Consider the following 57,671-nt stretch of genomic DNA (forward strand, 5'->3'; position numbering starts at 1 on the left):
GGTCGTCAGCACAAGTTCACCATCTTGGTAGATATGGTATTCGGTGACGCCGTTCACGCCTTGCCATTGCAGGCTCACTTTGCCGTCGCCATTGTCTGTATTCCACAACCCTTTCGGCATGGCGGGAGTCTCGTAAGTACCAAGCAGTTGGATCTCGCTCATCGTCAAGTAGCTAGCATCGCCATTGTTTTCCGTGATGTTCAGGCGATACTTGGAGAAGACGAGATCGTTTTGGAATGTGAAGTATTTCCTCGATACGGTCCACGGCGTGACATTTTGCTGAGTATCAAGGACCACCCAGTCTGTCCCGTTAAATCCTTCAAATGTCCACGATTTCGGCATCCGTGTCGGATACCCTGGGAGCGGCATCATCGTGTACTCGTGAATCCGTGTGGGAGTCTGATAGTCATACTCGATGATTCCCTTTCTCCCAGCAAGCGAGATGGAGTTGGCGTCGTTATGATCAAACAAAAGATATGCTGTGACGTTACTCGGATTCGTCGTCACCGCACCCAACGGCGACGTGTTCGAAGTCATGATCGGGTTCAGCCATTGCGTGTTGACATACGGCATGGCCAAGACTTCTTTTGAGAGCAATGATTCTCCTGAACCATTCTCTGCCGATACCCTGTAATGATAAACCTTACCGTTTTCCAACCCCATCAGCGTCGCCGTTGTGGAATTGCCCGGTACGATTTGTACAAGTTTGTCGTCTTGATACACATTGTAGGAAGTAACCCCGATGACCGAAGACCAAGTCAAAATCACTTTGCTATCTCCGTTACTCGTATTCGACAAGTTTAGTGGTGTAACCGGTTTGGCAAAGTAACCGTTCATATACACTTCATTCAGGTAGAGGTAATTTGGGTCCCCATTGTTCTCTGTGATGTTAAGTCGATACTTCCAGTAGGCCCGCATGTTGGAGATCTGGTATGTCTTGTTCGTGTTGCTCACCCAATCACTGACACCAGAATGGGCATCCAACACGTTCCAATCGCTACCGTCAAAGCCTTCAAACGTCCATTTCTTAGGTGTACGATTTAAGTAGTTTACCGGCTGAATCGTGTACTCTCGCACGACCGTCGGTGTTTTAAAGTCATATCCGATCGTTCCCGTGGGCAAAGTGTGGACATAAGTACCCCCGACCGAAGTACCGATGCTATCAAATAAGTGGAAGGCGTTGCCGCTGTTTGTAATCGGGTCCACCAGTACCGCCCCCTGTGGAGCCGTGTTCGAGGTCATCGTCGGGATCAAATCAACGATCGGCTGCTCAGGTGGATAGTCCGTGCTTGCTTGTACGTTGATGTCATCCACGTAAAACGTGCCAGAACCGTCCTCCGACGTGGAGCGCAACAGCGCCCAGACCTGTAGAAACGCTGCATGCTCAGGCGCTGTGGATTCATTCCTGAGCACAACGAATCCATTCGTGATAGTCGTTTGTTCCATTTCACCGGAATCGAAACCCAGGAATTCGTAGTTTGCGTCAAAGTAATCGACGTACAGTTGGACTTTAGCATCCGTCAGCTCTGCGACATTCAGTTTGGCGGTCACGGTGTACGCAACGTCCTGTTGCGCTGTGACCGTTTGGGTGACATGTGCAAATCCCCAATTCGGCAGACCTGAGGCAGAGACTTTCTGCGCCCGCGAACCGGAGAAAACCGGAGAATTCACCACCTGATAATCGGTCTGTACGTTCGGGCTGTACCCAACTCGCCACGTATCCGCTACGTTGTACATCCCATTGTAGGTCTCGAACCCAGGGTTGACGATGTACGCGTTCGACTTGCGCATAGCGAATTGGTCGACGGTAAACGTCCCTGCCCCTGCGTCACCTGTAGCGGTCAGATTCACCGTGACACGGCACTTCACCGCGTTTGTTTTGGCGACCTTGATAGTTTGCAGGCGCGCGTACCCGCTGGTCGTAGCCGTCTGGATCGTGACGTTGCTGTCCACGAGGTTGTCGGCCACATCAAAATAATCAAGTTTCATCTGCACCTGTGCATGGAAGAGGCTCTGGATATTGAAGTAGCCCGAGAGTTCATACTCAGAGCCAGGGTCGATTGAGAACGTCTGCTCGATAGCGGCCGTCTGGTCTTGGCTCAAACCGCTAAACGCAAACTGTTGGGCGCGGACCCCCTCGTGAACGGGCGTCGTTACGACTTTAAAGTTCCCGTTGGCGACAGGCGGTGGAACGGTCAACCAACTGTCCGCCACATCCCCCTGCTGCACATTCAACTCAAAGCCCGGATTGTTCAACAGCGCGGCTCCTGCGACTTGTGCTCCACCGAACCAGAGACCCGATGCCAAAGCAAGGCAACTCAAGATTCTTTTTGCTAAAATAGGAATCACTCCTCATCTCGATATTCATCACTTAGATTACAATATATAACAAACCAGAGCTAAATGAAATGTTGAAATTGAACTAAATGGCATTGAATCTCTCTTACTCTTGCAACGATAAAAAATAAAAGCACCCGCATCCGGGTGCTTTTGCCTTACTCGCTTATCAGTTGCCTTACTCACCAATCAGTTGAATGTCGTGCAGTCGCAGATATGCCGGGTCTCCCGCCGTGCCTGAGTTGTTGATTCGGTACTTGAGGAAGCTCTGCGTGTTGTCGAGCGTGAAGTAGCGACGCGTATTGCTCGGCAAGCTCGGGAGATCGCTCTGCCGGTCCAGCACGATCCAAGCGGTTCCATCAAAGCCTTCGAACGTCCACTTTTTCGGTGTTCGTTTCGCATCATTGCCCGGCACCCAAGTATATTCGCGCACCACCGTCGGTTTTTGGAAGTCAAAATTGATCGTCGCCGTCGCGCAGTTTCCACCCCACCCGCTGCTCACGAGCGGTTTCAACCCTCGCGCCACCATGTACGGCATCGCCAACACATCCTGCGATTTCAACGACTCGCCGGTACCATTGACGGCGCTTACTGTGTAATGGTAGACCTTGTTGTTGGTCAAATTCGTCAAGGTCGCCGTCGTGACGTTTCCAGACACCCGCTTGACCAATTTCTCATCTTGGTAGATGTTGTAGCCTGTCACGCCATTGGCTGGAGTCCACGACAGCGTGATCGTGCCATCGCCTTTTGCCGAATTCCACACGCCTTGTGGGGTGATCGGACGAGCGTAGTATCCATGCATGTTCACGTTGCGCAAATCGAGCACCTGCGTGTCCCCGTTGTTAGCGGTTACATTCAACCGGTACTGCCAGTACGCCTGCTTGTTGGCGATCGGGAACTTCTTGGCCGAGATGCCGTTCCATTCGGTCATCCCCGTCTTGGTGTCGAGCACCTGCCAATTGGCGCCGTCAAAACCTTCGAACGTCCACGAATTCGGTGTGTTAGACTGCGCAAAATTGAGGATCGGCGACAGCTCGTACTCCCGGACGACGGTCGGAGTTTGGAAGTCATATCCAAGCAACCAAGCGCTCTCGCCCACGGCTCCTGCCACCACAGGTAACTTGGTGGAACTGGTCATCGGGGTCAGATCGATGATCGGTTGCTCCAGCGGGAGGTCGGTGCTTCCCACAACGCTCACATCATCTACATAGATCGTGCCCGCGCCGTTGTCCGCCGTTGCGCGCAACAACGTCCACACCTGCAAAAACGCGGCGTTCTTCGGAGCCGTCGTTTTGTTTTGCACCAGTACATACCCGTTGGTGGTCGTCGTCCGATCCGTGTAGTCGGAGCCGAGGTGTTTGTAGTTCGCGTCATAGTAGTCGACGTAGAGTTGGGCTTTGGAACCATTAAGTTCTGCGATGTTGAATTTCCCGCCCACCGTATAGCTGACACCTTCTCGTGCGGTGACCACTTGCACGACATGTGAATAGCCCCAATAGGGCAACCCTGCAGCCGACACTTTTTGCGCCCGTACGCCAGATGCGACCGGGGAACTCACGACCTTCTGGGCCAGCGTGGCCCGCGGGCTGTACCCGAATCGCCAGCTATCCGCCACTTCGTACATGCCATGATATTCCTCGAATCCAGGATTGACCAACGCACCATTGGTCTTGCGCAGAGCGAATTGGTCAACGGTGAACGCGCCTGACGCATCATCTGCGGTTGCGAGCAGGATCACAGAGATGCGGCACTTCACCGCCTGCAAGTTGGCGACCTTGATCGTTTGCAGCCGGACATAGCCGTTCGTGAGCTGGCTCTGGTTCGTCACGTTGCTGTCGATCAGAGTGCCCGCCGCATCAAAATAATCGATCGCCAATTGAATCTGCGATCGCGTCAAGCTCTCCACATTGAAATACCCGGAGATCTCATACTCCGCTCCCGGATCAATGTCAAAAAACTGGTCGATGTGCGCCCGCTGAATTTGATTCATGTCGCGGAATTCAAATCGCTGCGCCTGCGACCCTTCCTGAACGGGCGAATTCACCACCCGATAGCTCCCTGTGGCTGTGGACGGCTGGTACGCCACCCACTTGTCCGCGACACCATTTCCCGTGGTGTACGACTCAAAGCCGGCATTCTCCAAAGTCAATGCTCCTGCAACTCCACTGCTGCTCCAGATCAAACTCGTTGCCAATACAAGGCAATTTACGATTCGATAGGTTCCTCGCACAACGATTCCTCACTCTCATTATTATAACATCTGCAAATATACAACAATTCTTTTCTTAAGTAAAGTTTTTATTTGCAAATAAAAATGAAAAGTTTGTCATCTGGTAGGAACCTGTGTCCAGCCTATTTCCTCGCAAGGCTCTATCGTTTATGATGAGAGGGGCACTTTTTCCGTAAAATAACTCACTAGGAGTGAACATAGCATGGCTGAGATGATCGAAGAGTTGACCGTAGAGAAAGCGGAACGTAAAAAGCTCGAACTTGAAGACAAGATCCTGCGCTACTTCCAGAACAAAGAGATCGAGAAGGAACGCAAGGAAGAGAACAAATTGCTGTTCGAAGAGATCGAAGCGTTTTTTGAAGGACTCGAAGACATCGAGGACGATCTGGTTCTGCCGCTTCCCAACGGGGAGTTCGCCGTGCTCGCCAAGAAAGCCTACGTGAAGGACGTGTTCGACAAGGACTCGCTCGCCAACGAACTGCTGATCGCCAAGGACGAGCTGAAAACGCCGTTCGACTACTCGATCCTCACCTCACAAGGCAAACTCACCCCGGACATGATCTCCAAGCACACCCAGACGGAGACGGTCGTCAAAGTCCGGCTCTCCAAGCGCAAAACCAAGCCCAAGAAAAAGAAAAGCGAATAGAAAAGCGCATAAAAAAAGTCCCTCGCCTGAGCGAGGGACTTTTTTCGATCTTAGTAGGTGAAGGTAGCGGAACCCGGGTAGTAGTAGGAAGTCATCCAAGACCAAGTTTTGCCAAGGTCTGCGTAGTAGTGGGTACCGTTCTGGGACATGATGTTCGTGCCCGGGATCGAAGAGTCGTAGGACCCTGCGCGGTATTGGGTTTCGAACATGACACCGCTTTTCAGGATGCCGATGCCCGACATGGTGTCAACAGCCGTCGTGCTCTTCGCGATGCGGGAGTTCGGCTTGTAGACTTGGGAGTTGACGGTGTTGTCAACATCGCAGGTGGAGTATTTCGGATGAAGGATATGATACCATGCATACATCTTGACTGCGATCGCGCCTGCATTCAGCGATTGTGCCGGCCAGGAAGCGATCCACTCGTTCGGGAGCACGTCGATGTTGTAGTTATACCACGGAACGACAGACACGGAACTGATCGGGTTCGCGGTGCTGTTGTTCGCACGGATCCCAACGCGGATCGAGGACGGCATGGTGTAGGCCGCAGCGGTCACGCCTTGCGGGTCAACAACCAACTTGGTTTCTTGCTGTGCTTCCGGTGTGCCGTTGGACGGACGTTCTTGCACGTCGAGGCGGACCGTACCGTCTTTTTGCTTCACTTCTTTTACAGCCGGAGATGCCATCGCGGAGGTAGCCACGAGGGACAGTGCTGCAGTCATCAACAACAGGGCAGATGCCTTTTTCATGTTATTCGCTCCCTTTTTCTGTTTCTTATATTTTTCTCCAGTCCATAGACTGGAAACTTGTACTTATTTGCGGGCCCCTTCAATCATCTGGGACGGATTCTGCGGGGGCGCGACCGATTGACCTGGTGTGTCCGGGGTGTCGGCCGACACTTCCTTGAGTTTCGGAACGTGCGAATATTCCACCACTTTATAAGGTGAGTCTTGCGTCTCGCGGGCGATGACACCCATGCGGTAGTTCTCGCCATCTTTGTCGTTGTCTTCCAGCAGGTGATTCAAGGTGTAATCAACTTCCACGTAGAAATAGTGCGCCTCGACATACTGGTCCGACTTCGGAGCCTGAGCGGTCATATCATAGATGCGCTTGACCTTGACCGACTTGAAGTTGCGCAGCGCGATGCGATCGTCCATCTGATACACACCCTGCATTTCGACGTTCATCATGTCCATCACTTTGTCGAGGTCTTGGCGATCTAGCGCGTCTAGGTAGTCCCAGAGCACGTTCTCCGCCAGCGACTTCGAATCTGCTTTGCTGAAATGGAACAGTGTCTTGGCCGGGGCCGAACTCGTGGTGCCCTGCGTGGTCGATTGCGCCACAACTGTAGCCGCACTGTCTGCACGCTCCCCGCAACCTGACACGCCGAGCAGTGCAACCAGACAAGGCACCGTCATCCACAAGCGCACACGTTTCATCTGTAACAGAACCCCTTCCTGCGAAAGTGATTATTTATCCAAAGGGACATTGTATTCATTCTCTATAGATAATATGGTACTACACTTATTAATACTTGTCTAATGTTTTTTATAGAATATAAAAAAATGACAGAGTTGCGTTGCGAACGCACTCTGTCATCGCCGGGTAGATGATTTACTTTTTGACACCGAGTTCGTGAATGGTGCGGTTGTAGCCGACCGCTTGCTTGTACAAGCTGAGGGCGCGAGGGTCATTGCGTTCGTAGCAGTGCTCCGCGAGCGTGACGCAGACTTCATACGCCGGGATGATTGCGCGGTTCTGGTCGTAGAGGTTGAGCGCCTGTTCATAGAGCGCGGTCTTGCGCTCAGGGTCGCCGAGCAACTCGTAGCTTTTCGCGTTCATGGTCAGGATGCGACCTTCGATCAGATAAGCGGGACCGGGCAGGCTGCTGGCGTGTACCAAGTCCAACGCCCGCTGGGCGAATTGCAGACTGTGCTCGTAGTTGCCCGCTTTTTGTGCCCACTCCGCGAGGTTCAACAGCGGCTGGTACAGCACAGCAGGATTGTCGAGCTGTTGGAACGCAGTCATCGAGCGCTGCAAGCACTGGTGGGCGGTGTCGAGCTCTCCCTGCTCCAAGTACCAGCAGCCCAGATTGTTCTCCAGCACCGCGATCTCGTGGATGAATTGGTAGTCCACCGCTTCCTGCAAGCTGGCTTCGAGGAGTCGCTTCGCTTCCTCCGACCGGCCGAGTTTGCTGGCATACGTGGCCTGCATCGCGAGGGAACGCAAGCGTTGGTGGCGCAAGTTCCGTGCGGTTGCGATCTGAGCGCAACGTTCTGCGTAACGATATCCGCTGTGCCAGTTCTGCAGATCGAACATGCAGGTGCTGAGGCGATCGAGCACCTGCGCATAGTGATCGTCCGCGATTGGCTGGAGATGTTGCAAAAGCGTATCCGCCTGTAAGTACTGGCGGAACGCTTCCACGAGGTCGCCGCTGCAAGCATAGATGCGCCCATACTCAATCAGCAGGTCTGCGCGGGTGATCGGGTCGAACTCACCGCCGTCCGTCAAGGTCTCGCGCAGTTTGAGCAGTGCGGCCTGGCAGTTGCGGTCGGTCGTGCTCAGCAGGTAACACTCGTAGAGCACCGCTTCGGCGTGCAGGTCTTGGTAACCGTTTGCTTGGGCGCGGGTGATGACGGAACGGATCAGCTCGTAGGCCTGTGCATAGTTGCGAGCGACGGTCGCTTTTTTGGTCAACTCGATCTGGTCGCGCAGCTCATCGTGGATCGCATCTGTGGTCATCAACTGCTCCACCGTGACACCGAGGCGTTCGGCCATGATTTTTAGGTGCTCCGCTTTGACCTGCGCTTTGCCATTCTCAATCTTGGAGAGCTGGCTGACACTGCAAACGCCCTCACAGAGCTCTTCTTGGCGCATGCCGTTTGCGAGGCGGTACTTTTTCAGGTTTTCACCGATGTAGGGACTGAGTTCATGCACGGGTATCATCGCTATTCTTCCTTTCGGTAACCACGAGCGCGAGCGCACATCTATTCGTCGAGCCTTGCCACTAGATGGTCATCGGCAAGCGAGTCTCTTCCAGCTTTTGTTGGTAGGAGACCGCTCGTCTGTACATCTGGAGCGCCTCCGACAGTTCTCCTCGCCCCTCCAACACTTCCGCGAGCCGGATCGCCGTCTCTTGCGCTTCGAAGTACACATGATGGCGTTCGTAGATCTCCAAGGCCTGCTTGAGGGATTGCACCTGTTCTTGCCAACGTCCGTCCACGCGCGCAATTTCCGCTTCCAACTGCGGGATGCGGGCGTTGTACATGTAGGAATCGATTCTCCCTTTGCAGAGTTCGCGCAACTTCTCGACGATCTGCTTGGCTTGGTCATACTGACCCTTTTGAATAAACCCACTGGCCAACTGGTAATACGGTTCTCGACGATACGTATCTATGAATGCATCGGTGACCAGATCATAATAGCGAATGCACAACTCTTGATAGCGTTGGGCATTGTCATAATCTTGGTCCCAATAGTACAGTGCTCCTAAGTTGTTTGCGTATTGACTGGCCTCAGCGATGTTGCCATTTTGCTCAGCTTCTTGCAAGGAACTCTCCAACAGCTCGTAGCGACGTTGCGGATCTTCCCGCAGTCGGTTCAACGACAACGCGATGATGTTGCTGAGGCGCCATCTGTAGATATGCCGTTGGGAAGCAATCGCCAGCGGCATCGCCTTCTCACAGTAGAAGAGGACCTCCCGATAGCGCCGCATGAAGTATTGGTTGGCCACGTAGCCTATGTAAATCCGCAAGGCTTGGGGATGATCTGTCGAGATTCCATCGATCAAGCCCTCCTGCCGTGCGTAACAGCGAAACGCTTCGTTCAGGTTGCCGCTGTAGTAGTGCGCGGTTCCCAATTCTCCCCATAGATCTAACGAAAGCCCCGGTTCCAACCCCATCCCCGATGTCAACATCTCTTGGGAGAGTCGGATCACTTGCGGCCACTCCCCCAGGTTGTCATAGAAATGAATCTGCTGGTACATCGCTTCTGCACACAGGTCCTCATACCCGAAGTTCCGCGCTTCCTCGATTACTTTCTCGATCAGGGTGATCGCCTGTCGTTCATGATTGGACTTGCTCGCTTGGATCGCAAACTTCATCTCTTGCTCGATCTGGTCACGTCGTGCTTCTGTGACTTGAAGCTGCTTGACTGACATCCCCAGCCGTTTGGCGATCGCCTGTACGTGTTCGTCCTTGGGCTGTACTTTGCCGTTCTCAATCTTCGAGAGCTGGCTGACACTGCAAATTCCCTCACACAGCTCCTCTTGCCGCATCCCTTTGGCAAGTCGGAATGATCTGATGTTGCATCCAAGAGTGTTACTCATACGTATTAACCACTCCCCCCTACCAACTATCCATCTATCTATTATACTGACTCTGCCGTACTTTTTGAGACTCCTACGAAAAAAAGCACCGCGTATGGCGGTGCTTTTTCTCTACAGCAAGAGACTTTTCTGTTCCGTCTCCACTTCCTGATCAAAATCGATCTCATAAAATCCGGCTTCCATCACGCTCTCCGGTCGACGTTCGCTCGATTGGATCACGGAGCGACCCATCGCGGCGACCAGTTTCAGCGAGTACACGACTTCGAACAGGTCGTAGATCGATTGCTTGTTGTGGTCAGACAGGCAGATCATCTGCACGCGGTTGACGCGAGCGAGTTGGAAGATCACCTGCAACAGATGCGGTGACGAGACGACGCCAAACGGGTTGTCGGCCAGCAACACTTTGGATGCGTTGTCGAGGCCGGACATCTTCGCCCGCAAGTAGGAGAGCACGGCGATGAACATCGCGAAGCATCCGGTGTACTGCTCACCACCCGACCACTTCATGATCTCCGACCAATGGTCATAGCGCACTTTCTCCCCTGGCACCTGCTGCGGCTTGAAGACTTTGATGCGCGCCTCCGAGATCGGGGCGACGACGTTCAGCAGGTGTTTGGAGGAGAGTTTGACGGTCAACCACTTCTCGACGTCATCCTCATCCTCGCCTTTGCTGACTTTTTGCTGCAGTTCCTCGGTCAGCGCGTGCAGGTACTGCGACATCAGTTTCAAGCCGACGGGAGATTCCCACTTGTCTTTGAGTTGGATGTCGATCGCTTGGACTTTTTTGCCACGGTAGTCGATCTTGGTATACTGGGCGATCTGTTTGAGGTTGTCGTACACGCGCTCGGCGTGTTGGAGGCAGCGGTGAACGAGTTCTTCCTTCGCCTCTTCGAGCTCTTGGCGTTCGAGGTTGGCCTTCTCGACGTACAGCCGCATCATCTCGAAGCACTTTTCAAACACCGGGCGCACTTGTTCGATATCGGACATGTCGCCCTCGGCTTTGGAGTCGATGACAGAGCGGATGAATTTCTGAACGATCTTGGACTCGTACTTGTCGATCGAGCGCTCGAAGCGGAAGAACTCATCCTCCATCTCGCGGCGGCGCTCCTCCGTCTGTTTCGCCGTGCGTTGCAGGGATTTGTCGAGTTCGGTGACGATCGCGGTCGGATCGACTTCGAGCTTCTGCGCACGGTCCTCGGGGAGGTCGCGGGCTTGCGTCTCAATGGAGTATGCGGAGAGCAACGTGTCCGCTTTTTGTAAAAGCGTTTTCGCCTCTTCGCGGCTTTTTTGAATCTCGTCCAGCGCTTGTTCGTTGGACTTGCGCTGGTTCCAGAGGTCGGAGAGCAGTTGTTTGAGGGCGTCGCGTTCGGCTCCTAGATCGACGGAGTCGCCGTAGGCGAACGGGGCGCGGTCGAAGTCTTTTTTGACTTTTTTCTCCTCGGTTTCGATCTTGCCTTCGATTTTTTTCTGGTCGGCTTGCAGGTCAGTGCGTTCAGTGTTGACCTGTTTTTGCTCGGTGCGGGATTCCTTGAGCTTGACTTCCCAGAATTTGAGTTCCGACGCCGGGGGCGCGGAGTTGTGCGAGGCGAGGTCTTCGGCACTGATGTTCTGTTCGTCGATGTACGCTTGGTTGTCGCGAACCGACTCTTCGTGATTCTGGATCAGACGCACCAGTTCGTCGCGCCCGACCGATTTCTGGGCGAGCAGACCTTCGAGAGAGTCCAGCTTGCCGGAGACAGTGTCATAGGTCAGACCTTCCTCTGGCGGCAGGGCGGTGATCTCTGCGGAACCAAGGTATTGCTCGCGTTCCTTTTTCAAAAGCGCCTCTTCCGATTCGAGCGCGTAGATCGCCGGGATGATCCGGGTCTCTTGGTCGCGGGCTTCGTGGCGGATGCGGGCTTGGTCTTTGAGTTGCGCTTGGAGCGTTTCGGCCTGCTCCTCACCGGCTTTGCGGGCTGCTTCCTTGTCGGCGCGCTCGGACGCCAGCGTGGCGAGCGGGTCGAGGACGCGCAGTTGGTCGCGGAGGGTGATCAGTTGTTCCTGGGTCTCCTTGACCGCTTTCTTGGCATCGGAGATCTCAGTGCGCAAGTCGGTGATGCGCGTGGTGAGGGTGGTGATGGTTTCGTTTTTCTCCGCCACTTTGAGCTGCAGGGCGTCGCGCTTGGTCTGCCAGTCGATCATCGGGTTCTTTTTGTAGGCGTCAAAAAAGCGTCCGAGTTCGTCCGCTACTTGCTCGATGTGGCGGCGGGATTTCTCCACGACGTCCATCGTCTCCACGAGGGTTGCCATCTCTGCATCCAGCGCGGCGCGGCGGCGATCCAACGCTTCCTGCGAGAGGAACGGAGAGTAGCCGCCGTGCAGGGAGAGATAGGCGGTGTCGGTGCCAAGGGATACGAGGGCCCCTGTGCCTGCGGCACGTTCCCCTCGGGAGATAGAGCCTGAACCTGCTGAGCTTGAACCTGCGGAGTCGCTGGTCAAACTGTCGCTAGCTGTGGAGCCTTCATCTACGAGTCCGGGAATCGTCAGCAGCGGGATCAGGCTTTCGAGATACAGACCTTCCCAGTCCAGACGCGGGTCGCGGAGTTTGCGCATGTCGGGATCGGCGAGCAGGAGTGCGTAAGGCAGCATCGGGTTGGTGCGGACCTGCTGTTCGCGCAGGGATGGCTCCTGCCCTTGCAACCACTGAGAGCCGAGCATCGCATCAATGCCCCAGTCGGAGAGCACGCTTTGGAAGCGGAGCAACTCTTGCGACGGAACGTAATAGTCCGCGTTGCTCAGCAGCGCTTTTTTCTCCTCCTGCGCGCCTTTCTTGGCCGCGAGTTTGTTGTATTCGGCAGCGTAGGCTTCTCGCTTCTCCGTCAACTTCAATTCCAGATCTGCTCGCGAGCCATGCAGATCGCTGCGGGCGAGGTCGACCAGTTCCAGACGGTCGGCGACTTTGGCGCGCTGCGTTTCATACTGCTCGATCTTGCCTTCGAGCTTATCCTGATCCCGCATCGCTTTGCGCAACTCGTCGCGTTGTGTCTCGATCTCTTTTTGCACCGACTCGATCTCCGCGTCCCACGCCTCGACTTGTGTCTCGGTCTCACGGACTTTTTTGTTGCTTTCGAGTTCCTGCCAGCGCAGGTTGTCGCGTTCCGCCGTCGGCTCCGCTGCGATCTCCTCGCCGAGCAAGTCGCGCACGGCTGCTTGTTGCTTGTCAAATTGCTTGAACCAGTTCTCCAACTCCCCGCCCGACTTGCTCAGCTCGTTGAGGGCGGCCGCCACACGGTCGTGCTCCTGCTCTGCGGTGGCTTCGGCTTGCTTCCACGTCTCGCGCTCTCCTTGCTTTTTCACGAGGTCGGCTTGCAGCGTCGACTTTTTCTCCTCCCACAAGGTCAGGAACTGCCCGCGATAGGTCGCCACTTCTGTCAACAGGTCCTCATTTTGCATGTCGAGACCCGCCAACGTCTCGCGGTCGCGAGCGAGGCGTTTTTCCAACTCCTTGATCTGCAAGTACTTCGGGATCGCCCGGTAGAGGCGGACGTTTTTCTCCGCGATCGTCTCTTGCTCCGCCAGCTCTTCCAGCCGCACGGCGAGGTCTGCCAATTTGCGCTCAGCGGCGCGGTACTCCGCTTGCAGGGCGTTCACATCCAGCGAGGCTTGCTTGAACTCCTCGTCGCGGATCTGCTCCTTCAGCGCCGTCACCACTTCGGTCAGGGCCGCCGCTTCCTCCTCGCGCTCGCCTACCAGTTCCTCGAGACGGCCTTTGACGAACACCAGATGCCCTTCTAAGTTCGCTCGCAACTTCAGCGCCTCCGAGTAGGCGCTGACTTTTTCCACGACAGAACGACCCGCCGCTTCGATCTCCTGAAACTCCTCCAGATTCTTCTCAATCTGCGGGATGCGCAGGAGCTTGTCCTTGTATTTCAAAAACGAGTTCGCCAAGTCTTGCGCCTCGTTATCGTCTTGGAAAAGCGCTTGGTCCACGGTCGGGATCAACAAGTTCTCCAGCAACGACTGCTCCGTTTTCGAGCGGGCAAAAAACCCGTCCATGCCACCCTCAGAGCCGTTGGTCGTGCGGATCGACAGCCATTCCTTCTCATAGATGTGATACTGCCCGAGATGCTGGATGTACTTGCGACGGTCGTGTTGGGAGAACGTCGTCACGCCCGCTTCCTTGCGCAGGAGGTTGTAGTAGTCTTGGTAGCCGATGACGCGTCCGTCCGTGACGAGCGGCATCTTGGCAATCGAGAGCTCGTCCCCGATGCGGTACGGGTGCGTGTAGGTGAAATACTTCAGCTCGCCTTCCTCATCGCTCGCCTTCGTGAAGCAGAACCCAGTCATCAAAAACTCGCGCTCCCCCAGCGTGTCGAGCTTCCATTCGACGAGGATGTGCCCGGTGTAGCGCTCATGTGCGAGCAGGTCGACCATGCGGCGCGAACCCATCATACCGCCAGGCAACTGCGTCTGCATGACCAGTTGCAGCCAGAGCGTTTTCCCACCGCCGTTGGCGAGGTTGATCAGCGTGTTTTTGCCATGCAATTTAAAAAGTTCGTCGGCGTATTGCTTGCCGCCCTTGTCGTATTGGATGTTGACCAGTCGGATTCGGTTGATGCTAGGCATAAAAGATCTCCTTTTGCTGGATCAGAGCGAGCAATTCGTCCTTGCGCTTTTGGTGGGCATAGTACTTGCGCACCATGTGGTCGAGCTTGTCGGTCGGGTGGATTTCCGAATCCACCGCGACTTTCGCCAAGCCCTCCTCCTCAAGGAATGACCAGACTTTTAGCAAGTAGCTGACCCGAGATTTGTGTCCCATCCGCTGGTTGGTCAGCGTCTCGTCATAGGCAGGCATCGACTGCCAGTACTCCGCGACTTGGGCAAAATTGAACTCGTACTCCGCCGAGAGGTACTGCCCGTAATCACCCGTGCCCAACATCTGCAATTTCTCGGTCACATACTGCTCCAATTCCTCGATCGGCACGTATTGGCGGACTTTCGTGTTCAGATCGTCGGAGTTATAAAACATCGCCAAGGTCGCGAGGATGATGAAATAAGCGAGATACAGCTTCAAGCCCATCGAGACGCTGTCTTGGCGCAGGCCCATTTTCACCCGCAACTCATCATTGGAATAGCCGAATACCTTGTTGTCAAGCGACGGCGTGACATAGAGCTTGTCCCCGACGTGCAGGATCTTGATGCCCGCTTGCTTTTCGATCATCTGGGCGACGATCTCTTGGGCGACCGGGTCTTCTTTGTATGCAAAAACCAGATCGCGGTCCTTCTCGTCCGTCTCGCCTTTTTCCAAGAGCAAGATAAAAAGCTTGATCGCGCGTTCGACGCTTTCCTTGCTATACATACAGACCCTCCTTGTAGAAGCGGAAGTTTGAAACGGTCCAGGCTTCCTCCTGAGCGAGACTTAGACTGCGGTCTCCCTCCTGTTCAACCTCGACCATCACCGTGCCGAGCACCTCGTACTCCGGTTGCTCCCCTATCAACTGGACGAGCAGATAGGGCAAATTGGTCTCATCGGAGTCGAGAATTTTCGCCTTGGTCTCCGCATCGAGCCGGAAATTCATCGGGCTCATCTGGTGCAACTGCACGAGAAACGGGTAAAAGTCGCGGGCATTGACCACGTCATAGAGCTGCTCCGGTTCCAGCGTGTTGAGAATGTCGTGCAAGTTTAGCGATTGCTCGTGGAGCAACGGTTCAAAGATCATGCGCAGGTAGTCCTTGTAGCGTGCGTCGCGGATGTTTTTGAGCTTGAGCTTCGGGTCGTCCGGCGAGAGTTGCCATTGCTCGATCGGCACGTCTGGCGCGTCGGTCGTTTTTTCCTCCACGACCTTCTGCACCGGTTGCGACGCGAACGCTTTGTGTACATTGAAGCGCTTGCGAATGTTCAGGCTCATCAACGGTTCAATCAAGCGGCGGACGTTCTCCAACTTCGTGCCGGACGTGACGATCGGGTCGAGGAATTCGCGCTCGAAATTCACTTTGGAGCGAAACCCAGACACGATGCCCTCCTCCAGCGCTTCCAGCACCAACTCCTGCAGGTCGAGCTTGTCGACGAGCAGTTTGTTGTGCAGGTTGATGACTTGGTTCAGGCGTTGCGAAACTTCGACGAGGCGGTTGAGCGCCATCTCCTCTTGCCCGCCGCTCGTCTTGGTCTCATAGTTGTCGCGGGTGTCGCGGATCAGATTGTTCAACTCTTCGAACATCTGGCGCTCCTTGTCAAACTGCTCGCGAATCATCGACAGCATCGCTTCGTAGGTCGGCAAGCTGAATTGAGAAACGTCGCGCTTGATCGACATCTTCATCCGTTCAAGTTCCTCGCGCAGTTGTCGCACGTCTAGCCCCAGCGAATCGACCGTGCGCAGGGCATCGTCGAACACACCCTTTTCAATCTGTTGACGCAACAACATCTGCGAGATTGAGATGCGCAGTTCCTTGTACATCTCTCGCGTTTTAAAAAGCAGATCGAGCCCCACATCGGACAGCTTGAAGCGAATCTGCGCGCTGGCGACGTGATAGGTCCCGTTTTCAATTAAATGAAAGGCGTGCTTGTCATCCACACTGCTCTCCAAGTTGCGGAACTGGAATTCAAATGCCCGCCCGTCGTTGCGCAGTTGCGCCAACAGATAGGTCGCCAATTCGCGACTCTCCTCCTCGCTCAACAACTGCCCATAGGCATCCTGAATCGCGATACGCAAAAAGCGCGCCACGTCCGCGTGGTCGCACTCGACACGTCCGATCAGCATGTGTTCGAGGATTAGCAGCAGGACGCCAAGTCCCAGTGCCAGCAGATCGAACTCTTGGTATTTGCGCAGTTCGCGCAGTCGGAACAACGGCCAGAATCCGGCCATGTTTTTCATCCGGTCTCGAAACCCGGTCAATGCGTCGCGCATGTTCAAAAAACCCCCATTCACGCACAACTCTCGATGCTACGATTCTACTCTTTTTCGTGGGAAAAAGTCAGTAGTAAGTTATAACAAGTAAAAAAGACTACGTCGAATATTAAATATTGCTGATAATTTGACGATGCAGTATAATTTATCAATAATCAGCGATCGAAATTAAGTAAAACTCTTATTTTATACATTCGAGGGGTGATTCGTTTGTTTCGAAGGATCAAGACTTCATGGAAATTGTTTTTCCTCTTGTGCATCCCGTTGGCCGCACTGTGCTTTTTCGCCTACATCGCCGTACACCATCTGAACAAAGTCTCTGATGATCTCGTGCAAGTGTTGTATCGCCAAGACTACGTCACCCTCGACTTGATTTCCAAGACCCAATCGGAGATGTATGAGGCGTTGGTCGCCGAGCACACGCTGCTCTACACCGAGTCGCAAAACGCTCGCTTCGATTCGTTGAAAACCAGCATCGATCTCCACGTCCACAACGCGCAAACGTATGTGGAAAAAGCGCGCACGCTCGCCACGCAAGATGAGAACGTCTGGAAGTTGGCGAAGCACCCGCAGACGCAACGAACGATTTTCCAGAACTTCGACGATTTTGACAGCAACTTCCGCACGTGGGCGATGGTGTCCAGTGCGATGATTGACAAACTGTCCCACCAACAGTCGGTGTTTGCTCGCCAAGAGGCGGTTGGCAAGATCGATGAGGTGGACTACACGTTTCAAGCCGCCCAAGGAAGCATCGCGGAAACCAAGGAGATTCTCGACACGATCGCGGGCCAAGCGATACAACTTCAAGATACAGATCGCACACAGGCGCTCTCCACAGTCTGGTCGACGGTCGCCCTCGTCCTCGTTTTGGTCACGGTCTGCGCGGTGCTGTTGGTGCGAAGCATGCGCAAGTCGTTGCGTCAGACATTGGCGGTGACAGAACGGGTGGCGAGAGGGAACCTTCGCGAGTCCGAATTGCCGCCGATGCCTGCTGATGAGATCGGGAAATTGGCGGTGGCAGCGCAAGGGATGGTCCACCACCTGCGCGAATTGATCGAGCAAGTGACCCACACGGCGGAGCAAGTCGCCGCCTCTTCCCAACAGATGACCGCGAACGCCGAAGCGATCCAAAGCTCGACGACGCAGATCGCCGATGAATTGGAGCAATTGGCACAGGGGGCAGAGATTCAAGCCCAGAGCACCGACCAGATCTCGCAAGCGATGGAGGAGATGGGACACGGCATCCACCGGATCGCGGAAACCTCTGTCCTCGTTACGCAGGCGGCTGTCGAAACCGCCGACGAAGCAGACGCTGGGCAAGAGTCGATCCAGCAGGCGGTCCATCAGATGCACTCGATCTCAGACGTCACCGACCGCTCCGCTGACAAAGTGCGGCGGTTGGGGCAACACTCGTCGGCGATCGGACAGTTTGTCGGCGCGATCACGGCGATCTCGCGGCAGACGAATCTGTTGGCGTTGAACGCTTCGATCGAAGCGGCACGCGCAGGTGAGCATGGCCGTGGGTTTGCTGTCGTCGCTGACGAGGTGCGCAAACTGGCGGTGCAATCCCAGGAATCGGCGAAGCAGATCGAAGGGCTGATCGTCAAGATGCAGAAGGACACCACCGAGACGGTGCAAGCGATGGATGATGTACTGCGCGAGGTGCATTCGGGGATTGTCGCGGTGGATGTGGCCGGAGATGCCTTCCAACGGATCATGACCAAGTCGCATCTGGTGGCCGATCAGATCCTCGAGATTCGCAAAAGCGCGGAATTGATGTTTGCCTCGTCCGAACAAGCGGCCGCCTCCTCCCAGGAAACGGCCCACATCGCCCACCTCACCGCATCTCGCTCTCAAAACTGTGCCGACGAGGTCGAACTCCAACTGACTTCGATGGACGAACTGTACAAATTGAGCGAAGGGCTGAACCAACTGGCGCAGGAGGTAGAGGTTGTCCTCAAACGCTTCGAGATGTAGGAAAAACGCTCCGCCCGCTGACGACAGCGAAAAAGACGCGCTGCCCACTGATGGGCAGAGCGTCTTTTTTTGACGGAAGATTCCGCGTCCAACGCTTGCTTGCCTAGCTTTCCTTGGTTTCCTTGCGCTTGCCCTTGGACTTGTTGGGCTTGCGGCTCAACCGCGGCTTGTCAGCGCCTGGCTTCGGGGTCGGTTTCTGCCCAGGGCGGCGGGTGACGATCTTGCCTTGTTCGAGACCTTTGGAGAAGATCTTGATCCCCAGCGCCGACTCAAACTTGCGCATGATGAATTTCTCCTCCGGTGCCACGATGTTCACCGACTGCCCGGAGTTCGTGCCCCGCCCAGTGCGGCCGGCCCGGTGGACATAATGTTCCGCATCGGTCGCGATGTCAAAGTGGAAAACATGCGTCACGCCCTCCACATCCAACCCGCGCGCCCCGAGATCGGTGGTGACGAGCAGTTGGAACTTGCCATCGCGGAATCCGTTCATCGCCTTCTCGCGCTGGATCTTCGCGGCGTCGCCATGCATGCCTTCTGCCGTCAGTCCCATCTCGTTCAACTCGCGCACCAACCACCATACGCGATCGCCTTCGTTGACGAACACGATCGCCCGGTTCACCTCATACGCCCGCACCAAGCGGCGCAGCGTATCCGGCTTGTCCTGCTTTTGCGTTCCGAACCAGACGTGGTTGATCTTGCCCATGTGCTCGCCCTGTTTGGCTTCGATGAACACCGGGTCGGTCATCCATTTCTGGGCAATCTCCCGCGCTTCTGCGGAGATCGTCGCGGAGAAAAACAGCAGTTGGCGATCGCGCAACGTGCTCCAGATGATCTTTTTGACATCCTCAATGTTGCCAAGTTCCAACATCTGGTCTACCTCGTCGACGGTGATCGACTTCACCTCGTGCACCTTCAACTTTTTGCGGCTCTGGATTTCGAGGATGCGACCTGGCGTGCCGACGATGATGTGCGGCTTCTCGCGCAACTTTTCCAACTGGCGGTCGATGTTCGCCCCGCCGACCAACGCCAGCGAGCGAATCTCCGAGCCTGCGGTCATCTCGCGAATCGCGGACTCCAATTGCACGGTCAATTCGCGGGTTGGTGCGAGGATCAGCACTTGGACGTCGCGCTTCGCCGTGTCGATTTTCTGCAATTGCGGCAACAGGAACGCGAGGGTCTTGCCCGACCCTGTCTGCGATTGTGCCACCACGTCGCGGCCTGCTTGGATCAGCGGAATCGCTTCGTCCTGCACGGGCGTGGGGAGGGCGATGCCCAATTTTTCCAGCGCGGCCAATTGATACTCTGGCAAGTTGTATGTAGAAAACGAGTTCGTCGTCATGTGTTAGCTCCTTTTTCCGGTAACGTATGTCTCTGCTATCATACCCCACTCCCGCCGAAATTGCCAAAAATGGCAGTGTCCGCGTGCGGCCCTGCCCTTTTTATCAGCGATACGTCACCGCCTGTTGACCGAGTTGCTCCCAAGCGCGTTGGAAGTTGGCGCGGTCGACTTGCTTGCGGGTTCCGTCGAGCGGGTCATTGAGAGTGAGCTGGTTCGCGTCATAACCCGTGAGCAGCACGCAATGTTCGCGGAACGTTGCACGCACGCGGCCGCTGGGCGAATCCCATGTCACCCAGTCGTTCGTCGGGGCAAATTCCTCCGTGACCCAGACGACGATCGGCTTGCCCGTGGCCAGCGTGTCCAACACGTTGTCAAAACTCGCTCGCGTCAGGTCGACCGCGCGATCTGGCAAGTACTGGTCGAGCAGGTCGGCAATCGGGCCGTGGTAGACCGAGTAGCCCCGACGGTTTCCCGTCACATCGCCGACAAATCCAAGCTCCGGGTTGCCCCAGCGCACAGTGCGACCCGCGCTGTCCACCACTTCTGGCGTCGGGTCTTTACGAATCTTGCGGGCGAGTTCCAGCTTGCTGACGGGCTGTCCCGCGTAGTTCAAGAGCATCGCGAGACTGGTCACTTCACAGCCGTTGTACAGCTCCGGCCGTTGTTGCAGGATCGGCACAGGCAAGATCACGCTCGCCGGTCGGTTTAGAGGGATCAACTCTGCACTCGGTGCAACGGTTGTGGACTCTGGAATGGGTTGCCCCTGTTCGGCGCTCTCCGCCGTCTGACTCGCAGATGCTTGTCCTGACCACAGATCCCACGCGAACTTGCCGATGGTGACCAAGAGCCCCAGCAGGATCAGCCAGTGCATCGGGTTGGTTTGGTGCTTTTGTGTGTTATCGGGTGGCACGGCCTCTCACTCCTGTCGCTCAGTTGCACGGCTTTCTATTGTAATTCCAGCATCAACCGCTGGGCTTCCTCTTGGATCGCGGAATCGTAGCCTTCGTTCAACACTTGTTCCAACAACGCCTTCGCGACAGGAATCTCGCCTTGCTCCGCGACCAAGGCCGCCATCGTCAATTTCGCCCGGCCATAGTGCGGGTTCAGGAGGATCGCTTGGCGCATGCACTCCACCGCTTCGTCGAACAAGTCAAACTGCGCGTAGAACACACCCAAGTTGTAGAACGACCGCGCATGCGGGTGCTGGCGAAGCAACGAAGTCAACGCTTGGTGTACAACTTCCCACTCCTGCGCCTGCCACGCTGTCTGTTGCAGTTGGATCAGCACCAACAGGTTGTCCGCCGCTCGTTCACTCGCTTTTTGCAACAGGGTCAGCGCGGTCGCTGCATCGCCCTGCTGGGTCGCTTGCTGTGCCAAACGGACTTCCTCCGGCATCAAGGCAAGCGTCGCTTCATGACGGTCCGCCATCGAAGCGATCAGCGGGTAGGGTGGCACGTATTCGTTGTGGAAGACACCAGACTTGTACGCGAGATTGTCGCCGACGGGATCGGCGATTTTTTTCAAAACTTGTGAGAACGGGTGCAGGCAAACCGTTCCGTTCGATGTGATCATGTCGGGGAAGGCCTGTAGCGGTTTCAGCGGAGCATGCAACATCCAGACCGCCCCGCGATGGCGCACCAACCATTCGCCCCAGTACGCGCCGAGGAAGTAATACAGCGCCTCCTCTGCCGGGATCGAGATCGCGCTGATCCGTTCGGCAAACTCCTGATACTGTGCGTCGCTCAAGCCTTCACGCACCCTGGCCCCGTCGAACAGCGGACGAACTTCCTCCGCGATCAGGTGCCAATTCAAAAACACATCGAGATGCAACGCATCCTCATCCTCCAGCGACAACGGCGCGTCGAACACCTCGCGCACCACGCGGGCAAAAATCTCCGCCGCCCGTTGCAGCTCCGGCGTCGATACCGCCCAACCGCCGACCGTATGAAACGCCGCAGATTCCTCGCGCAGCTTGTCCAAAAACAGTGTAACCTGCTCCGACCAACCTTCTGCTTGCAATGGCGGTGTTGAGTAGAATTGTTTGTCCTGCTCTGATTCCAGTCGTACATAATCCATTCGGATGCTCATGGTGCCAAAACTCCTCTGCGTCAAAATTACCAAAACCCAAATGTCGAAAATAATGATTTAGGATGTTTAGATTATTATTTATAAAATATCTTTCTTTTTTTCGGTAATCTAGTATACTAATGATAGAGCCAGTTATATCCAACACATATAAAAATAGAAAAAGGGAGGCATTTCAAATGAAATCTACATTTGCAAAAGGTGCGCTCGCACTGACGATTGCCGCATCCGCATTCTCCTTCGTAGGTCTCGAAAGCGCTTCGGCCGCTTCGCAGACGATCACGGCAAGCATCAACACGGTAACTGCAACCAACTACATGGTCAACATGAAGTGGGGTGCAGTCAGCGGCGCAACCAAGTACGTCATCAAAACCTCCAACTCTCCGCATGTTGACACGGCAGACGTTGACTGGGCTACCACCACGGCTACCTCGCTGTCCAAGCAGATGACCACGACTGTTGGCTACCGTTACTTCAAAGTCTACGCATATGATGGCGCAGGTACCCTGCTCGCATACTCCAACCAAGTCGGTGCTGCGAAGTATCAAACCGGTCTCGTCGTTCGTATGAAAACGGACTCCGCGCTGACCAGCTCCTACCCGACCTCCTCGGCATCGAACTACCAAAAGCCGTTGTGGTTCGTCACCCTCGACGCGACCTCCAAAGCTTCCAACGTAGCTCCGAACTTCCAATTGGGTGAGTTCATCACCGAAAGCACGCTGACCTCGGGCGTCGTTGACCCGATGATGATCCAACACGTGCAAAACGCGCGTACCCGCAAAGGTTCCGCGATGTCGATCAACTCCGGCTACCGTTCCCCGAACCACAACGCTGCAATCGGCGGCGCGTCCCTGTCCCGTCACATGTGGGGCGATGCAATGGACATCCCGGCAACGACGACCGCTGACTACAACTATTACAACAGCCTGTTCTCCGCTGAAGGCCCGGACTACATTGAAAGCTTCGCAGAAGCTGGCTACAACCACTGGCACGGCGACTGGAGAAACGAAGTTCGCGACTACACCAACTACTAAGATCTAGTTGGTAGAGATATTAAACAGAGCAGATAGGTAACACTTGGGAGGCTTCATCCGAATCTCATACACCCGGAGCAATACCGGTTGACCGCACGAAATCAACACTCAAATCAGTTTTCCCGAGCACAGCCCCGTCCCCCTGGGGTGGTGCTCTTTTTTATGTGTTGGATTCCTCGTTTCCATCTTACCCCGACTTTGCGGAAAAAGTAGGTGGGGAATAAAAAAAACCCGCCGTGTGGGCGGGGCTTTTTTCTAGAAGACTTACTGTACTTGCTATTATCCTATTTCGTTGGCGGGAAGATTTCAGAAGCAGAAAGAATAACGCTAACTGCAAAGAATAACACGAGGTACAACTCAGTTTTTACCCACTTTTTCATGTTGTCATCTCCTTATGGCAAGTAAGGCATTGTTATATTCAACAGCCTGTCTGTAAAACTCTACAGACTGCGAATTACCATTCTCATAATAGAAATTGGCGATTTCAATTGACAGTGAATACGCCTCATCTAAAACATTGTGCTTCTGGTAGATTGCAAGCGCTTCGTGCATATGTTGATCAAATGCATCCTTGTCTTGCAGTTCAAGCATAATTTTGGCCTTTAAACGCAATGTACCTGCAAGTTCTCGGTAGGCGTTCACACCAAGATTTTCGCATAAGCAGAACATCGATTCGACATAGGACAAGGCCCTGTCGTAGTTCTTGTTCATAAACTCCAGCTCTGCTAAATTTGCTTGTGGTCGGTAGAGGTACAGTCCTGCGTCGAGAAGTTCAAACAGTTGTAAAGCTCGTTTGAAACATTGTTGAGCCAAACCCGTTTCTCCACGGTCTTGGTAAACTTCACCAAGGTTATTTTGAATAATGGCCGTGTCCAAGAGAAACGAATTGTCCTGAGTTTCCTTCAGTGCTTCTAGATAGATCTGCTCCGCCTTGTCAATATCACCAAGCCTGCGAAGTGGAATCGCTTTCAGATAATAACACCGTATGCGGCGAAGGTGCATATTCGCGGCAATCGCTTCTCGCTCCGCTTTTTCTGCATACCGTAGACAGGCTCTGTCATTCCCCATCACACCATGAAACTTCGCCAAACCAAACAAAATCGTATGTCGAAACTGAGAATGTTCTCCTTCGCCTTCAATACTCTCAAATTCCTCATCCGCTCGTAAGTAGCAATCAAACGCTGCTTGTTGGTTGCCACTCATTTCGTAAGCCAATCCTGCATCCAATAAGAGCATCATCTTTTGCACAGAACTCACATATAGCTCATCTTCCAATGCCTGCTCTGCAAGCAGAATCACCGTCGTATACGCTTGCTGTTCAATTAGAATGATGAATTTGAGATGCAATGCTTCAACGCGTAACTTTTGATAGCCGAACTCAACGCATTGGGGGATCATGAGTTCCAGCATATCTAGAGCGATTTCGTAGCTTTTCGCTGATACATAGTCTTTCGCCAATTGAAGAGTTTCTGTTAGCTCCTCAAACAATGCATCCGCAGACTCAATTCGTTCAACCGTGACTCCCAAGCGGTCGGCCATTTGTTTGAGCATGGTGCGCTTGACGTATGTCTTGCCATTCTCAACTTTGCTCAATTGGCTGACACTGCACAGCCCATCGGCTAGGTCGTCCTGTGTGAGGCCCTTTAATAGCCTGTACTTGCGCAAGTTGTCGCCGATGATTCGATTTCGCTCATCTACATCAAGACCTACTGCCAAGATCGTTCACCCCGATACTCAATTTCAGCAATTGTAAAATAATTATAACAACTATGAACCAATCTGTACATAGTTTTAACTATATTTAACTAAGAGAAATTATTGCAAATATATTGAACTTCACACAAAACGAATTAACAAACATAGTATTCGTGACCCGACTCCGCGTAGTCGTTATGACCTCCTTCCTTGGAAAAAAGACACACTCCGCCCTCCTGCGGGAGGTGTCTTTTTCTTGACTCGCTCCATTCCATAAGTATATTCTTATATACGTATCCTCAAAACGCTACAATCGGAAAGGCTGGCCTGTGCTCATGACACCCTTACAACTTCTCGCAACGGGTATTTTTGTCATCACCCTCGTTCTCGTGATCTGGCAGCCCAGAGGGCTTTCCATCGGTTGGCCCGCCACTGGCGGTGCAATTCTTGCGTTGTTGGCGGGCGTCGTCTCGTGGACGGACGTACAAGCCGTCACCGGAATCGTCTGGAACGCGACGCTGGCATTTGTCGGCATCATCCTGATCTCGCTGGTGCTGGACGAGATCGGATTCTTTGAATGGTCGGCGTTGCACATGGCGCGACTGGCAGGCGGCAACGGGCGGCGGATGTTCGTCTATACCGTGTTGCTCGGCGCCGCCGTCTCCGCCCTGTTCGCCAATGACGGCGCGGCGCTGATCCTCACCCCGATCGTCCTCGCCCAAGTCCGGGCGCTGAAATTTGAGGAGCGCATGATCCTGCCGTTCCTGATGGCGAGCGGGTTCATCGCAGACACCACCTCGCTACCGCTGGTCGTCTCCAACCTCGTCAACATCGTCTCGGCAGACTTTTTCGGCATCACCTTCTCCGAATACGCCAGCCGGATGATCGTCGTCAACCTGTTCTCACTGGCAGGCAGTCTCGTCGTCCTCTACCTGTACTTCCGCAAATCGATTCCGGCGACCTACGACCTCACACAGCTCAAACCACCGCGTGCAGCGATCAAAGACCTGCGGATGTTCCGCATCTCCTGGGTGATCCTCGCGGTGCTGTTGGTCGCATTTTTCGTCAGCGAATGGTTGCAGATCCCGGTGTCGGTCCTGATCCTGCTCGCCGCGTTTTTCTTCCTCATCGCTGCGCAAAAAAGCGACGCGGTCGAAACCGGTCGCTTACTCTGGGAAGCCCCGTGGACGGTCGTCGTGTTCTCGATCGGCATGTATGTCGTCGTCTACGGCCTGCGCAACGCCGGACTGACCGACTTGCTCGGGCAGGTGATCCAGTCGATGGCGGACGGTGGGCTCTATGCCGCGACTGTCGGGATGGGCTTCCTCGCGGCGGTCCTGTCCTCGGTGATGAACAACATGCCCACCGTGATGATCGGCGCGCTGGCGATCCAAGGCACCGACACGGCAGGTGTCGTGCGCGAGGCCCTGATCTACGCCAACGTCATCGGTTCCGACCTAGGGCCCAAGATCACCCCGATCGGTTCGCTCGCCACCTTGCTCTGGCTGCATGTCCTCGCCCGCCGTGGTGTGAAGATCGGCTGGGGCACCTACTTCCGCACCGGGATCATCCTGACGGTGCCGACGTTGCTGATCACACTCACGGGCCTCTACCTCTGGCTCCGGGTGCTCCACTAAGTGAACGAAAAAAAGAACCGAGCCCTCGCGGGCGCGGTTCTTTTTTTGCATATAGCTTAGTTCTTGCCTTCGATGGAAACGTGCTTGAGGTCGTAGGTCGGAGCGGACATGTTGTTCTGCCAGCCTTTGACGTAGCCACGCATCACCATCGGGGTGGAGCGGAAGTAGATCGGGCCTTCGACCATGTCGGCCATCAGGAGCTTCTCTGCGTCGTAGAGGTATTGCATGCGCTTTTTCGAATCTGGTTCTTGGTTCGCGCTCTGGATGAGTTCGTCGTACTTCGGGTTCTTGTACGAGACATCGTTGAACGGCGATGTGCTGGTGTACATGTCGAGGAACGTCATCGGGTCGTTGTAATCAGCGCCCCACAGCGACATGACAAGTTCGAAGTCGTGTTTTTGTTGACGTTGGAAACGGAGCTTGGACGGCACCGATTCGATCTCAACGTCGATGCCGAGATGTTGACGCCATTGTTCCTTCAGGAATTCGGAGGACTTTTTGGCAGTTTCGGAGTCGTCGGAGAGCAGCTTGAGCGCTGGGAAGGAGCTCAGGCCGGCTTCCTTCAGACCTTCTGCGAGCAGGTCCTTGGCTTTGGCTGCGTTGTCCTTGCGGTTGACGAGGTCGCCGCTGTCCTTGCGGAAGTCGCCGCCCTGGCCGTTGGAGACGCCGGTCGGGACGAAACCGTTCGCTTCTTGGGAACCGTTGTTGAGGATGACGTCAACATATTGCTTGGAATCTACTGCATAGGTGAGCGCTTGGCGGATTTTCACGTTCGCGAGCGCTTTGTTGTTTTGGTTGAACTGGATGTACGCGTTGGTCAGCTCCGGGACGACGGAGTATTCCGGCTTGTCCTTGTAGCGTTCCACTTGGTCGCGCACGATGGTGAAGCGGTCCAGTTGGCCGGACTCGTAGAGATTCTCCATCGCGGAAGAGTCCTTCACGATGGTCCAAGTGACCGTTTGCAGCTTCACGTTCTCTTGGTCCCAGTAGTTTTCGTTTTTTTCGAGTTTCACGGATTGCTCGTGGCTCCACTCGGTGACTTTGAACGGGCCGTTGTAGACGGTTTTGTCCGCGTCGCCGCCGAATTTGTCGCCTTGCTTCTCGACGACTTCCTTTTTCTGCGGGAAGAAGATCGGGAACGCCGTTTGTGCGAGGAAGTACGGGCGCGGGGATTCGAGGACGACTTCAAGGGTCTTGTCGTCTTTGGCTTTGACTGCTACTTGGTCAGCCGAGCCCTTGCCGGTGTTGAACGCTTGACCACCCTTGATCCATGCCGCCATGAAGGAATACTGCGATGCGGTTTTCGGATCGAGGGTGCGCTTCCATGCGTATTCGAAGTCTTGTGCGGTGACGTTGGAGCCATCCGACCACTTCGCGTTGTCACGCAGGTGGAAGGTGTAGGTCAGGCCGTCTTGGGAAATCTCCCATTCCTTCGCGACGCCCGGTTGTGCCTTGCCGTCCTTGTCCACGCGGGTCAGACCTTCACCGACGTTGCCGATCACCAAGTTCGAGGTCGAGTCGGTGGTCTTGGAGCTGTCCAGTGTCGACGGCTCGCCCGGCAGGTGCAGGGAAAGAGTTTGTTCGTCGGAGGAACCCGACTTGCTATCTGTGGAGCTGTTGCCACACCCTACCAAACCTACGGTAGAGAGCAGGGTCACTGCGAGGCCGACGCCCATCCATGATTTCGCTTTCATATAAAACCCTCCTATATGTCCTGGTACATTACAGTGCTGTGACGGTTGTTGTAAGATTCGGATGGGTTGAATATAGCAAGTATTTTGAGGGGGGACAAGGTGCGGGGGAAAAGTAAATGTGTTTAGGGGATTCGGAATTTTTGGGGGAGTTTGATTTGTTTTTTAGTGCGAGGGAGCTAGCCTAAGTTGGTATAGTTAGAATCAAGGAATAATTAAATCTCCTGTGTTTAAGTAGAAATTCATTGCCCTTACTTAGAAATGAAATATTACAGCTACCTTGAATATACCCTTTCCATTTTTTTGCACAGTATCATATCTTATTTCCTTCTTTTGAAGGATATTTTTATGGACTCTGCTACAATAATACTAAAATAAGATGAGCAAATTCTAGGGGCGTTGACATGGCTACTAAATCTCAAATTGAATGGACAGATGCAACATGGAACCCAGTTACTGGCTGTACTAAATTATCTGAGGGATGTAGAAATTGCTATGCCCATAGAATGGCTAAGCGATTACACGCAATGGGTAACAATAGGTATGCAAATGGTTTTGACGTGACACTACATTGGGACCTAATAAATTTGCCGTTAAGTTGGAAAAAACCTCGACGTATTTTCGTAAATTCAATGTCAGACCTATTTCACGAAAGTGTACCCGACGAATTTATCATTTCTGTTTTCAACACTATGAACCAAGCCTATTGGCACACTTTCCAAATACTAACTAAAAGATCAGAACGACTACTTGAACTCTCTAAAAACTTAACCTGGACATCCAACATTTGGCAAGGGGTAAGTATCGAAAACAATGAAGTACTTTTACGTATAGAACACCTAAGATCCACTCCTGCCGTTATTAGGTTTCTATCGCTAGAGCCCCTTTTAGGACCCTTAAATTCTCTAAATCTTGATAACATTCATTGGGTAATAGTCGGCGGTGAATCCGGTCCAAAAGCTAGACCAATGGAAAACGAGTGGGTTAGAAATATACGCGACCAGTGCATTTTATCGCAGATTCCCTTCTTCTTTAAGCAATGGGGTGGAGTGCGTAAACAACTTGCAGGTCGAACATTAGATGGCAAGACATGGGAAGAATTTCCGAAGGCCAATCGATAACTCGATGGTCTTTCTTTATTGATCATGTCTAATGTGAATCAATTGCCTTCGATCAAGATGTAGAATTTTACACATTACTTTAAGTTATGGTATATTTATCTATGCTATTTATGTACAATTCGTAACAAAAAATAGGGGGACGAAAAATATGGAACTTGTACAGGCACCACACAATTTACTCGGCTCAAAATTACTAAGCGCGCTTGGCCCAAAGTTATATCACAACCCGAAGTATGCATTAAGAGAGCTTATTCAAAATGCATATGATGCAATTAATCAACTGAACCGGGTAATGTCTGAAGAAGACATTACCGCTACTGAAAGTCGACGAATAGAAATTGTTATTGAGGAAGATACACTTCACGTTCTAGATAGTGGAGTAGGAATGGATATTAACGAAGTATGGGAGTACTGCTCTCTCGGTCTTAACAAAAAAGTGCGTAGATTAGATGCTGGTGCACATGGTGTTGGAACTTATGCTGGTGCTGCAATTGGGCATAGCCTTGAAGTATGGACCAAAAAGTATGGAAGTAATGAGGCATTTAATGCGATTATAGATTATGACGTAATCTTTGATAATGAAACAAAAAGAGGCACAATTGACTATATTGAATACGCAGAAGACCTCACTCGTAAAGCGGTGACAGTTCTTCGTGCTGAAAACCCATATCTACCTGAAGTTCATTTCACGCATGTCAAAATCAAACTAAATAGTGAAGCGAAAGTGATGTTCTCGAAAATAAATGAAATACATAATTTTATCTCAATTTATTGCCCCGTTGATTTTAGCCCATCAACAGACTCTATTATCGTGGATCATATAAAAAATGGAATGCAACATGTTTCTGCTATTCAAACACCAATTGAGATATTTGTAAATAACATTCCCGTATACAAACAAAATATTGACAACGTTCGTCCTATCAAAGAGGACACTTTAGGTGTTGATCTCAAGGAAATAAAAATTGGAGAAAAAGTTGTTGCTCAAGTATGGCTGGGTCTAAACAGAAAATTAGAATCGATAAAGGACCCACTGACTAAAGGCATTGTCTTATTTCTTGATGGTTTTATGATTGATACAGATGCTAGACCATCTATCGCACAATACTTTAAAAGAGATGATATAGCATACTACTATACTGGTGAGGTTCATCTATTAGATAGTACACTTGAACCTGACTTGGAGAGAACATGGATACAACCAACTCCTTCTTGGAAAGTTATTGAAAGCAAATTGAAAGAGCTTGTAAAAAATCTTGAATCAACAGTTCAAAAGAGGTCGCAACAGGAGAATGCTGTAAAATCATTGAGGGATTTATTAGATCTTGCTAAATCGGTTATTCCTGCAGAAAGTGCACTGCCTACAGATGCTTGGGAACTTACCGAACTACGTACAAATCTAGAAAATTGGAAAAAAAGTGTGAAAAAATATTATGGTCCACGTAAAAAAAATAACTACCCTTTTGATATTCAGACTAAATGTGACACTCTTATTAAAAAGTGCGATGCAATTATGACAGCAATAGCCAACATACGAAACACACCTATTAATGACCAATCTAAAAAAACAACTGACATGAGCTCTAACTTGGACCAACAGCCTCGTACTCCATTTATTTTTAATCAAACACAAGTAAACCATCCTGAACATGAAGATAAGAAAGCGTTGCCTGTTCACAACGAACATAATCAAATTCATACAAAAGAAAATGACAATACGGTCGATGATTCACCACAGCCTATTGAAAAATCTGCACCAATCAGTACGAAAGAATACAACGTGACTCCTTTCGAAGATATCAATAAGCCTAGCCTACCTCTTACAAACACTTCAAAACAGATAGATAAGACGCTACAAATCGATCCGGAAATAATGTACCAACTTATTTACAGATTAATAGATATGGTTAAAAAAAGCCCAACTGAAAGTAATGAAGTTCTCATGGAATGGTTTGAAAAAGAACTCCATAAGGAGTGTCATTAATGTTTATCCCATCTCAAGAGAAAATGCTTATTACAAGCAATGACGACTTCCTATTATTAAAAGAATTAAGAAATGAACTCGATAGGAATCTAGTATACATGGGCTTACCTGGCCCTCTTATCAATGACTTATTAACTTGGAGCGAAGTGCTTAGTGATTGTATTTGCTTTGAAAAAAACGAAAAAGAAAAGGATCAGATCATACGTTCTTTATATATTTCGGAATTAACTAAGCGTCTTCGTTTCAAGGTAATTTGCGCTGACGTAGAGGAATATCTTATTAACCGCATGCAATATTACGATACCCCTACTTTTGATCTTGTTAATTTGGACTATTTCGGACCACCGATTGTACTTACTAAGGATGGCAGTTCAAACAGGGTAAGCTCTTGGGAAAAATTGTTCACCTTCCAAACTGAACGAAAAAGAAGTGAACCCTTTGTATTATTTATTACCACTAGCGTTAGAAATAAAGATGAAGGCGAAATCGATAAAATGCTTGAAGATATGAAGCATGAAGCGCCTGACATTCTAATCCCACATAATGCTCCTGGTTATGAGCATTTGAAGATGAAACTATTAATTCCATATTTACTGCGATCAGCAGCATCCCGAGAGAAGTGGGACCTTGAACTGAAGTATTGTCATACCTATTTAAGTAAAACATCGAGGATGGTTCACTTTGCTTTTCGAGCAGAACCGTCACAATCCAGACTAGTAACTAGGCATAAACAATCATTGATTGATATTTCCAATCTGGATATGTTAGATATTACAAGTAATTATTCTGATTAGATGCTAAAGAAGAGACATTCCTTAAGGAATGTCTCTTCTTTAGCATTATTACAATCTTCACCCCAGAATTGGTTTATACTCACTAAAAGCTTGCCGGAAAACATTTGCAACTGAAGAATCCGCGAAGATATTGACTGACTCACCTTGAACCTTAGTGTTAATGCGTTGCATGAACGTCTCAACACGTAAATAATCAGAGAATTCCAATTCACGTTCAGGGTACCTTAGCCTTGCCTGTTCTCTAAGCATGTGAAAGAATGGAAATAATTTACCATTCAAATGTTGCAAATCGTATCCATGTTCCTCGATGTAGTCTTTGTACATATCGAATACTTGTGTGGAAGGCACTGGAGTAAATAACATAGGTATGACCGAGCCAACGCGCTCTGATGCATACAAGGCCGTGTCATAAATCTCCTCTATGTCTTCTCCCGGCAACCCAAACATAACAAACGCATTAATATGCTGCTTACGAGTGTCGAATCCGACCTCTTCCAAGGCATTCAATAAAGACTCGAAACGCGTAAGGTTGCTATTCCATGAACGATTCCATCGAGCATTGGTTTCCTTTTTAATCGTTTCCAGCGGGAGATATATTTTTTCGAAGCCTGCCAATTTCATTAAATAAACAATCTCTGGTACACCTACAAGATACAGCCCAAGTTCACTCTCTTGCTCGTTTACAAATTGAACTTCATGACGCCCATTGTCCTTTACCTCAATCCGTAAAAGAACAGTATCCTGATCACCTACGAGAAGCCTCATTGTACCTACCTCAAAGAGGTGTGAATCAATAATCTGAACGGACCCATCAGTAAGATCCTCTTCTAAGGTAATTTGGAGCTCGCCCGCATTATTTTTATCCACCGACAGAGTAGCCAATATACGCTTGTCCTCACGTAGCTTTAGCAAAAAACGCTTTCGGTCACTCATTGCAACTCCGATTTCAATTCCTTCAGGTGCGTATATACGAATTCCATGAAGAGACCTATCAGCCATCACAGCTTTAAGAATGTCTTTGAACTGCTGCATATTCATAAGTAGGTTGTCTTCATAAAAACAGAACACTTTGGTTCCCTTACGAAACTTGTCTTTGATTTCATTCATAACCCAATCGAACTGACGATTTCTAACCTTGGTTCCATCATTCAAAATGTTCGAAGCACAGTATGAACAAATATGCGGACACCCACGGGAAGTGGTAAGAATTGTATAAGGAGGACGTTCATCGTCTTCATACAAGTCTGTTGCGAGTTCCAGGTCAGATGCTTTCCGAATTTCACCAGTTACGATTAGATGTTGTTCCATGAGCTCGGTATTATTCAGATCAAGTTGACGACCATCTAATACCTTCGGCTCGATTCCTTTATCAAATAACTTTTGTCGTGCATGATCACTTGCCAGTGTTGGATAGATTCCACCTATCCTAACTTTTGCATCTGGAAACTGTTCAAGTGCTAGTTTAATTACATCACGAGTACTTTCCCACCAATACGTCATTATCGAAGTGATCCAAATCTCGACCGTTTCGTAACCTTCTGTATAGACTTTTCGCTTTAAGTTATGCAACTTATCTTCCAACAAACCCAGCGGCATACCGAACGTATATTTCCACTTCTCGCTTGAACTTAATCGATAAGAAGGAACTAGGTCAGGATCTTCACCTAATATTCTTTCCTTGTTAGAAGCTAGTAAAGCAACAGATCTTTTTTCTTTCCGCACAGCATCGTAACTCTCAAAATCCATGACCCCATCGCGGCCTGGTACCCCGCTATCCTTACCATAAGGATTGAGGCAATCGAACAAGTGGAGATCGTACCCTTCATTCCTAAGCCAAGTCCCTATCTTTAAAAGACCATGTGGCATACTCCAGCGTGCCCAATACTGTGTGTCATAAATGGGCGGATTAATTAGAATAGCAAATCGTTTTTGCTTATTCATACAGTTCCTCCTTTCTTCCCAAGGCTTCTCTTCAATGCAACACTACTATATCGATTGTCAAAAAAGTCAAAGGAATTCCCCATTCTTTTTTCGTTCAAGAATGTAGTGTGTTTATAAAGATCAAGATATTGCTCTCGTGTAATGCCATTACGTTCTGCCAGCGGGAAAACATGAGGAGATAAGTACTCTAATCCTTCACTTGTAATTTGCTCATATAGCTCACGTTCACCAAATGGGTCAGGTGTGTAAGGCTTTGGAATAATAGATCCGCATAGCTCCAACAAATTAAAACATTGAGTAAAAAGTCGATGCAAATCATCATCCGGCTTACCAATCATAATAAACCCGGCCAAGTCTCCCGATTGTAATCTTCGAACAGGATTCTTTCTTAGCTCATCGTAAGCACGTCCGTAAGCATCAAGATTTAGCTGCTTACTATCCGAGTCGAGAGTATGTTCAAGGAAAAATGATCGAAAGCCACCCTTGGACATTTGATGGTATATTCCACCGACAGCATCAGCTATCTCAAGACCACATAGTCCATGTAAGTTGATACGTATATCCTCTTTGTCCATTCTTTCTAGAAACTCACTTAACACGCTACATTGATCTCTGAACAAGTTCCCCTCAAAAATGACACCTTCTCGGATATTCAACTCCTTTAAGACCCGTACTTGTTGAATTAGGTGATTGGCCACATCAGTCTCAGTGTACTTCAAACCACCAAAGGCTATGGTTCGCCCTCCATTTAACATACGGGTTCTGTCTTGAAAGTACAGACCAAAGTCAGGCGTATAATTCCCAAAGCGGATAAAGTCAGTTACTAAGACGTCGGCTCTTGCACGTGATGCATGACTTGTTTCCAGTGTTGGATAAGCCCCCATTAGACTTACCTTTACCCCAGGAAGGATTGTTCGAAGAAAGGCTATCAATTCAGTCAAAGTTGAAAACCAGTACGACGTCAGAGTTGTAATTACGATATGGTCTGGCTTCCATTCCTGAAACACCTCGTTAAAAGTACGCTTCGCTTCTAGTAACGGATGACCATAAGTTCTACTCTTGTATTCAAATGGCGGTTCCCCGCGTCTACGAATCCGCTTCATATGCCCAAGGTCACGCAGTGGAACACGTCCTGATTCATTTGGAAGCATGAGATCGAGAAGTTCGACTTCACAGTTTTGTTCCGACTTGAGCTTTGAACTTAGTAGTAACAGATCAGATGGCTGGTTCCACTTGACCCATGCATAGCGGACTTCTTGGACAGACGGATTGACCAGTAAAACCTTTTCTCCCTCTTTAAACGACGAAAGCCAATCAGCAGATTTTTTCATTTCCATTCAGCATACCTCATTAGCTCATCTTGTGGGTGATTAAACGGATGTAAGTTAGAAGTTGTTCTTGGGGTAACGCAGATGCGACTGACGCTAAGCAGTGTTTAAGAAAACCAGTATCTCCCATAGTTGCTTTCATAGGGTGATCCCAATTGATATAAATAAGCTTTGCCTTTGGGTTAACTTCACAGAATAGAGATATTTGTTTGCCATGCTTTAGTTGAATTGTATACTCGTCATTACCAATCAGGATATTCCTTTTCCATAGATCGGCATGCTTACTCAAGAACAGTTTCTTATTCGCATAATCTACTTTGTAATCTTCGTCCAATCCATCCACTATTTCTACAACATACGCTGCGAGTTTTCCATCTGCCTTATACTGTACTTTAGGCATTAAGCCCAACTCGTAGGAACTCTTCGGTTGATAGAACTCATCTAATACGGACGGCCACTCAGCAGCCATCACGTTGATTGCCATACCAGCTTCCAGTATGGAATTGCGCTGAGCATCGTAACGTTTCACGAAGTTATTAATCGAAGCATTTATCTCACTTCTTAAAATGATCGAATCTATGACATCCTTCAAGTCGCCCTGAAGCTTATCAGTAGATGCGCCAACCAATAGCCGCTTTATTCGATTGTACACTTCACTCTCTTTATAGAACCCATCCCGACCTGGGTTGATATCGTTGATCGCATCTATTCCAGATAGAATGTTAATTTCCCCTGAAATCTGACTAAGTGCAACTTTTGCCGAACCTGTCAACAATTGGTCTAAACCAAAGTATGTTGGTTCTCCAATTGCAACACCTTTGACACGTAGAAGAATGCCACGACATTCTGCCGGGAAAATGGTAGAGGTTTGACCGACCAAGAACCCACGAACTACGAACTGTTCGCCCTCCTCCCCGTATGAGATTAATTTGATAAGATCTTTATCAAACTCTACATCCATCTTACGGGAAGGACGAATGATAAAACGTTCAAGTAATCTAGACTTCACTTCTTCAGTTGAGCAATACACCTTGATCGGGTAACCTTTAGCCTCTCCATCCATCTCAGTTTGGACAAACTCAATCATTTCTTGAGGCAGATTCTTGTTCAAGTCTGCTTTCACAGGCAGGATACGACTCAAGTTCCACAAAAAACGATCAAGTCCACCGTAGTTTTCAATGTTGCGTGCAGCTTTTTTACCTGGGTCCGACAATTCATTACGTACAAAGTCCTTAATTCCTACAAGTGTAATCTCAGTATAGGACCTCTCCAATGCCTTCTTATCCGAAACTTGATCGATTGTAACTGTACAGAAGTTTTCAATTTCCTCCAAGCTCTTCCCAGCATCCAATCCAAATAACAACTCAAAGTCAATTGTAGCTGTCAAAACGTACTCTGCACATTCAAACTCATATTCCACCGTGCACATGTCCTGCACGGGACTGGCTAGCACGATCTGAAAATCCTCTTCTTTGTCTATATCCCTTATTAAAAGATCGCCTTTTGAATCGTAGATACTAACTAGACGAATGTTATCCAAAATTGAGGATTCACCATGCCCCTGAAGTAGGTGCGCTCTAACATCCACTCTATTCCCGTTCACCTCTATGTTTAATTTCCCATAAGAAGTTTCATTCTTTTTGGTACGAATGATCACCTGATTGCAATAACGTGCGGGTGCTAAAAAGCCAATACCTTTGCCCCCGATACGGGGTCGCCCCTTTTTAGCAGTTAGTTCATCCTTTCGAAAACTCTTGCCTATTCGAATGTAATCTCTTACAAAATCAATCGGATTCATGCCATTCCCGTCATCGCGAATAGTCAGTACTCGATATTCATCCCGAAACTCCAGATCAACTCGGTCTGCGTCTGCATCATAGGAGTTTGAGACCATTTCTTTTACCGCTTTTACGAAAGGTTGATATACCCCCGAAAGCTCTCTCAATACAACAGGACTAATCCCACCAAACCGAAGCGACCTTTGTTGTTTGTCTTTAACTTGTTGTACCATCGCCTACAATTCCTCCCATCGAACTATCACCAAACGACCACGCATACCATCATCCTGAACTTCATAGAGTACTAGCGATTGCTTCCACCAAGACGATAGTAAAAGATCGAATTCGCCAGGTTCGGAACAAGCACTCAGTCCTGTTTGCAGGTTCTGAACATGAAGCCTATTGTCTTCCGTAACCCAAGCAACTGTATATCCATTGATAGCCACGTCAAAAACAGTCGTACTATTAAAAGATGCCGTGTTCCAAACATCCAAACAGCCACCGACTCTGTTCGCGACTTTCTTCAAATTTGTCATAGTATGTTCTGCGAGTAATTGCCCGCTATTTCTATCCACTAGAACTAATGTGTCATAAGGGGGGACTAAAAAATAAAGGATTTCATTGGAAGCACCTTGAAACCAACTACCCATCCAACCAGACTTCGACCACATCAAATTTTGATTATTGTCCAAACAGCATAGTGTCTGCTGCTGCTGAAAAAGCTCATACCCGTCTCCTATTGTCCACGCTGGTTTTCCCGTGTTAGACAAGGAGTGACCTGTTTGCAAATCAACAAGTTGATTCCCTAGACGGAACTCACTTTCAGTGGCTTCCGTTAGCGGTGGGATTTTAAACTTTTCGACAAGAAAAGTGTCTTGATTCAGGATCGACATAGAGGAATCAAGTATATCATAACTCGTCAGTCGGGTAACGGATAGATGAGACCTCGCATCTTCTATGCGGGCCAAATACACCCTCCATTCTATGCTTCCCAGCACTAAGTTACATACCGTAGGAATCCTTGTACTTCTTCCAGACGCTACCTCTATACTTTCAATAAAGCGTCCACGCGTCTTTTCATCACGATAGCAAGCAAAGAGATATCCGTTCGCCCACGTCACCCAAGGAGTTACGTCCCAATAGGCCGGGTAGCGCCCTGACCAAACACGCTGCAATGACAACTTAACCGACATATTCATTGAGTCCTCCCATGTATCACTAGGGCATAGTTAGTTCCATTGTAGCGAAACTTGTCGAGAATAGACAGTGATCACCCTTACACATTTATAGGGTAATACAAGGAAAAGGGATTCCGCTAAACGCGAAATCCCCATTACTCTACTTATAATTATTAATTATATTCACAAATATAGCAATAGTTATTCAGACGTCAGTAGTAACGTAGTGCGCTAGATTCGATCGTCAATTAACCGATATGTATTCTCCCCAAGAAACTCAAAGTACAACTCAGTCCCTACATCATTCCGATTCGTACCGATTGCCTTACGCCCCATCTGGGTACGTATTATCCATTCTTTATTATCCTCAGAGTTAAAACTATACCAATCGTTCCTAATGATCTCTTCTACTATTTCGGTAACCGTTGCAGAACGCCCGAGACTTTGTAATGCGAGTATTGCTGCTTCCCAGATGAACATTTTTTGCTTTATAACTGGCTTTTGAACATCTTGCAAAAACACCCGCCCCTCAAACCCACCACGTTCCTCCAACTTCAACTTCCTAACCTCCATCAACTGTTGCTCGCCCACCCCATTTAACCTCGCCAGTGCAAACAGTACCTCCAACACATCTGCTAATTCCTCAACATTCTTCACTTCTAGGTACTCTTGAACTTCTTCCGCTAACTTCACTTGCAATTCCTGTTGATACTCAGACTCATCCAGTGTCCTCCAAACCGCTACACGACCGCTTTTCTTAATAATCTCGGGGATCAAGTCCCGCACCAATTTGTTATGCGAAGTCATTTACCTGCTCCCCTCATATTAGTGCTCTTTTACTAACTATAACAAATACCCGATCTGCCAACAGCCAAAAAGTATTCTCAAGAACCTCTTATCGTATAATTCGAAGACCACCAGCACCTGCCACTAACTTCATCAAAATCCCCCTACCACATAAACACAAACACCTCTATAATAATCTCAGACATCACACGGAGGGATCACGATGGATAAACAGACACATTCAGACCCTGCAACAATAACAAAGGTTCCGATCGGCCGATATATCACCGAGATTCTATACAGTCGGAATCTAACGCCACACTATCTCAGTCAAAAGGTCGACTTTGGCAAAAAAGACACCGTCTACAGTTGCCTCCGGGATGAGCGCCGTCTTTCCCCAAATGAGTTACAACAGATATCCGACATCCTTCATGTCCCTATCGAACGCCTAAAGCAGACCGATCTCGAACAGGAAGCTTTTGAACTACGGCTCTTGGTGCGAAGTAAGCAACGCAGCCCCCGTGCGATCGACTTGGGATTGAAACTCCAGAAACTTGCACTCGGCTGGACGGAGAAGTTTGATATTTTAAACGATTTAGGTTCTGCGTACTACTACATGGACAAGTTTCCCCAAGCACATCAAGCCTGGTTAGAAGCACTCCCACTAGCAGAAAAAATCAGGGATACCTTCTCTGAAACGGACAGATTGTATATGGTCACGAACAACCTGATCCTCACCTACACCCAAAAGCAGGATTTCTCGGCCCTAACATACTTACTGGACAAGGTAGAAACGGCATTTACCTTCTCCAACCCCAAACGAGCCGGTTTGTTGGCCACGAGTTCTGCCATCATCGCCACAGAAATGGGCGACTATGAGAAAGCACAACAAAAGTGGCAAGAAGCCTTTGAACAATTCGAACGTACAAACGACCAAAGTCTAATCGGGAAAGGCTATCACAACTTGGCGTACTACGAATTCAGAGTAGGTAACTTTGCCGAATCTCACAGATTGTTTGCTAAAGCTCTACATGCGCTGACACCCGATCCCATCCCGCATCTCATCGCAATCGGTGACTATTTGAAGACACTGATCAAACTCAAGGAGACAGATACGGCCCTACATATGATCGCGGTTGCACGATCCATTCGAGAACTCGAGAGCCTTCCAGATCTACAAGCCAAATTTCACATCCTAGAGTCCGTTGCAACTGGCAACCCACAATTGGCTGAATCCGTATTGCAAATCACTGAGGCCGGCCCACATCTGAAACTGATGGCTTGCAAATGGATCATGCATCACCTCTCGCATCAAGGTGACGCAGACAAGTTATTACGTTATTATAAAAAAGCAGAACAGTTTGATAAAAATGTAGTTACCCACTGGGAGGAACTCTGATGCGGAAATACTTACTTGTGAGTTTACTAGTTGCCCTTGTTGTTAGCTTCTCATGGAATGTTGCAAATTCTGCTGTTTGGCAACTGCCCGACCCTGAGAATGTCTCTGCTCATCTCGCTTCATGGCAACTACCTGACCCTGAATCGGCCACCTTTAAAATCTAATGATTTTGAGTAAAGGAAACCCCTGCATTTATGCAGGGGTTCATTTTTTATTTACAGGTATCAGAAGGTCAAACTAGTTTCGGACGAATCAACTCGAAACCTACTCCTCCCTTCATAAAATAGGATACTATTTTGATAAACGATAGGTTCAATTATGGAATTTTTCACAGGCTCAGTTCCATTCAGATATAGATACGAGCGGGAGGTCGTTATGACATGGAAACCTTTGGTCAACGGTTACGAAAATTGCGATTAAAAAAAGGCTTCAACCAGAAGCAGTTAGGTGAGGGGATCGTTACGGGCTCCATGCTCTCCCAGATTGAATCCGACAAAGCAAGACCCTCCTTTCACGTTTTGGAACAGATCGCCAAAAAGTTAGAATTACCCGTTGACGAGTTACTCGGAAACTCTCAAATGAACATGGTCCTCGTCTGCGAGTATCGGCTTGCAAAAAGTATGTTGGCTGCAGGGGAATATGCCGGTGCGTTACAGTTGCTTGAAAAGGTGATCCACGCAAACGCTGGGAAGTTAGACCCATTCGAGATTCGTTATGATTACGCGAGATGTCTCCTTGAGTTGAATGAGCTTCGCGAAGCCGAGGTCTCGTTCCAACAACTCTTGGATCATGCCCACTCTTCCAGCGGGAGAGTACTTGTAACTGTGCGTACACTCCGCCAGCTAGGACGCATTGAATTGAAGCGCCGACGCTTCCAGATCGCGGAACACTACCTCACGAAAGCCATCACGGAACTCGAGTCGGCCAACATCAGAGACGTCCAGCTTCAAAGTTCGTTGTTGTTGACGATGGCAGAGATTCAACAAAAATCTGGCCAATTTCAACAAGCGGTTGCCACGCTTCACTTGGCGTTCCCGATCTTTGAGGAACGAGAGGACGTTCATGGAATGGGCACCCTTTACATGAAACTGGCACAGTCTTCCCAGACGGACAACAAGTACGAGCAAGCGATTGAATATGCACAACGCGCTCAGTGGTGTTTCGAGACATTGAACAATAAAAGTGAAAAATTAGCGCTTGAAGTGCGACTTGCAATTCTTCAAGGGGAGATGGGAAACAGAGACAAGGCCATTCATTCGCTAGAACAAGTTATCAGGGAATACAGACGACTTCGGCGGGAAGAAGAAACGGGAACCACTTTAACGGAGCTAGCAAAGCTGTACGTAGCGGAGGGCAGGCTTGATCAAGCAGAGGAATCGTGTCAGACCGCTCGAAACCTTTTCCCGACCCTACATCCCTACCAAGCGTGGGTCTCTAGGGTACAAGCCGGAATCGCGCAGGCCCGAAATCAACATCTTGTCGCGGTGAAATACATGAAACAGGCCGCAGATTGCTTCAAACTCACGAACTCACCGATCGAATACGAGGAAACGATGCAGGAACTGTCAAAGATGTATGAGTCCCGTGACGATTGCCAAAGTGCCCTTCGGGTCATGAACGAAATGTGGTCATTCAATAGACAGGCACGTGGGCAGCGGGGGATAATACTGTGAGCGACATAGCACTCATTGAAGAAATCCCTCTAAGAATGACCCTCTTCTCTCCACAAAACCAAGATGTCCATCTATACTCCGAATTGAAAATTGGTTAAAGGCGGTACACCCAGGAATATGATTTATTTGTAGCTATATTTCTCAGCGGCATCTTATCCAGTGACTGAAGTTCCTGTAACAAGACATCTAGGATACTAGAAGACTTACCCCTCTAAAATATCAAGATAGTCCTTTACTGGATAATACTATTACGATAACTTTAAAATAGTATATACCAGTGTTGTCATAGGTGTTTTAATTAAGATGCAATTTCAAAACCACCATTAGGAGTGAACACCGTGTTTCGACCAAACAAAATCCTAACTAAGCTACTAGTTTCTGGAGCCCTCGCAGTAGGCATTGGTTGGGGTGGGTCCGTGTATGCCACCCAAGAAGATCAGAAGTCGGCAACAAAAATGGTAGAGGACTATGTATCAGCTTTTACCAAGAATGATGTTGCAGGTATGGTCAAGCACGTTAAGGACTCCCGCGCTAAGGACAGCAATGAGTTGGAAGCTATGTACCAGCAGTTCGTGAAACAAAATACCGACGAGCACGCGCAACTGAAACTAGACGGGATTGTCGAAGCTTCCGATGGTACCTACTTAGCAAACTTCCAAATGAAAACCGACCTCTACGAGAAAGGTTGGGTACAATACTCCCTCCCGTTGATAAAGGAAAATGGTGAGTGGAAAATCTATGTTGATGGCAATCTTGTAGTCGACACAAAAATTAAAAAATAGAAGGTGGTGCCCTGATCATGAAAAAATCTATTAAAAACCTCACAACGCTTGCCATCTTCTGTATGGTTGCCGCATGCTCTCTAGGCGTCACAGCAGACGCTCACGCTGTTGGCGTTGCTTACTACGGCACAACCCAATGGACAAATTATGGTCCCCAATACATCTACTCAACCTCTTCTTGGACTACGAACAGTACGAACAACTCGGTTACCATTAACGGCTGGCAAAATACCGGCGTTTCCTCCATGCCCGCTAATGAGGTCTATGCGGTCGTTGAGTCGTCCGTTTTCGGGTGGAGCAGCAATTGGGTGGAGTGGCCATGTACAGGTAACTATACCAGCGGCGGTACTTGGTACGGACACCAGTTCATCGGAATTCCGAACAACAAAACTGTAAAGATTCGTGTTGAAAACAAATCAATTCAAACTGTTGATCTGGCTGGTAACGCATACCAATCTTAATACACACAATCCACCTCAAATTTGTAGACGGTCCTTTACCGTCACCCTCCTCCCTCCACAAAAAAAGAGCCAGGTCCCCGGACCCGGCTCTTTTTCCTATCCAACTCCCTACAACTAAAACTTCTTTTTCTCCCGACTGCGATCTCGCCACACCAAAATGCCTTCAATCAGCATCACGGGGAACAGCGTGAGCAGGAACGACATCGGGATCGCGCCGCCTACATAGCGGATATTGAGGCTTTCTGCTGTGACGAGCGAGAACACCCAAACGATCAGGGAGAGAACCCCCCATATAGTAAATGCTCTTTTCATTCAAAAGACCTTCTCTCTTGTGCGATTCCATACCCTCTCTACGATACCAAATGTCCATCCAGATGAGTAGAAAAATATCTAGGAAACGATGGCGAAATTCGGACATTACCCCTTACCAACACTATGGAAGTTCTATACAATACAACTGTACACAATTATACAAATACAACATAACTTATCTACTATACCTGACCTCTACGTCAGACCATCCAAGGAGTCTCCCATGAACCAAGATCGCAATCTTCCGCTCTCCAAAATTCGCGTCGGCGACACCCTCTCCCGCGATGTCGTGTCCGCCCAAGGGCAACTGCTGCTCTCCAAGAACGTCACCCTCACCCAGGACCAACTCGACCGCCTCGAACTTCAGGGCATCTATAACATCTGGATCGTGCAGGAGGCAACCGCCGTCACGCCCCCCTCCCCGATGCAAAAATCCTACGTGGAAACGCTCGCCACGATCACCAACCTGTTCACGGAAGCAAAACGCACGAACAAGATCGATTGGAAGGAAGCGGTCGCCTCCGTCCAACACCTGCACACCGTCTGTGACCAAGAACCGAACCTGCTCCGCCTCATGGACAGCCTGTGGACGCAGGACGCGTACACGATGCAGCACTCCGTCGGTGTCGGGTTGCTCGCCAACCGCATCGCGAAGTGGCTGGGACTGTCGGACGAGCAATGCACAGAAGTCTTGCTCGGCGGCACGTTCCATGACATCGGCAAGTCGCTGGTCGATCCGGTGATCCTCAACAAACCAGACAAGCTGACCCCCGTCGAATACTCCGAAGTCAAAAAACACACCAAACTCGGCTACTCGATTCTCAAAAACTCCGGCGTCGCCGAGCCGATCGCTCGCATGGCGTTGCACCACCACGAACGCATGGACGGCTCCGGCTACCCTTACGGTCTGAAGGGCGGGGAGATCGACATCTACTCGCGCATCTGCGCCGTCGCCGACGTGTTCCACGCGATGACCACCCGCCGCGTCTACCGCCGTGAGGAATCGTACTACAAGGTCTTGGAGAGCCTGCACCAAGACTCATTTGCCTCGCTCGACCCCAACCTGATCTCGCTGTTCCTGAACCGCATGTTGAACTTCTTCCACGGCAACAAAGTCAAACTCAGTGATGGCCAACTCGGGGAAGTCGTGCTCGTGCATCCCGACATGCCTTTCCGCCCGCTGCTCCGGTTGGAGGCAGGCTTCCTCGACCTGCGCCACCGACCAGACCTCTACATTGAACAAGTGCAGGAAGTGTGAGAAAAAAAGCTGACATCCTCGTCTGAGGATGTCAGCTTTTTTATTGCCGACTCGGGAAGATCCCGTACAAGCAGATGATGAAGTTCATCGCGAGGAATGGTTGCATGTTGTTGTGCGGTTGGCTTCCACCTGCTACGGATAACGCAAGGGGGCTCATCGTGACATTCGGCGTGGCCGCATACAACGGGATCTGCGTACCCGTTCGGCCTTGGGGCGGCGTTTCTGCCCAGACCGTGTTGGTCGGGTCGGTAGCTGTCCCTTTTGCAGCAACCGCTTGCGGGATGTGCGTATGTGCCGGAATCTCCGTCGTCAACAGCGTCACGGTCCCTGAACCGACCTGCTCCCCGACCGTGCGCTCGGTTAACCCCGGCCCTTGTCCTTGGGACATCGCGGCACGGCCGCTCAGGTTTGGCAAGGCAAATGTCGTTCTCCCATCCCCCCCGTACTGTGTACCCAGGAGACTAAACAACGCCGTGTTCTGCGCAATCGACATCAACTGACCGTTGCAAAACGCCCAGTCTCGCGGAGCAAAGTTGCCTGCAAAGACTCGAATTTCTCCAATAAATGCTTCTGCCATCTCACGAGCGCCTCCTTAGTTTCTAGATGGGTAGATTCCTTCCAGTGCGATGCAATAGTTCAGCGCCAGATAGGGCTGCATGTTCGGATGTGCCTGTGACCCACCTGCGGTAGAAATGGCTTGTTGGCTCATCTGTGCGAGCGCCGCTGTGGATTGCGTAAATTGTCCCGTTGCATCGCCCCACACTCCGTTGGATGGGGAGACATTGGGGGAGGGAACGGTCGAGGAGCCTTGGGCCACATGGACGTGTGCCGGAATCTCTGTGCTCGTCAGCGTATGACTTGCAACGCCTGCCGCGACTCCGAGCGGGTAGCTTGACGAGGTGCTGATCGGCACCCGCCCCCGCAGGTCTGGCAACGCAAACGTGGTCGTCCCATTGCCACCATAATAGGTGCCTAGCAGGGAGAACAGCGCTGAATGGGTACTGATCGGGAGAATCTGTCCTGCACAAAAGGCCCAGCCCCGTGGCGCAAAGTTGTTGGCAAACAGACGGATCTCACCCAAGAACGGTTCTGACATTCTGAATCCTCCTTTGAAAACCTACTTTTTCAGACTTGTGCTTACGACTGGCTCGGGTAGATCCCATAGAGCGAAATGATATAGCTGAGCGTCAAGGTCGGCATCATGTTGTCATGCGGTTGATTGCCACCCACGCTCGACAGGGCAGCGGAATTCATCGGGACAAGCGTTGGGCTGGCCGTGCCGTAATAGCTGGTCGAAGGTGCAATCGCCCACAGGGCGTTGCTCGGATTCTCGACTTCGCCCGGTGTTGCCGACGCGTTCGCCGCATGCGTATGGGCAGGTAGTTCATTGGACGTCAGGGTGACCGTCTCCGTCCCGCCTCGTGCCCCTAAACTGTACGACGAACTGACATGAATCGGAACCCGTCCGCGCAGGTCCGGCAGTGCGAACGTCGTTTGTCCGTCCCCGCCATACGTCGTGCCTAGCAAGGCAAACAGCGCTTCATTTTCCGAGATGCTCATCAAGCTTCCATCACAAAACGCCCAGCCCGCTGGCGCAAAATTACCTGCAAACATGCGAATCTCACCCACATACGATTCACTCATTGTGTGTCACCTCTCCCACTTTTTCTGACGCGTTTTCAACGGCACGCCACTCCATCTGGAGGTACAACTCATCCTCAAATGTGATCGTGAAACCGTGTCGTGCATACAGACGGCGGGCCGGGTTGCTGGTCTGAACTTGCAAACGTAACGGCAGATCAGCGTTGCGCGCCTCTGTTTGCAAATCAACGATCAACATCCCCCCGATTCCCCGGTTGCAAAACTCAGGCAAAAGAGCAATATCAACGAGAATAATTGCTTGACTGTTCCGAAAAATGAACAGCCGACCTGCTGGTTGCTGCTCCCAAAGGACGAGCCGATGATCTCCATCTGGGAACTGGGCGGCATAGGACATGCGTTGTGAGTTCCATTGCATGTTGAGAAAATGGTGTTGCATCGCGTCGTCCCATCCCCATGCGAGGAGTTCCATTTTGCGCGTGCTGGCGTACAACTCATACAAAAAGCTCTCATCGTCCGTGTGAACTGGGTTCAGTTTCAACATGTGGCCCTCTGTTAGGTCGGTTGGATTTGTAATTCTTTCTAAAACAATCGAGATATCACATCCCTTGTAATGATTATCTTATTCATAGCATTTAGATTTAGTACGAGTACCTATTATTGGAAGGTTATGTTGTCTAAGTAAAATGATTCCGTTACACGCAACGTTTCGGTTGTTTTATGAGTAGCACGTGAATATCACTAGTGGGGGCGATAGGAGGATTTGCATCGTTTTTGGGGAATCGGCATTTCTTTTACAATTTCATTGCAGCCGGGTGCCTGCTTCCTACCTTCTTCGAGATTTACTACCACGTATGTAGGGGGGTGCATCATGGAATTTCGCCTTTTTACCCGCAAGTTCACGAATATTCTAAGTACTGTTCTCGTTTTCTTGCTCCTTTTGGTGTCCAGCGGGCTCGGGCCTTTTGTTGAACTTGCGGGTGCTGCTGGAACTTGGACGACAAAGACAACCGGTGTGACCAATGACATCAACGGCGTTGCTTATGGAAACGGGCTCTGGATCGCAGCCGGTAGCGCGTCCGAACTCTCCAAGTCGGCCGATGGCGGCAGTACATGGACGAAGCAAGCCGTCGTGGGCGGGACGTCGTTTTATGCTGTCGTCTACACGGGAAGCCAGTGGGTGTTGGTTGGGGAATCAGGAGCGATCTTCACCTCAACGGATGGTACGAACTGGACGTCTCGTTCCTCCACCACGAGTAATACCCTGTGGGGGGTTACGTCCGGCGGTGGCAAGATTGTCGCCGTCGGGGCGAATGGCACGGTGGTCACTTCTGTGGATGGAGTGACTTGGACTTCGACGTCTCTTGGCAGCTCTACGCTTTACGCGGTCAAGTATGCGGGCGGCATGTTCCTGACTTCAGGTGGAGCCGGGAAGCTTTTTACCTCAGCCAACGGCACATCGTGGACGAATCAAGCGACCGGTACAGCAAACGATCTGAACGGGATCGCTTTTGCAAACGGCCTTTATGTTGTGGCGGGGGATAAAATTCTACTCACTTCTACTGATGGGTCTGCGTGGACGACACGGACGCTTCCGGTTGGGGCTTCTACTCAGACGCTGTACGGGGTCTCGTATGGCGGTAACAAATTCGTTGCTGTCGGTGCTGGTGATACGATTGTTTCCTCGACTGACGGGGTGACGTGGAGTCTTGAAACCTCGAGCTCTGCTGGTACGACATTGCTCGGCGCCTCAAGTGGTGGCGGGAAATGGGTCACGGTAGGAACATCTGGTTTCCTTCAAACGCAAGCCATGAGCTCGAATGCCAATCTGAGCGGATTGACGCTGAGTGCGGGAACGCTGTCTCCTGTGTTTGCGGCTGGCACAACCAGTTACACGGCAAGTGTGAGTTCTGGCACCACGAGTGTACAGGTCACACCGACGATTGCAGATGCGACCGCAACCGTTACTGTGAATGGGGCTGCTGCGATCAGTGGGAATGCCTCTACGGTTTCCTTGAATCCGGGAGCAAACCCGATTCCGGTCGTGGTGACAGCCCAAGATGGTGTGACACAGAAAACGTACACGGTCACAGTGACCCGTGCGGTTGCTTCTACCAACGCAAACTTGAGCAGTTTGACACTGAGTGCAGGCACTCTGTCTCCTGCGTTTGCTGCGGGTACGACCAGTTATACAGCAAGCGTTGGCAACGGTGTGTCGAGTGTGGCTGTCACGCCGACCGTGGCAGATTCCACCGCTACGGTGAAGGTCAATGGGAGTGCGGCCACGAGTGGTAGCGCATCCGCGATTCCGCTAAATGTGGGGTCGAATACGATTACGGTCCTCGTGACCGCGCAGGATGGCTCGACAACGAAATCGTACACGGTTACGGTCACTCGTGCGGCTTCGGTGAATGCGAACTTGAGCAACTTGACGATCAGTCAAGGTACGCTGTCTCCGGGGTTTGCTTCTGGGACGACGACCTATACGGCGAGCGTTGGGAACTCGGTTTCTAGCTTGGATGTCACGCCGACCGTGGCAGATTCCACCGCTACGGTGAAGGTCAATGGGAGTGCGGCCACGAGTGGTAGCGCATCCTCTATTCCGCTGAATGTGGGGTCGAATACGATTACGGTCCTCGTGACCGCTCAGGACGGCTCGACGCAGAAATCGTACACGGTTACGGTCACTCGTGCGGCTTCGGTAAATGCGAACTTGAGCAACTTGACGATCAGCCAAGGGACGCTGTCTCCGGGGTTTGCTTCTGGGACGACGAGCTATACGGCGAGCGTTGGGAACTCGGTTTCTAGTTTGGATGTCACGCCGACCGTGGCAGATTCCACCGCTACGGTGAAGGTCAATGGGAGTGCGGCCACGAGTGGTAGCGCATCCTCTGTTCCGCTGAATGTGGGGTCGAATACGATTACGGTCCTCGTGACCGCTCAGGACGGTTCGACGCAGAAATCGTACACGGTTACGGTCACTCGTGCGGCTTCGGTGAATGCGAACTTGAGCAACTTGACGATCAGTCAAGGCACGCTGTCTCCGGGGTTTGCTTCTGAGACGACGACCTATACGGCAAGTGTAGGCAATACGGTCACGAATCTCACCGTCACTCCGACCGTTGCTGATTCTACAGCTACTGTTGAAGTAAATGGGGTTGCAGTTACTAGTGGCAACGCATCTTCTCCGATCTCCCTGAACGTATACGAGAACACCCTCTCGGTGGTCGTCACCGCTCAGGATGGATCAACTAAACAAACCTACACTCTCACGGTCACCCGTGCTCCTTCGAGCAACGCTGATCTCAGCAACTTGGTTCTCAGCCAAGGCACGCTGTCTCCAGACTTTGTATCGAGCACGCTGACCTATACGGCAAGCGTAGGCAATGCGGTCACGAATCTCACGGTCACTCCGACGGTTGCTGATTCCACGGCTACTGTTGAAGTAAATGGGGTTGCAGTTACTAGTGGCAACGCATCTTCTCCGATCTCCCTGAACGTATACGAGAACACCCTCTCGGTGGTCGTCACCGCTCAGGATGGATCGACTAAACAAACCTACACTCTCACGGTCACCCGCGCTCCTTCGAGCAACGCTGATCTCAGCAACTTGGCTCTCAGCCAAGGCACGCTGTCTCCAGACTTTGCTTCGGGCACGCTGACCTATTCGGCTAGCGTAGGCAATGCGGTCACGAATCTCACACTCACTCCGACGGTTGCTGATTCCACTGCTATTGTTAAAGTAAACGGGGTTGCCGTGACCAGTGGAAATGCCTCCGCTCCGATCTCATTGACTGTCGGCGAGAACACCATAAAAGTGGTCGTTACCGCTCAGGATGGCTCTACGGAACAGACCTACACCCTCACGGTCACCCGTGCTCCTTCGAGCAACACTGATCTCAGCAACTTGGAACTCAGCCAAGGCACGCTGTCTCCAGACTTTGCTTCGGGTACGCTGACCTATACGGCAAGTGTAGGCAATGCGGTCACCGATCTCACCGTCACTCCAACGGTTGCTGATTCCACAGCTACTGTTGAAGTAAATGGGGTTGCAGTGACTAGTGGCAACGCATCTACTCCAATCTCCCTGAACGTATACGAGAACACCATCTCAGTAGTCGTCACCGCTCAGGACGGATCGACTAAAAAAACCTACATCCTCACGGTCACCCGTGCTCCTTCAAGCAACGCTGATCTCAACAACTTGGCCCTGAGCCAAGGCACGCTGTCTCCAGACTTTGCTTCTGGCACACTGACCTATACGGCGAGTGTTGGCAATGCGGTCACCGATCTCACCGTCACTCCAACGGTTGCTGATTCCACAGCTACTATTGAAGTAAACGGGGTTCCAGTCACCAGTGGGAATGCCTCCGCTCCGATCTCACTGACTGTCGGCGAGAACACCATAATAGTGGTCGTCACCGCTCAGGATGGCTCGACGGAACAGACCTACACCCTCACGGTCACTCGTGCAGCGTCTTCCAACAACGACCTGAGCAATCTAACGCTCAGCCAAGGAGCACTGTCTCCGGTCTTCTCCTCTGGCACCACGAGCTACACAGCAAGCGTATCCACTGCCGTCAACCGCGTGAACATCACGCCGACTGTGTCTGACTCGACGGCAACCGTGAAGATCGGCGGAGTCGCGATAACCAGCGGCACTCCAAGAGAGATGACGCTCAACATCGGGGCTAACCCCATCAAGATCGAAGTAAGCGCCCAAGATGGGACGACGAAAACCTACACGGTCACGATCTCTCGCGAACCGGGTACTGGTACAGGCGGCGGTGGTGGTGGCGGGACCCACCACGGACCTGTCAAAATTGAAGTAGACAATGGACCAGGTACCCCCCCTGGCACCAGCTTCAACGACGTGACGAAGTTGCTCGGCTCGCAAGTCAAGATGAGCGCCGAGATCCTCAGCAGCACCGGCCAAAAGCTGAACCTGCCTGTGATCCCGATCATCGACGACTCCTTCCAATTGAGCGGCGTGCAAGCTGGTAACTACCAACTCGTGCTCAACGTCCTCGCGCCCAACGGCGAGAAACTGGCGGGTCAAAAAGCGACGCTGATCGTCGCAAGCGATGGCAGCGCCACGATCAAAACGGAGCTGATCGACCCCTACGGCACCGTCCGTGACTCGATCACCCACCAACCGATCGCCGGTGTGACCACCACGCTCTACTGGGCTGACACCGAACTCAACCGCGCCAAAGGCAGAACCCCTGGCACCGCAGTCACACTGCCAGAACTGCCTAGCCTAACCCCCAATCAGAACCACAATCCTCAAATCACCACCGACAGCGGCCAATACGGCTGGATGGTCTTCCCCGATGGTGATTACTACACGATCGCGGAACGTGACGGCTACGTGGTCTTTGACAGCCGCAACGACCCCCGCGAGGAGTTGCATGGGGATTCGAGCTACATCCGCAATGGCTTGATCCACGTCGGTCAAACCACCGTGCAAATGAACTACAACATGCAAGCAAAAGTCGTCTCCTCTGGCGTCCACAACCCGTACATCTACGGCTACTCGGACGGCACGTTTGGCCCTGACCAACACATCACCCGCGCAGAACTCGCCGCCATCCTCTCTCGTACACTGCCGGATGGCACGAACTCCGCAGCCGCACCGTCCTTCCACGACCTGCAAGCTTCGCACTGGGCGTACAGCTCCATCGCGAAAGTCTGCGGTCTGAAGATCATGGTCGGCAACCCGGACGGAACCTTCCACCCAGACGACATCGTCACCCGCGCCGAGATGGCGGTCGTCATCGCAAGACTCAAACAACTTCCGACCGCACTCGATACGGACTTCACCGACATCGGCGGCCACTGGGCACAGCCGTTCATCGCCCAAGCTGAACACGGTGGCTACTTGAACGGCTATCCGGATCACACGTACCATCCAGACCAAACCATCACGCGTGCGGAGACCGTAGTCGTCATCAACAAACTGCTAGATCGCAACGTCCAGCAAGTAAGCGGTCTCCCAAAATGGTCGGACGTATCGCCTGACTTCTGGGGCTTCCGTGCGATCATGGAAGCATCCCTGCTCCACGCCTACGACCTGCTGTCGAACGGCGTAGAGATCTGGAAACCGTAAAACCCGCCACAGCAAAAAAGCTGACCTTCTCTCGAAGGTCAGCTTTTTTTGGTCGAAGATGGCAGTTTCTCAATATACGAGCGGGACAAGCGTTCCAGCTCCATGACCTTGTTCATCGGGTCGTGATACGCGTCCGTCCCCGCTGCACGCTGGTGCGTTTGCAGGTGGATCGTCTGCTGGTCCTCGGAATTGTACAGCACATTATCTGACACAAACGATCCGGTCGGCAGGTAGAACAACTCGCCCAACAGGTTGTCGGGTTGGTTCAGCAGGTCTTGCCCGAAATGGATCTGATCGCCCAGCGAGATCCCCAGCAGATTGCTGAGTGTCGGCAGCGTGTCGATCTGCCCGCCGACGCCATGTCGTACCTGCCCAGGCATCCCCGGCACGCGCACGATCAACGGAACGTTGAGCATATCCGTCATGTCATAGATCCGCCCTAGCAGTCCATTCAGCAGGATCGAATCCGTACCACTAACCGAGTCCGCATGAAACGCAAAGTGGTCGCCATACAGCGCGATCACCGTATTGTCCCAAAGTCCCTTCGCTTTCAGCTCGTCGAAAAATGTCCCCAGCGCTGCGTCGGTGTAATGCACTGCACGCAGATAGTCGCCGAGCATCGAATCCTTCCCCGCATACTCCGCCGAGAGCGTCAATCCGTCCGCTCCTGCTGGGATCTTGAACGGATGGTGGCTGGAGAGCGTGACATAGTTCGCATAGAAGGGTTGCCCGCGCTGTTGTCGCTCTTGCAACAGCGCGATCGACTTGCGATACAAAACGTTGTCGCTCGCTCCCATGCTGATGACGTCTTCCTCACCAAAGTACTTTTTGTCATAGTATTGGTCGTATCCCATGTTCGGGTACATCCGGTTGCGGTTGTAAAAGCTCACATCGTTCACATGCATCGTGAACGTGTCATACCCCGCGGCACTCAGCAGTTTCGGCAGACTCGGAAAGTCTTTGTCCTTGTAGATCGTCGACATCGCCCCGCTCTCCAACGGGTACAGCGAGGTGTTCGTGATGAACTCCGCATCGGACGTATTGCCCTGCCCGATCATGGTGTTGAAGTGGTCAAAGTACTGACTTTCTCCCAACAACTTGTTCAGGTTCGGCGTGATCTCTTGCCCGTCGACTTTCCTGCCAATCACGAAGTTCTGGAACGACTCCAGTTGGATCACGATCAAGTTCTTCCCCTGTGCGACCCCGAAGTTTGTGGCCTCGGCCGGATCGACGATGCCCTTGATCGCGTTCACCGCCTCCTGCGTGATCGGCCCCGTGTCGTACTCCTTGGTCCGCGACTCTTGGATCGCTTGGAACGCCTCCGCATTGAGCAAGCCCACGTCCTTCGCAAACTTCGACGGGTCGAGCACATCCTGCGCGCGCTTTGCAGAGATGTTATAAACAGAAACAAACAGCGACAACACCAGCACACCAGCCAGCGCTTTGCGGGAGAATTGCTCAGTTTTGAGCATCGGATTTTTCCGAATCAGCGCCAGCATGGCGACGACGATGAGGTCGAGGTACATCAACACATCGCTCGGTTCGAGCAAAACCGCGATGCTGTCCTGCACCGACCCGGCCTCGCCCAACAGATACAGCGATTCGAACATCGGGATGCGGTGGAATTGGCGATAAAACACCAACACCCCGAGATAGACGGTGGAGAGCAGGAACGTCAGCACGAAATAGACGAACCGCTTCCCACGCCTGCACGTCAGTTCCACCACCGCAAACAGTATCAAAAACGCGCTCAACTCGACGGCCAGCACTTCCCAAAACGTCGTGTCCTCGTACATCCATCGTCGAACATGCAACGATTTGAGGATCATAAAAAGCGTGTAGAGAACAAAAGGACTTCGCAGAACCTGCAACCCGAAACGAGTCTTCATCCTGGATACCTTCTTCTAGTTTTTCTCTCTAGTGTAACAAGGATGCATGACGAACATGTGTTGAATGCGCACAAAAAAAAGCCCGGCCTCCCCGCCGGGCTTTTTCCTCATACTGTTTGTTCGATCTGCATAACCTGACGTGCGAAGCGCTCCATCTCCTCCAACTGAGGGGAGAATTGCAGCAACAACAAGTCGAGGCCCGCTGCTTCGTACTCGCGGATTTTCGCTTGGATCTGCTCCGGTGTGCCGATCAGCGTCGGGCGCAGGCCGCGATTGGAGACGCTGTAATCCTGCAGCGTGATCTGTTGCTCCAACTGCGACTTGCTGGTGAAGTCCTTGAAGCCTGCATAGCCGCTCAGGTCGCCTTTGACATCGGTGATGCGCGCAAGTTCGGCTTGCGCTTCTTCCTCTGTGTCGCGACAGATCACGTAGGCCGCCATCCCAAAGGAGGAAAACGGCGCGTGTCCAGCGTCCGCGCGACGTTTTTTCATATCGGCGATCTTGACGCGGATTTCCTCGACCGTGCCGCCGTGCATGACATACGCGTCACAGTGTTCGGAGATCAACTGCTTGCCTCGCTCCGACTCACCACCTGCGTAGAGAATCGGATTCGGGCGCTGGACGGGTTTCGGGGAGAGTTTGGCGTTCTCCACGTTGTAGTATCGGCCTTGGAAGTTGAAGGTCTCCTCCGTCCACAAGCCCTTGAGCACCTGCACGAACTCCTCTGTGCGCTCATAGCGTTCGTCATGCTCGGCAAAATGCCCGCCGTACTGGCGCGCTTCTTCGGCCCACCACGCGGAGACGACGTTCAAGGTGAAGCGTCCGCCGGAGATCTGGTCGATGTTTGCCGCCATCTTGGCGCAGACGGCTGGGTTGTGGTAGCCAGGTCGTACCGCAGTCATGATCTCGATCTTCTCGGTGGCCGCCGCCAGAGCTGCCGCAGTGGTCCACGCTTCGAGAACGTCCTGCTCCGGGCCCTTGATATCGTTGAGGTACAACTCAGCAATCAGCGTGGTGCTGTAGCCCCACTTCTCTGCAGCTTGGATGACGTCCTTCGCATAGTCGAACGTCGGCGGCATCTGCTCATCGTCAACATTGCGCAACCAACCACCAAAAATCGGCAACCAAAACCCGTACTTCATCTCTGCTCCACTCCCCATGTTGGTAAACCCGTGTATTCCGATATGAGTTTATTGTATACTGGATTCAGAAAAAGTCAACAGCAGCCGCTGCCGTGGTGCTGGTGCTCCCGACCGACCGCGATCTCCGCCTGTGCCGAGGTGATCTGGCGGGCGTAGCGGGTCAGTTCGACCGTCATGTCATAGTAGTTGAACGGCGTGATCAGGTACAGGCCGTTGAAGTGATGCACGGCCACATCGAGCAGTTCCTTGGCGATCTGCACACCTTCGTGGCGGGCCGCTTCGCCTTCGAAACGCTTGATGCGCTCTAGCGTCGATTCGGCGATCTTGATCCCTGGCACCTCGTTGTGCAGGAACTCGGCGTTGCGCTGACCTGTCAGCGGCATCACCCCGATGAAGATCGGGATCGGGATGTGACGGGTCGCCTCGCGAATCGCCAGCAACGTCTCCACATCATAGACCGGTTGCGTCATGATGAAATCCGCCCCCGCTTCCACTTTGCGCTCCAAGCGGGCAATCGCCGGTTCGAGGTTGCGCACATGTGGGTTGAACGCGGCGCCGACGACGAATCGCGCTTGGTTTTTCATCCGTCGTCCGGAGAAGGCAATTCCTTCATTTAATTGCTTCACCATGCGGATCAGATCGAACGACGAGAGATCGAACACGGAGGTCGCCCCTGGCAGGTCGCCGACACGTGCCGGGTCGCCCGTGATGACGAGAACTTGGTTGAGTCCCAGCGCATGCAAGCCCAGCAAGTGCGACTGCTGCCCGATCAAGTTGCGGTCGCGACAGGCGACGTGCGCCATCGCTTCGATGCCAAGTTCACGCTTGAGGATCGCCCCGAGCGCCATGTTGCTGACCCGGGTCGTCGCCAGTGAATTGTCGGCGAGGGTGATCGCGTCGGCACCCGCTTCTTGGAGCGCACGGCTGCCTGTGATGTATTTTTCGATGTCGAGGTCACGCGGTGTATCGTACTCCACGATGATCGTATGGCGTTGCTTGACGAGATCGACGATGCTCGGGGTCGGCGGGATCTCGATGCGCGGCGTCTCGCGTTCCACCGGGACCACACGCTCTGCCAAAACGGGATTCACCCGCGTCACGCGGCGTCTCCCGGCAACCGAGTCGGCAATCGCTTTGATATGTTCCGGGGAGGTGCCACAACAACCTCCGAGCAGACTCACGCCTTGGTTGACCAAGCGTCCGGCATAGTCACCGAAGTAGGCAGCGTTGGATTTGTATTGGACCTTGCCATCGATCATGCCGAGGCGGCCGGCGTTCGGATACACGGAGATCGGCATACCCTCTGGCACGATGGTGCGTTCCAGCGAGCCGAGGATCTCCGCCGGACCGAGGCGGCAGTTCAGGCCGACGACGTCTGCGCCTGCACTCTCCAATTGGCGGAAGGCTTGCGTCAGTTCGTAGCCGTCCCGGGTGCGCCCGACTTCGATCAACGAGAGTTGTGCGATGATCGGCGTCCCCGAGGAGGCAGCCAGCGGGCGGATCACATCGAGGGCGAGCAACAGCTCTTCGACATCGTAGAAGGTTTCGAGGATCACTCCGTCCACACCCTCATGCAACAGGGCGACGGCTTGCTCCTCGTAGACATCACGGTACTCCTCCCACGCTGTGCCACGAACGCGACCGGCCAGAATCGAACCGATGCTTCCGACGACAAACGCGTCACGACCCGTCTGCTCCAACGCTTGACGGGCGATCTGTACGGAGGCGCGGTTGATCCGCGTGGTGCGCGTCTCCAAGCCATAGCGGGCCAGTGCCTCGCGATTCGCAGCGTAGGAGTTGGTCTCGATGACGGTAGCCCCCGCGTCCAGATACGCGATGTGCGTATCCCGCACCCAGTCTTGCTCTGTCAGGCACAATTCCTCCGTCGATGCCCCGATCGCGTTGCCTTGCAAGTACAGAAGCGTTGCCATCGCGCCATCCCCAACCAAGATATCGGAACGCAGTCGCGCTCGAAAAGCATGCTGTCGATTCACTCTACTTCCCACCCCTCTGCTTTTCTTCGATAAAATAAAAAGAGCCTCTTCTCAGGCGTCCAAGAAGAGGCTCATTGTACATGACAATGGAAAAAAATCCTCTCTTATCTGCCAAAACGCTACACAGCGTCTTGCAGGAATTAGCACCTGATATCACGATTGATACCGGTTGCCGAGGTTTCGCAGGGCCAGTCCCTCCACCTCTCTGGATAAGAGCTACAGTATGAAATTTTGCGAACTTTCGCTTATCTAGCATACCTCGTC

At 51.7% G+C, this 57,671-nt stretch carries 41 protein-coding genes and 1 riboswitch; of the genes, 14 read left to right on the forward strand and 27 right to left on the reverse strand.

Annotated elements, in window-relative coordinates; translation table 11 throughout:
• Together C7459_RS09770 and C7459_RS09775 are read right to left on the reverse strand one after the other, a co-directional pair.
• Positions 1 to 2,307: fibronectin type III domain-containing protein (locus C7459_RS09770; protein WP_170119393.1), on the reverse strand; the 2,307-nt coding region annotated here is incomplete at its 3' end.
• Positions 2,308 to 2,515: 208 nt separating this feature from the next.
• Positions 2,516 to 4,480, reverse strand: coding sequence for a fibronectin type III domain-containing protein (locus C7459_RS09775; protein ID WP_109688724.1), 1,965 nt, complete (start codon positions 4,478 to 4,480; stop codon positions 2,516 to 2,518).
• A gap of 289 nt (positions 4,481 to 4,769) precedes the next feature.
• On the opposite strand from C7459_RS09775, the gene C7459_RS09780 reads away from it, so the two are divergent.
• Positions 4,770 to 5,213, forward strand: a complete 444-nt coding sequence (locus C7459_RS09780; protein WP_109688725.1) for a hypothetical protein — start codon at positions 4,770 to 4,772, stop codon at positions 5,211 to 5,213.
• 50 nt (positions 5,214 to 5,263) lie between these two features.
• Here the strand turns inward: C7459_RS09780 and C7459_RS09785 are convergent, their stop codons facing one another.
• The 7 genes from C7459_RS09785 to C7459_RS09815 form a co-directional block, all read right to left on the reverse strand.
• Entirely contained in the window at positions 5,264 to 5,959 is a 696-nt protein-coding gene (locus C7459_RS09785; RefSeq protein ID WP_109688727.1) for a SpoIID/LytB domain-containing protein, read from the reverse strand.
• A 63-nt stretch (positions 5,960 to 6,022) separates the two neighbouring features.
• Entirely contained in the window at positions 6,023 to 6,649 is a 627-nt protein-coding gene (locus C7459_RS09790; RefSeq protein WP_109688729.1) for a hypothetical protein, read from the reverse strand.
• A gap of 175 nt (positions 6,650 to 6,824) precedes the next feature.
• On the reverse strand, positions 6,825 to 8,156 hold the full coding sequence (locus C7459_RS09795; RefSeq protein WP_109688731.1) for a helix-turn-helix domain-containing protein: 1,332 nt from the start codon (positions 8,154 to 8,156) through the stop codon (positions 6,825 to 6,827).
• Positions 8,157 to 8,217: 61 nt separating this feature from the next.
• Complete coding sequence (locus tag C7459_RS09800; RefSeq protein WP_109688733.1) at positions 8,218 to 9,537, reverse strand: helix-turn-helix domain-containing protein; 1,320 nt, start codon at positions 9,535 to 9,537, stop codon at positions 8,218 to 8,220.
• 111 nt (positions 9,538 to 9,648) lie between these two features.
• Positions 9,649 to 14,142, reverse strand: a complete 4,494-nt coding sequence (locus C7459_RS09805; protein WP_109688735.1) for a coiled-coil domain-containing protein — start codon at positions 14,140 to 14,142, stop codon at positions 9,649 to 9,651.
• Positions 14,135 to 14,875, reverse strand: a complete 741-nt coding sequence (locus C7459_RS09810) for a DUF6063 family protein (RefSeq protein ID WP_109688737.1) — start codon at positions 14,873 to 14,875, stop codon at positions 14,135 to 14,137. Before C7459_RS09810 ends, C7459_RS09805 begins: the two co-directional genes overlap by 8 nt.
• Positions 14,868 to 16,421 (reverse strand): hypothetical protein, encoded by a 1,554-nt coding sequence (locus C7459_RS09815; RefSeq protein ID WP_109688740.1) that lies wholly within the window; start codon positions 16,419 to 16,421, stop codon positions 14,868 to 14,870. The genes C7459_RS09810 and C7459_RS09815 overlap by 8 nt, the downstream gene beginning before the upstream one ends.
• Positions 16,422 to 16,631: 210 nt before the next feature.
• Between C7459_RS09815 and C7459_RS09820 the strand changes: the two genes are divergently transcribed.
• Positions 16,632 to 18,398, forward strand: coding sequence for a methyl-accepting chemotaxis protein (locus tag C7459_RS09820; RefSeq protein WP_109688742.1), 1,767 nt, complete (start codon positions 16,632 to 16,634; stop codon positions 18,396 to 18,398).
• Between the two features lie 103 nt (positions 18,399 to 18,501).
• Here C7459_RS09820 and C7459_RS09825 read toward each other — a convergent pair whose 3' ends face one another.
• The 3 genes from C7459_RS09825 to C7459_RS09835 form a co-directional block, all read right to left on the reverse strand.
• The gene (locus C7459_RS09825; protein WP_109688744.1) at positions 18,502 to 19,737 is read right to left on the reverse strand and encodes a DEAD/DEAH box helicase; all 1,236 of its coding nucleotides are present in this window, start codon (positions 19,735 to 19,737) and stop codon (positions 18,502 to 18,504) included.
• 103 nt (positions 19,738 to 19,840) lie between these two features.
• Positions 19,841 to 20,647 (reverse strand): C39 family peptidase, encoded by an 807-nt coding sequence (locus C7459_RS09830; RefSeq protein ID WP_109688746.1) that lies wholly within the window; start codon positions 20,645 to 20,647, stop codon positions 19,841 to 19,843.
• Between the two features lie 35 nt (positions 20,648 to 20,682).
• Complete coding sequence (locus C7459_RS09835; protein WP_109688748.1) at positions 20,683 to 21,825, reverse strand: tetratricopeptide repeat protein; 1,143 nt, start codon at positions 21,823 to 21,825, stop codon at positions 20,683 to 20,685.
• Positions 21,826 to 22,001: 176 nt separating this feature from the next.
• Between C7459_RS09835 and C7459_RS23650 the strand changes: the two genes are divergently transcribed.
• Positions 22,002 to 22,856 (forward strand): D-Ala-D-Ala carboxypeptidase family metallohydrolase, encoded by an 855-nt coding sequence (locus C7459_RS23650; RefSeq protein WP_211320373.1) that lies wholly within the window; start codon positions 22,002 to 22,004, stop codon positions 22,854 to 22,856.
• A 384-nt stretch (positions 22,857 to 23,240) separates the two neighbouring features.
• On the opposite strand, the gene C7459_RS09845 is transcribed toward C7459_RS23650, so the two are convergent.
• Positions 23,241 to 24,572, reverse strand: coding sequence for a tetratricopeptide repeat protein (locus C7459_RS09845; RefSeq protein ID WP_109688750.1), 1,332 nt, complete (start codon positions 24,570 to 24,572; stop codon positions 23,241 to 23,243).
• 314 nt (positions 24,573 to 24,886) lie between these two features.
• Between C7459_RS09845 and C7459_RS09850 the strand changes: the two genes are divergently transcribed.
• Positions 24,887 to 26,188 carry an arsenic transporter gene (locus C7459_RS09850; RefSeq protein WP_109688863.1) on the forward strand — a complete coding sequence of 434 codons (1,302 nt, stop codon included), beginning with the start codon at positions 24,887 to 24,889 and terminating at the stop codon, positions 26,186 to 26,188.
• 56 nt (positions 26,189 to 26,244) lie between these two features.
• Here the strand turns inward: C7459_RS09850 and C7459_RS09855 are convergent, their stop codons facing one another.
• Positions 26,245 to 27,882 (reverse strand): peptide ABC transporter substrate-binding protein, encoded by a 1,638-nt coding sequence (locus C7459_RS09855; protein WP_109688752.1) that lies wholly within the window; start codon positions 27,880 to 27,882, stop codon positions 26,245 to 26,247.
• 401 nt (positions 27,883 to 28,283) lie between these two features.
• Between C7459_RS09855 and C7459_RS09860 the strand changes: the two genes are divergently transcribed.
• The 3 genes from C7459_RS09860 (at position 28,284) to C7459_RS09870 (ending at position 31,778) form a co-directional block, all read left to right on the forward strand.
• Positions 28,284 to 29,000 (forward strand): DUF5131 family protein, encoded by a 717-nt coding sequence (locus tag C7459_RS09860; protein WP_109688754.1) that lies wholly within the window; start codon positions 28,284 to 28,286, stop codon positions 28,998 to 29,000.
• A 148-nt stretch (positions 29,001 to 29,148) separates the two neighbouring features.
• Positions 29,149 to 30,984, forward strand: a complete 1,836-nt coding sequence (locus C7459_RS09865) for an ATP-binding protein (protein ID WP_109688756.1) — start codon at positions 29,149 to 29,151, stop codon at positions 30,982 to 30,984.
• A complete protein-coding gene (locus C7459_RS09870) occupies positions 30,984 to 31,778 on the forward strand; it encodes a hypothetical protein (RefSeq protein ID WP_109688757.1) in 795 nt (264 codons plus the stop codon). Before C7459_RS09865 ends, C7459_RS09870 begins: the two co-directional genes overlap by 1 nt.
• A gap of 57 nt (positions 31,779 to 31,835) precedes the next feature.
• Here C7459_RS09870 and C7459_RS09875 read toward each other — a convergent pair whose 3' ends face one another.
• The 5 genes from C7459_RS09875 to C7459_RS23825 all read right to left on the reverse strand — a co-directional run bounded on the left by C7459_RS09875 (position 31,836) and on the right by C7459_RS23825 (position 38,810).
• The gene (locus C7459_RS09875; protein ID WP_109688760.1) at positions 31,836 to 33,719 is read right to left on the reverse strand and encodes a radical SAM protein; all 1,884 of its coding nucleotides are present in this window, start codon (positions 33,717 to 33,719) and stop codon (positions 31,836 to 31,838) included.
• A complete protein-coding gene (locus C7459_RS09880) occupies positions 33,716 to 35,056 on the reverse strand; it encodes a hypothetical protein (RefSeq protein ID WP_109688761.1) in 1,341 nt (446 codons plus the stop codon). Before C7459_RS09880 ends, C7459_RS09875 begins: the two co-directional genes overlap by 4 nt.
• Before the next feature lie 13 nt (positions 35,057 to 35,069).
• Positions 35,070 to 37,058, reverse strand: a complete 1,989-nt coding sequence (locus tag C7459_RS09885; protein ID WP_109688763.1) for an ATP-binding protein — start codon at positions 37,056 to 37,058, stop codon at positions 35,070 to 35,072.
• A gap of 3 nt (positions 37,059 to 37,061) precedes the next feature.
• Positions 37,062 to 38,018 carry a hypothetical protein gene (locus tag C7459_RS09890; RefSeq protein ID WP_146200989.1) on the reverse strand — a complete coding sequence of 319 codons (957 nt, stop codon included), beginning with the start codon at positions 38,016 to 38,018 and terminating at the stop codon, positions 37,062 to 37,064.
• A 216-nt stretch (positions 38,019 to 38,234) separates the two neighbouring features.
• On the reverse strand, positions 38,235 to 38,810 hold the full coding sequence (locus tag C7459_RS23825) for a nucleoside triphosphate pyrophosphohydrolase (protein ID WP_245884476.1): 576 nt from the start codon (positions 38,808 to 38,810) through the stop codon (positions 38,235 to 38,237).
• A gap of 202 nt (positions 38,811 to 39,012) precedes the next feature.
• On the opposite strand from C7459_RS23825, the gene C7459_RS09900 reads away from it, so the two are divergent.
• The 5 genes from C7459_RS09900 to C7459_RS09915 all read left to right on the forward strand — a co-directional run bounded on the left by C7459_RS09900 (position 39,013) and on the right by C7459_RS09915 (position 43,104).
• A complete protein-coding gene (locus tag C7459_RS09900) occupies positions 39,013 to 40,188 on the forward strand; it encodes a tetratricopeptide repeat protein (protein WP_109688766.1) in 1,176 nt (391 codons plus the stop codon).
• The gene (locus C7459_RS23295; protein ID WP_170119394.1) at positions 40,188 to 40,352 is read left to right on the forward strand and encodes a hypothetical protein; all 165 of its coding nucleotides are present in this window, start codon (positions 40,188 to 40,190) and stop codon (positions 40,350 to 40,352) included. Before C7459_RS09900 ends, C7459_RS23295 begins: the two co-directional genes overlap by 1 nt.
• A 216-nt stretch (positions 40,353 to 40,568) precedes the next feature.
• Positions 40,569 to 41,861 (forward strand): helix-turn-helix domain-containing protein, encoded by a 1,293-nt coding sequence (locus tag C7459_RS09905; RefSeq protein ID WP_109688768.1) that lies wholly within the window; start codon positions 40,569 to 40,571, stop codon positions 41,859 to 41,861.
• A 338-nt stretch (positions 41,862 to 42,199) separates the two neighbouring features.
• Complete coding sequence (locus C7459_RS09910) at positions 42,200 to 42,643, forward strand: NTF2-like N-terminal transpeptidase domain-containing protein (RefSeq protein WP_109688770.1); 444 nt, start codon at positions 42,200 to 42,202, stop codon at positions 42,641 to 42,643.
• A gap of 17 nt (positions 42,644 to 42,660) precedes the next feature.
• Positions 42,661 to 43,104: a hypothetical protein gene (locus C7459_RS09915; protein ID WP_109688772.1), complete on the forward strand. Its 444-nt coding sequence runs from the start codon at positions 42,661 to 42,663 to the stop codon at positions 43,102 to 43,104.
• A gap of 114 nt (positions 43,105 to 43,218) precedes the next feature.
• Here C7459_RS09915 and C7459_RS09920 read toward each other — a convergent pair whose 3' ends face one another.
• On the reverse strand, positions 43,219 to 43,416 hold the full coding sequence (locus C7459_RS09920) for a hypothetical protein (RefSeq protein WP_109688774.1): 198 nt from the start codon (positions 43,414 to 43,416) through the stop codon (positions 43,219 to 43,221).
• Positions 43,417 to 43,639: 223 nt separating this feature from the next.
• On the opposite strand from C7459_RS09920, the gene C7459_RS09925 reads away from it, so the two are divergent.
• A complete protein-coding gene (locus C7459_RS09925) occupies positions 43,640 to 44,674 on the forward strand; it encodes an HD-GYP domain-containing protein (protein ID WP_170119395.1) in 1,035 nt (344 codons plus the stop codon).
• 40 nt (positions 44,675 to 44,714) lie between these two features.
• Here C7459_RS09925 and C7459_RS09930 read toward each other — a convergent pair whose 3' ends face one another.
• Genes C7459_RS09930 through C7459_RS09945 form a run of 4 tightly spaced genes read right to left on the reverse strand, consistent with a single transcriptional unit; the run spans position 44,715 to position 46,817 of the window.
• On the reverse strand, positions 44,715 to 45,251 hold the full coding sequence (locus C7459_RS09930) for a phage tail protein (protein WP_109688778.1): 537 nt from the start codon (positions 45,249 to 45,251) through the stop codon (positions 44,715 to 44,717).
• Positions 45,252 to 45,266: 15 nt separating this feature from the next.
• Positions 45,267 to 45,770 (reverse strand): phage tail protein, encoded by a 504-nt coding sequence (locus tag C7459_RS09935; protein WP_109688780.1) that lies wholly within the window; start codon positions 45,768 to 45,770, stop codon positions 45,267 to 45,269.
• Positions 45,771 to 45,811: 41 nt separating this feature from the next.
• The gene (locus C7459_RS09940) at positions 45,812 to 46,318 is read right to left on the reverse strand and encodes a phage tail protein (protein ID WP_109688782.1); all 507 of its coding nucleotides are present in this window, start codon (positions 46,316 to 46,318) and stop codon (positions 45,812 to 45,814) included.
• Positions 46,311 to 46,817, reverse strand: coding sequence for a GNAT family N-acetyltransferase (locus C7459_RS09945; RefSeq protein ID WP_109688784.1), 507 nt, complete (start codon positions 46,815 to 46,817; stop codon positions 46,311 to 46,313). Before C7459_RS09945 ends, C7459_RS09940 begins: the two co-directional genes overlap by 8 nt.
• A gap of 327 nt (positions 46,818 to 47,144) precedes the next feature.
• On the opposite strand from C7459_RS09945, the gene C7459_RS09950 reads away from it, so the two are divergent.
• Positions 47,145 to 52,382: a cadherin-like beta sandwich domain-containing protein gene (locus C7459_RS09950; protein ID WP_109688786.1), complete on the forward strand. Its 5,238-nt coding sequence runs from the start codon at positions 47,145 to 47,147 to the stop codon at positions 52,380 to 52,382.
• 38 nt (positions 52,383 to 52,420) lie between these two features.
• Here C7459_RS09950 and C7459_RS09955 read toward each other — a convergent pair whose 3' ends face one another.
• The 3 genes from C7459_RS09955 to C7459_RS09965 all read right to left on the reverse strand — a co-directional run bounded on the left by C7459_RS09955 (position 52,421) and on the right by C7459_RS09965 (position 57,407).
• A complete protein-coding gene (locus C7459_RS09955; protein ID WP_109688788.1) occupies positions 52,421 to 54,271 on the reverse strand; it encodes an LTA synthase family protein in 1,851 nt (616 codons plus the stop codon).
• Between the two features lie 107 nt (positions 54,272 to 54,378).
• Positions 54,379 to 55,413: an LLM class flavin-dependent oxidoreductase gene (locus C7459_RS09960; protein WP_109688790.1), complete on the reverse strand. Its 1,035-nt coding sequence runs from the start codon at positions 55,411 to 55,413 to the stop codon at positions 54,379 to 54,381.
• Between the two features lie 74 nt (positions 55,414 to 55,487).
• Positions 55,488 to 57,407 (reverse strand): bifunctional homocysteine S-methyltransferase/methylenetetrahydrofolate reductase, encoded by a 1,920-nt coding sequence (locus C7459_RS09965; RefSeq protein WP_109688792.1) that lies wholly within the window; start codon positions 57,405 to 57,407, stop codon positions 55,488 to 55,490.
• 101 nt (positions 57,408 to 57,508) lie between these two features.
• Positions 57,509 to 57,623: riboswitch (SAM riboswitch) on the reverse strand.
• Between the last annotated feature and the right edge of the window lie 48 nt (positions 57,624 to 57,671).

Origin of the sequence: Tumebacillus permanentifrigoris, assembly GCF_003148565.1 — a bacterium.
GTDB lineage: Bacteria > Bacillota > Bacilli > Tumebacillales > Tumebacillaceae > Tumebacillus > Tumebacillus permanentifrigoris.

Bases quoted from the DNA above. Each gene is read 5' to 3' on its own strand.
- C7459_RS09810 (WP_109688737.1), bottom strand. From the start codon at position 14,875: ATGTATAGCAAGGAAAGCGTCGAACGCGCGATCAAGCTTTTTATCTTG.
- C7459_RS09930 (WP_109688778.1), bottom strand. From the start codon at position 45,251: ATGGCAGAAGCATTTATTGGAGAAATTCGAGTCTTTGCAGGCAACTTT.
- C7459_RS09935 (WP_109688780.1), bottom strand. From the start codon at position 45,770: ATGTCAGAACCGTTCTTGGGTGAGATCCGTCTGTTTGCCAACAACTTT.
- C7459_RS23825 (WP_245884476.1), bottom strand. From the start codon at position 38,810: ATGACTTCGCATAACAAATTGGTGCGGGACTTGATCCCCGAGATTATT.
- C7459_RS09960 (WP_109688790.1), bottom strand. From the start codon at position 55,413: ATGAAGTACGGGTTTTGGTTGCCGATTTTTGGTGGTTGGTTGCGCAAT.
- C7459_RS09905 (WP_109688768.1), top strand. From the start codon at position 40,569: ATGGAAACCTTTGGTCAACGGTTACGAAAATTGCGATTAAAAAAAGGC.
- C7459_RS09835 (WP_109688748.1), bottom strand. From the start codon at position 21,825: ATGAGCATCCGAATGGATTATGTACGACTGGAATCAGAGCAGGACAAA.
- C7459_RS09860 (WP_109688754.1), top strand. From the start codon at position 28,284: ATGGCTACTAAATCTCAAATTGAATGGACAGATGCAACATGGAACCCA.
- C7459_RS09955 (WP_109688788.1), bottom strand. From the start codon at position 54,271: ATGAAGACTCGTTTCGGGTTGCAGGTTCTGCGAAGTCCTTTTGTTCTC.
- C7459_RS09855 (WP_109688752.1), bottom strand. From the start codon at position 27,882: ATGAAAGCGAAATCATGGATGGGCGTCGGCCTCGCAGTGACCCTGCTC.
- C7459_RS09920 (WP_109688774.1), bottom strand. From the start codon at position 43,416: ATGAAAAGAGCATTTACTATATGGGGGGTTCTCTCCCTGATCGTTTGG.
- C7459_RS09815 (WP_109688740.1), bottom strand. From the start codon at position 16,421: ATGCGCGACGCATTGACCGGGTTTCGAGACCGGATGAAAAACATGGCC.
- C7459_RS23295 (WP_170119394.1), top strand. From the start codon at position 40,188: ATGCGGAAATACTTACTTGTGAGTTTACTAGTTGCCCTTGTTGTTAGC.
- C7459_RS09885 (WP_109688763.1), bottom strand. From the start codon at position 37,058: ATGGTACAACAAGTTAAAGACAAACAACAAAGGTCGCTTCGGTTTGGT.
- C7459_RS09925 (WP_170119395.1), top strand. From the start codon at position 43,640: ATGAACCAAGATCGCAATCTTCCGCTCTCCAAAATTCGCGTCGGCGAC.
- C7459_RS09795 (WP_109688731.1), bottom strand. From the start codon at position 8,156: ATGATACCCGTGCATGAACTCAGTCCCTACATCGGTGAAAACCTGAAA.
- C7459_RS09945 (WP_109688784.1), bottom strand. From the start codon at position 46,817: ATGTTGAAACTGAACCCAGTTCACACGGACGATGAGAGCTTTTTGTAT.
- C7459_RS09915 (WP_109688772.1), top strand. From the start codon at position 42,661: ATGAAAAAATCTATTAAAAACCTCACAACGCTTGCCATCTTCTGTATG.
- C7459_RS09780 (WP_109688725.1), top strand. From the start codon at position 4,770: ATGGCTGAGATGATCGAAGAGTTGACCGTAGAGAAAGCGGAACGTAAA.
- C7459_RS09790 (WP_109688729.1), bottom strand. From the start codon at position 6,649: ATGAAACGTGTGCGCTTGTGGATGACGGTGCCTTGTCTGGTTGCACTG.
- C7459_RS09800 (WP_109688733.1), bottom strand. From the start codon at position 9,537: ATGAGTAACACTCTTGGATGCAACATCAGATCATTCCGACTTGCCAAA.
- C7459_RS09875 (WP_109688760.1), bottom strand. From the start codon at position 33,719: ATGAATAAGCAAAAACGATTTGCTATTCTAATTAATCCGCCCATTTAT.
- C7459_RS09825 (WP_109688744.1), bottom strand. From the start codon at position 19,737: ATGACGACGAACTCGTTTTCTACATACAACTTGCCAGAGTATCAATTG.
- C7459_RS09805 (WP_109688735.1), bottom strand. From the start codon at position 14,142: ATGCCTAGCATCAACCGAATCCGACTGGTCAACATCCAATACGACAAG.
- C7459_RS23650 (WP_211320373.1), top strand. From the start codon at position 22,002: ATGAAATCTACATTTGCAAAAGGTGCGCTCGCACTGACGATTGCCGCA.
- C7459_RS09890 (WP_146200989.1), bottom strand. From the start codon at position 38,018: ATGTCGGTTAAGTTGTCATTGCAGCGTGTTTGGTCAGGGCGCTACCCG.
- C7459_RS09850 (WP_109688863.1), top strand. From the start codon at position 24,887: ATGACACCCTTACAACTTCTCGCAACGGGTATTTTTGTCATCACCCTC.
- C7459_RS09940 (WP_109688782.1), bottom strand. From the start codon at position 46,318: ATGAGTGAATCGTATGTGGGTGAGATTCGCATGTTTGCAGGTAATTTT.
- C7459_RS09865 (WP_109688756.1), top strand. From the start codon at position 29,149: ATGGAACTTGTACAGGCACCACACAATTTACTCGGCTCAAAATTACTA.
- C7459_RS09880 (WP_109688761.1), bottom strand. From the start codon at position 35,056: ATGGAAATGAAAAAATCTGCTGATTGGCTTTCGTCGTTTAAAGAGGGA.
- C7459_RS09870 (WP_109688757.1), top strand. From the start codon at position 30,984: ATGTTTATCCCATCTCAAGAGAAAATGCTTATTACAAGCAATGACGAC.
- C7459_RS09950 (WP_109688786.1), top strand. From the start codon at position 47,145: ATGGAATTTCGCCTTTTTACCCGCAAGTTCACGAATATTCTAAGTACT.
- C7459_RS09785 (WP_109688727.1), bottom strand. From the start codon at position 5,959: ATGAAAAAGGCATCTGCCCTGTTGTTGATGACTGCAGCACTGTCCCTC.
- C7459_RS09900 (WP_109688766.1), top strand. From the start codon at position 39,013: ATGGATAAACAGACACATTCAGACCCTGCAACAATAACAAAGGTTCCG.